At 72.5% G+C, this 56,185-nt stretch carries 52 protein-coding genes (2 of these 52 only partly in view); 17 read left to right on the top strand and 35 right to left on the bottom strand.

Translation table 11 applies throughout. The features are described from left to right. On the bottom strand, window positions 1–144 hold the beginning of the coding sequence (gene recO / locus BMZ82_RS22250) for a DNA repair protein RecO (RefSeq protein WP_093778454.1). It extends 603 nt beyond the left edge of the window; only the first 144 of its 747 coding nucleotides appear in the window; it begins with the start codon at window positions 142–144; its stop codon lies beyond the left edge, outside the window. After that, the gene (locus BMZ82_RS40280) at window positions 141–404 is read right to left on the bottom strand and encodes a hypothetical protein (protein ID WP_143098891.1); all 264 of its coding nucleotides are present in this window, start codon (window positions 402–404) and stop codon (window positions 141–143) included. Before BMZ82_RS40280 ends, recO begins: the two co-directional genes overlap by 4 nt. Window positions 405–619: 215 nt before the next feature. On the opposite strand from BMZ82_RS40280, the gene BMZ82_RS22245 reads away from it, so the two are divergent. Genes BMZ82_RS22245 through BMZ82_RS22235 form a run of 3 tightly spaced genes read left to right on the top strand, consistent with a single transcriptional unit; the run spans window position 620 to window position 3,433 of the window. After that, on the top strand, window positions 620–1,900 hold the full coding sequence (locus BMZ82_RS22245) for an MFS transporter (RefSeq protein WP_256252046.1): 1,281 nt from the start codon (window positions 620–622) through the stop codon (window positions 1,898–1,900). A 58-nt stretch (window positions 1,901–1,958) separates the two neighbouring features. Continuing rightward, window positions 1,959–2,504, top strand: coding sequence for a SigE family RNA polymerase sigma factor (locus BMZ82_RS22240; protein ID WP_093778452.1), 546 nt, complete (start codon window positions 1,959–1,961; stop codon window positions 2,502–2,504). After that, window positions 2,501–3,433, top strand: a complete 933-nt coding sequence (locus tag BMZ82_RS22235; protein WP_093778450.1) for a hypothetical protein — start codon at window positions 2,501–2,503, stop codon at window positions 3,431–3,433. The genes BMZ82_RS22240 and BMZ82_RS22235 overlap by 4 nt, the downstream gene beginning before the upstream one ends. Window positions 3,434–3,455: 22 nt before the next feature. Here the strand turns inward: BMZ82_RS22235 and BMZ82_RS22230 are convergent, their stop codons facing one another. After that, window positions 3,456–4,151 carry a tellurite resistance TerB family protein gene (locus BMZ82_RS22230; protein ID WP_093778448.1) on the bottom strand — a complete coding sequence of 232 codons (696 nt, stop codon included), beginning with the start codon at window positions 4,149–4,151 and terminating at the stop codon, window positions 3,456–3,458. A gap of 229 nt (window positions 4,152–4,380) precedes the next feature. Continuing rightward, window positions 4,381–6,102, bottom strand: coding sequence for a 2-isopropylmalate synthase (gene leuA, locus BMZ82_RS22225; protein WP_093778446.1), 1,722 nt, complete (start codon window positions 6,100–6,102; stop codon window positions 4,381–4,383). A 334-nt stretch (window positions 6,103–6,436) separates the two neighbouring features. On the opposite strand from leuA, the gene BMZ82_RS22215 reads away from it, so the two are divergent. From BMZ82_RS22215 to BMZ82_RS22200, 4 genes are read left to right on the top strand one after another with little or no spacing between them, the layout of a single operon-like run. Then, entirely contained in the window at window positions 6,437–7,507 is a 1,071-nt protein-coding gene (locus tag BMZ82_RS22215; RefSeq protein WP_093778510.1) for a M4 family metallopeptidase, read from the top strand. 21 nt (window positions 7,508–7,528) lie between these two features. Then, complete coding sequence (locus BMZ82_RS22210) at window positions 7,529–7,795, top strand: protealysin inhibitor emfourin (RefSeq protein ID WP_093778442.1); 267 nt, start codon at window positions 7,529–7,531, stop codon at window positions 7,793–7,795. A 59-nt stretch (window positions 7,796–7,854) separates the two neighbouring features. Next, window positions 7,855–9,210, top strand: coding sequence for a GH1 family beta-glucosidase (locus BMZ82_RS22205; protein ID WP_093778440.1), 1,356 nt, complete (start codon window positions 7,855–7,857; stop codon window positions 9,208–9,210). Further along, window positions 9,207–10,475: an MFS transporter gene (locus BMZ82_RS22200; RefSeq protein WP_093778438.1), complete on the top strand. Its 1,269-nt coding sequence runs from the start codon at window positions 9,207–9,209 to the stop codon at window positions 10,473–10,475. Before BMZ82_RS22205 ends, BMZ82_RS22200 begins: the two co-directional genes overlap by 4 nt. A gap of 13 nt (window positions 10,476–10,488) precedes the next feature. Here BMZ82_RS22200 and BMZ82_RS22195 read toward each other — a convergent pair whose 3' ends face one another. Then, window positions 10,489–11,343: an NAD-dependent epimerase/dehydratase family protein gene (locus BMZ82_RS22195; protein WP_093778508.1), complete on the bottom strand. Its 855-nt coding sequence runs from the start codon at window positions 11,341–11,343 to the stop codon at window positions 10,489–10,491. A gap of 163 nt (window positions 11,344–11,506) precedes the next feature. Between BMZ82_RS22195 and BMZ82_RS22190 the strand changes: the two genes are divergently transcribed. Further along, window positions 11,507–12,364, top strand: coding sequence for a helix-turn-helix transcriptional regulator (locus BMZ82_RS22190; RefSeq protein ID WP_093778436.1), 858 nt, complete (start codon window positions 11,507–11,509; stop codon window positions 12,362–12,364). A 14-nt stretch (window positions 12,365–12,378) separates the two neighbouring features. Here the strand turns inward: BMZ82_RS22190 and era are convergent, their stop codons facing one another. Continuing rightward, a complete protein-coding gene (gene era / locus BMZ82_RS22185) occupies window positions 12,379–13,332 on the bottom strand; it encodes a GTPase Era (RefSeq protein WP_093778434.1) in 954 nt (317 codons plus the stop codon). A gap of 178 nt (window positions 13,333–13,510) precedes the next feature. Here era and BMZ82_RS22180 point away from each other — a divergent pair, with 178 nt between their 5' ends. Then, window positions 13,511–13,849 (top strand): P-II family nitrogen regulator, encoded by a 339-nt coding sequence (locus BMZ82_RS22180; protein WP_093778432.1) that lies wholly within the window; start codon window positions 13,511–13,513, stop codon window positions 13,847–13,849. On the opposite strand, the gene BMZ82_RS22175 is transcribed toward BMZ82_RS22180, so the two are convergent. The 4 genes from BMZ82_RS22175 to BMZ82_RS22160 all read right to left on the bottom strand — a co-directional run bounded on the left by BMZ82_RS22175 (window position 13,846) and on the right by BMZ82_RS22160 (window position 17,558). Then, complete coding sequence (locus BMZ82_RS22175) at window positions 13,846–14,886, bottom strand: WxL protein peptidoglycan domain-containing protein (RefSeq protein ID WP_093778430.1); 1,041 nt, start codon at window positions 14,884–14,886, stop codon at window positions 13,846–13,848. The two genes, BMZ82_RS22180 and BMZ82_RS22175, sit on opposite strands and share 4 nt — an antisense overlap. A 116-nt stretch (window positions 14,887–15,002) precedes the next feature. Further along, complete coding sequence (locus tag BMZ82_RS22170) at window positions 15,003–16,343, bottom strand: beta-xylosidase (RefSeq protein ID WP_177244602.1); 1,341 nt, start codon at window positions 16,341–16,343, stop codon at window positions 15,003–15,005. Window positions 16,344–16,515: 172 nt separating this feature from the next. Further along, a complete protein-coding gene (locus BMZ82_RS22165) occupies window positions 16,516–16,992 on the bottom strand; it encodes a hypothetical protein (protein WP_093778426.1) in 477 nt (158 codons plus the stop codon). A 203-nt stretch (window positions 16,993–17,195) separates the two neighbouring features. Then, the gene (locus tag BMZ82_RS22160; RefSeq protein ID WP_093778424.1) at window positions 17,196–17,558 is read right to left on the bottom strand and encodes a cytidine deaminase; all 363 of its coding nucleotides are present in this window, start codon (window positions 17,556–17,558) and stop codon (window positions 17,196–17,198) included. 103 nt (window positions 17,559–17,661) lie between these two features. Here BMZ82_RS22160 and BMZ82_RS22155 point away from each other — a divergent pair, with 103 nt between their 5' ends. Together BMZ82_RS22155 and BMZ82_RS22150 are read left to right on the top strand one after the other, a co-directional pair. Continuing rightward, window positions 17,662–19,083: an MFS transporter gene (locus BMZ82_RS22155; protein ID WP_093778506.1), complete on the top strand. Its 1,422-nt coding sequence runs from the start codon at window positions 17,662–17,664 to the stop codon at window positions 19,081–19,083. A 54-nt stretch (window positions 19,084–19,137) separates the two neighbouring features. Next, the gene (locus tag BMZ82_RS22150; protein ID WP_256252044.1) at window positions 19,138–19,617 is read left to right on the top strand and encodes a hypothetical protein; all 480 of its coding nucleotides are present in this window, start codon (window positions 19,138–19,140) and stop codon (window positions 19,615–19,617) included. Between the two features lie 25 nt (window positions 19,618–19,642). Here BMZ82_RS22150 and BMZ82_RS22145 read toward each other — a convergent pair whose 3' ends face one another. The 8 genes from BMZ82_RS22145 to BMZ82_RS22105 form a co-directional block, all read right to left on the bottom strand. Beyond that, window positions 19,643–20,002: an MmcQ/YjbR family DNA-binding protein gene (locus tag BMZ82_RS22145; RefSeq protein WP_093778422.1), complete on the bottom strand. Its 360-nt coding sequence runs from the start codon at window positions 20,000–20,002 to the stop codon at window positions 19,643–19,645. Further along, the gene (locus BMZ82_RS22140; RefSeq protein WP_093778420.1) at window positions 19,999–21,330 is read right to left on the bottom strand and encodes a hemolysin family protein; all 1,332 of its coding nucleotides are present in this window, start codon (window positions 21,328–21,330) and stop codon (window positions 19,999–20,001) included. The genes BMZ82_RS22145 and BMZ82_RS22140 overlap by 4 nt, the downstream gene beginning before the upstream one ends. After that, window positions 21,327–21,824, bottom strand: coding sequence for an rRNA maturation RNase YbeY (gene ybeY, locus BMZ82_RS22135; RefSeq protein ID WP_093778418.1), 498 nt, complete (start codon window positions 21,822–21,824; stop codon window positions 21,327–21,329). The genes BMZ82_RS22140 and ybeY overlap by 4 nt, the downstream gene beginning before the upstream one ends. A gap of 13 nt (window positions 21,825–21,837) precedes the next feature. After that, window positions 21,838–22,896: a PhoH family protein gene (locus BMZ82_RS22130; RefSeq protein ID WP_093778416.1), complete on the bottom strand. Its 1,059-nt coding sequence runs from the start codon at window positions 22,894–22,896 to the stop codon at window positions 21,838–21,840. A gap of 170 nt (window positions 22,897–23,066) precedes the next feature. Beyond that, on the bottom strand, window positions 23,067–24,245 hold the full coding sequence (locus BMZ82_RS22125; RefSeq protein ID WP_093778414.1) for a carbohydrate kinase family protein: 1,179 nt from the start codon (window positions 24,243–24,245) through the stop codon (window positions 23,067–23,069). A gap of 101 nt (window positions 24,246–24,346) precedes the next feature. After that, the gene (locus tag BMZ82_RS22120) at window positions 24,347–25,492 is read right to left on the bottom strand and encodes a hypothetical protein (protein ID WP_177244601.1); all 1,146 of its coding nucleotides are present in this window, start codon (window positions 25,490–25,492) and stop codon (window positions 24,347–24,349) included. A gap of 100 nt (window positions 25,493–25,592) precedes the next feature. Next, complete coding sequence (locus tag BMZ82_RS22110) at window positions 25,593–26,888, bottom strand: glucarate dehydratase family protein (RefSeq protein ID WP_093778408.1); 1,296 nt, start codon at window positions 26,886–26,888, stop codon at window positions 25,593–25,595. Then, a complete protein-coding gene (locus BMZ82_RS22105; protein ID WP_093778406.1) occupies window positions 26,885–27,856 on the bottom strand; it encodes a 5-dehydro-4-deoxyglucarate dehydratase in 972 nt (323 codons plus the stop codon). Before BMZ82_RS22105 ends, BMZ82_RS22110 begins: the two co-directional genes overlap by 4 nt. A gap of 122 nt (window positions 27,857–27,978) precedes the next feature. On the opposite strand from BMZ82_RS22105, the gene BMZ82_RS22100 reads away from it, so the two are divergent. Both BMZ82_RS22100 and BMZ82_RS22095 read left to right on the top strand, forming a co-directional pair. After that, complete coding sequence (locus BMZ82_RS22100; RefSeq protein ID WP_093778404.1) at window positions 27,979–28,776, top strand: IclR family transcriptional regulator; 798 nt, start codon at window positions 27,979–27,981, stop codon at window positions 28,774–28,776. Between the two features lie 196 nt (window positions 28,777–28,972). After that, a complete protein-coding gene (locus BMZ82_RS22095) occupies window positions 28,973–30,253 on the top strand; it encodes an MFS transporter (protein WP_093778402.1) in 1,281 nt (426 codons plus the stop codon). Between the two features lie 17 nt (window positions 30,254–30,270). On the opposite strand, the gene BMZ82_RS22090 is transcribed toward BMZ82_RS22095, so the two are convergent. The 11 genes from BMZ82_RS22090 to hrcA all read right to left on the bottom strand — a co-directional run bounded on the left by BMZ82_RS22090 (window position 30,271) and on the right by hrcA (window position 42,703). Then, the gene (locus tag BMZ82_RS22090) at window positions 30,271–31,419 is read right to left on the bottom strand and encodes a CU044_5270 family protein (protein WP_093778400.1); all 1,149 of its coding nucleotides are present in this window, start codon (window positions 31,417–31,419) and stop codon (window positions 30,271–30,273) included. Continuing rightward, complete coding sequence (locus BMZ82_RS22085; protein WP_177244600.1) at window positions 31,416–32,039, bottom strand: RNA polymerase sigma factor; 624 nt, start codon at window positions 32,037–32,039, stop codon at window positions 31,416–31,418. Before BMZ82_RS22085 ends, BMZ82_RS22090 begins: the two co-directional genes overlap by 4 nt. A 69-nt stretch (window positions 32,040–32,108) precedes the next feature. Further along, the gene (locus BMZ82_RS22080) at window positions 32,109–33,131 is read right to left on the bottom strand and encodes an adenosine deaminase (protein WP_093778396.1); all 1,023 of its coding nucleotides are present in this window, start codon (window positions 33,129–33,131) and stop codon (window positions 32,109–32,111) included. A 20-nt stretch (window positions 33,132–33,151) separates the two neighbouring features. Then, window positions 33,152–34,057 (bottom strand): ribonuclease Z, encoded by a 906-nt coding sequence (locus BMZ82_RS22075; RefSeq protein WP_093778394.1) that lies wholly within the window; start codon window positions 34,055–34,057, stop codon window positions 33,152–33,154. Between the two features lie 15 nt (window positions 34,058–34,072). Further along, a complete protein-coding gene (locus tag BMZ82_RS22070) occupies window positions 34,073–34,426 on the bottom strand; it encodes a histidine triad nucleotide-binding protein (protein ID WP_093778392.1) in 354 nt (117 codons plus the stop codon). 321 nt (window positions 34,427–34,747) lie between these two features. Beyond that, window positions 34,748–37,987, bottom strand: coding sequence for a S41 family peptidase (locus BMZ82_RS22065; RefSeq protein WP_093778390.1), 3,240 nt, complete (start codon window positions 37,985–37,987; stop codon window positions 34,748–34,750). Between the two features lie 116 nt (window positions 37,988–38,103). Beyond that, window positions 38,104–38,496: a VOC family protein gene (locus tag BMZ82_RS22060; RefSeq protein WP_093778388.1), complete on the bottom strand. Its 393-nt coding sequence runs from the start codon at window positions 38,494–38,496 to the stop codon at window positions 38,104–38,106. Window positions 38,497–38,510: 14 nt separating this feature from the next. Then, complete coding sequence (locus BMZ82_RS22055; protein ID WP_093778386.1) at window positions 38,511–39,257, bottom strand: 16S rRNA (uracil(1498)-N(3))-methyltransferase; 747 nt, start codon at window positions 39,255–39,257, stop codon at window positions 38,511–38,513. Further along, window positions 39,254–40,357 carry a nitronate monooxygenase gene (locus tag BMZ82_RS22050; RefSeq protein ID WP_093778384.1) on the bottom strand — a complete coding sequence of 368 codons (1,104 nt, stop codon included), beginning with the start codon at window positions 40,355–40,357 and terminating at the stop codon, window positions 39,254–39,256. The genes BMZ82_RS22055 and BMZ82_RS22050 overlap by 4 nt, the downstream gene beginning before the upstream one ends. A gap of 192 nt (window positions 40,358–40,549) precedes the next feature. Further along, window positions 40,550–41,686, bottom strand: a complete 1,137-nt coding sequence (gene dnaJ, locus BMZ82_RS22045; protein WP_093778381.1) for a molecular chaperone DnaJ — start codon at window positions 41,684–41,686, stop codon at window positions 40,550–40,552. Further along, window positions 41,687–42,703: a heat-inducible transcriptional repressor HrcA gene (hrcA, locus tag BMZ82_RS22040; RefSeq protein ID WP_093778379.1), complete on the bottom strand. Its 1,017-nt coding sequence runs from the start codon at window positions 42,701–42,703 to the stop codon at window positions 41,687–41,689. A 159-nt stretch (window positions 42,704–42,862) separates the two neighbouring features. Between hrcA and BMZ82_RS22035 the strand changes: the two genes are divergently transcribed. After that, window positions 42,863–43,579: an MBL fold metallo-hydrolase gene (locus tag BMZ82_RS22035; RefSeq protein WP_093778377.1), complete on the top strand. Its 717-nt coding sequence runs from the start codon at window positions 42,863–42,865 to the stop codon at window positions 43,577–43,579. Window positions 43,580–43,610: 31 nt separating this feature from the next. Next, window positions 43,611–44,417: a DUF3097 domain-containing protein gene (locus BMZ82_RS22030; protein ID WP_093778375.1), complete on the top strand. Its 807-nt coding sequence runs from the start codon at window positions 43,611–43,613 to the stop codon at window positions 44,415–44,417. Between the two features lie 28 nt (window positions 44,418–44,445). Here BMZ82_RS22030 and hemW read toward each other — a convergent pair whose 3' ends face one another. Then, window positions 44,446–45,678, bottom strand: coding sequence for a radical SAM family heme chaperone HemW (gene hemW, locus BMZ82_RS22025; protein ID WP_093778501.1), 1,233 nt, complete (start codon window positions 45,676–45,678; stop codon window positions 44,446–44,448). A gap of 157 nt (window positions 45,679–45,835) precedes the next feature. Between hemW and BMZ82_RS22020 the strand changes: the two genes are divergently transcribed. Further along, window positions 45,836–46,603 carry a L,D-transpeptidase gene (locus BMZ82_RS22020; RefSeq protein WP_256252043.1) on the top strand — a complete coding sequence of 256 codons (768 nt, stop codon included), beginning with the start codon at window positions 45,836–45,838 and terminating at the stop codon, window positions 46,601–46,603. On the opposite strand, the gene BMZ82_RS22015 is transcribed toward BMZ82_RS22020, so the two are convergent. After that, window positions 46,518–47,690, bottom strand: a complete 1,173-nt coding sequence (locus BMZ82_RS22015) for a Dyp-type peroxidase (RefSeq protein ID WP_256252042.1) — start codon at window positions 47,688–47,690, stop codon at window positions 46,518–46,520. The genes BMZ82_RS22020 and BMZ82_RS22015 overlap by 86 nt on opposite strands. A gap of 23 nt (window positions 47,691–47,713) precedes the next feature. Here BMZ82_RS22015 and BMZ82_RS22010 point away from each other — a divergent pair, with 23 nt between their 5' ends. Beyond that, complete coding sequence (locus tag BMZ82_RS22010; protein ID WP_256252041.1) at window positions 47,714–49,156, top strand: right-handed parallel beta-helix repeat-containing protein; 1,443 nt, start codon at window positions 47,714–47,716, stop codon at window positions 49,154–49,156. Between the two features lie 14 nt (window positions 49,157–49,170). Here BMZ82_RS22010 and BMZ82_RS22005 read toward each other — a convergent pair whose 3' ends face one another. From BMZ82_RS22005 to BMZ82_RS21990, 4 genes are all read right to left on the bottom strand, one after another. After that, entirely contained in the window at window positions 49,171–49,953 is a 783-nt protein-coding gene (locus BMZ82_RS22005) for a hypothetical protein (protein WP_093778371.1), read from the bottom strand. 96 nt (window positions 49,954–50,049) lie between these two features. Next, the gene (locus tag BMZ82_RS22000) at window positions 50,050–53,076 is read right to left on the bottom strand and encodes an SdrD B-like domain-containing protein (RefSeq protein ID WP_256252040.1); all 3,027 of its coding nucleotides are present in this window, start codon (window positions 53,074–53,076) and stop codon (window positions 50,050–50,052) included. Between the two features lie 115 nt (window positions 53,077–53,191). After that, the gene (locus BMZ82_RS21995) at window positions 53,192–55,213 is read right to left on the bottom strand and encodes a SpoIIE family protein phosphatase (RefSeq protein ID WP_177244599.1); all 2,022 of its coding nucleotides are present in this window, start codon (window positions 55,211–55,213) and stop codon (window positions 53,192–53,194) included. A gap of 225 nt (window positions 55,214–55,438) precedes the next feature. After that, window positions 55,439–56,185: the end of an AMP-dependent synthetase/ligase gene (locus tag BMZ82_RS21990; protein WP_093778367.1), read on the bottom strand. Its footprint extends 1,131 nt past the window's final position; only the last 747 of its 1,878 coding nucleotides appear in the window; its start codon lies off the right edge, out of view — the gene reads right to left on this strand; it ends in the stop codon at window positions 55,439–55,441.

The raw sequence follows: 56,185 nt of genomic DNA, 5'->3' as shown, positions 1-56,185 counted from the left end.
CCCGAACTTGGACTTAGTCCGCCGCACCCCCCGCGCCACGGCCCGCACCCGGCCATGCCCGCGCGTCAGCAGCGTAATAATCCGGTCGGCCTCACCAAGCTTCTGCGTCCGCAGAACGACCCCGTCATCCCGAAAGAGACTCATCCCACACCCCCGCTGGCGTGGCCCGCGCCCACCTGGGAACCCATCCCACACCCGCCGACGCCCTGGCCCGCGCCCACCCGCACCACGAAACGGCCCGCCGCACCCGGCCCCCGGCTGCGCGGCCCGCCGTCGATGTCGCGGCAGGAACCCACCCCACACCCACCGCCGCCCTGGCCGCCACACGCCCGCGCCACCAGACGGCCCGCCGCACCCGGCCCCCGGGTACGGGGCCCGGCGTCGTCGTCGCGGAACAGGCTCATGGCGCCCATTCTCGCCTACGCGGAGGGGGTGGTGGGGCCGGGTGTCGGGGGCGCCGGCGGGCGGACCGGGGCGTGGGAAAGCGGCGGCGTGTGATCGGTGCAGGTGGGCGGGGGGATGGGGGTCCTGCGGGTGGGCGAAGCCGCGGGTGGCCGCAGGGGGTGGCCGCGGAAACGGCGCTGCGGTCGGGGTGGGCAGGCCCTAGGATCCCCGGGTGGTGCGGCGGGCGCTGGGGCGCGATTTCGGGTGGTTGTGGGGGGCGTACTCGGTCAGTGCGCTCGGGACCGGGCTGGCGTTCAGCGCGTTTCCGCTGATCGCCGTGGTGGCGTTGCGGGCCGGGCCGGCCGAGGTGGCGGCGCTGGCGGCCGTGGGGCCGGCGGTGGGGGCGCTGCTGGCGGTGCCGCTCGGGCCGTGGGTGGAGTTCCGGCGGAAGCGGCCGGTGATGATGGCCGCGGACCTGCTGCGGTGCGGGGCGCTGCTCAGCGTCCCCGCCGCCTACGCGCTCGGCGTCCTCGGGCTCGGGCAGCTCCTGCTCGTCTCGGTGATCGTCGCCGCCGCCGACATCTCGTTCACGGCGGCGAGCGGCGCCTTCCTGAAGTCGCTGCTGCCGCCGGAGGATCTGCTGGTCGCGAGCGGCCGGTTCGAGTCGACGACGTGGACGGCCACCATGGTCGGGCCGCCGCTCGGCGGGGCGCTGATCGGCCTGTTCGGGCCGGTGGTGACGGTCGCGGCGGACGCGGCCAGCTATCTCCTCTCGGCCGCCGGACTGCGCGCGATCGGCGCGCGGGAACCGGAGCCGGTACGTCCCGCGAGCTCCGCAGGGCGGCTGACCGGCGGGGACCTGCTCGCGGGCTGGCGGCATCTGCTCGCCCATCCCGGGCTGCGGCCCCTGTTCCTCAACGCGGCGCTGGTGAACGGTCTGATCATGGCGGGCGCCCCGCTGCTGACCGTGCTGATGCTCGGCCCGCTGCACTTCGCGCCCTGGCAGTACAGCCTCGCCTTCGCCGTGCCCTGCGCGGGCGGCCTGCTCGGCTCCCGGCTGGCCCCGCGCCTGGTCGCCCGGTACGGCCACCGCCGGGTCCTGCTGACGTCGGGGACGCTGCGCGTGTGCTGGCCGCTGGGGCTGGCGTTCGTCGGCCCCGGCGTGGGCGGACTGGCGCTGGTGATGATCGTGGAGTTCGGGCTGATCGCCTGCATCGGCGTCTACAACCCCGTCCTCGCCACCACCCGCCTGGAGCTGACACCGAAGGACCGGGTGGTGCGTACGTTGTCGGCGTGGTCGGTCGGCACCAAGGCGTCCATCGCCTCCCTCACCGCCCTGTGGGGCGCCCTGGCCACCCTCACCGGCCCCCGCCCCGCCCTCGCCGCCGCGGGCGCGCTGCTGCTGGTGACGCCGGTGCTGCTGTTCGGGGTGCGCGGGAGCGTCGGCGGGTCCGAGGCCGCCCCGGCGGTTCCGGTCGGGGAGTCGGCTCGGCGGCGGCCTCCCACAGGTTGTTGAAAGGCCCGGGCAACCGATTCGGCCCGACCGGTGGTCTGGGGGGCGAGGAGGGTGGTTGATGCAGGCCGAACAAGAGGAGCGGTTCCAGGAGTTCGTCAGAGCACGGTGGTCGCGGCTCGTGCGGACCGCGTATCTGCTCACGGGGGACGTCCATCACGCGGAGGATCTGACCCAGACCGCGCTGGCCAAGGCGTACCGGTCGTGGTGGCGGATCTCGCGCACCGACAACCCGGAGGCGTACGTCCGGCGGATGCTGGTCAGTTGCAACAGTGACCGGTTCCGCAAGCGGCGGGTCACCGAGGCGCTGACCGCCGCGCCGCCGGAACGGGCGGGGCGCGACGAGGGCGCGGGGCGGGTGGAGGAGCGCGGCTCGCTGCTGGCCGGGCTGGCCCAACTGCCGCCGAAACAGCGGGCGGTGGTGGTGCTGCGGTACTGGGAGGACCTGTCCGAGGCGGAGGTGGCCGAGGTGCTCGGCTGCTCGCCGGGCACGGTCAAGAGCCAGGCGTCGAAGGGGCTGGCGAAGTTGCGTACGTATCCGGGGCTGGCGCCTGTCAGTCGTACGGCGGCCGGGGGGCAGGGGCAAGGGCGGGGAGGCGGCCGGTGAGCGGGACAGAGGAGCAGGGCGATGTCGAGTTCGAGGAGCGGATGCGTGAGTTGCTCGCCGAGGACGCGTACACCATTCGGCCCTCGCCGGCGCCGTATCCGGCGATCCGGCGGCGTGGACTGGCCGAGCGGCGGCGGCGCGCGGCGGTGACCGGTGCGGCGCTGGCGACGCTGGCCGCGGTGCCGGTGGGGGCGTACGCGGTGGCCGGGGGCAGCGGGGGGCGGGCCTCCGACACGGCGGCGCCGAAGCCGTCGGTCAGCGCCCCCCGCAGCCCGGCGACGGCTTCGCCCGGCACGCCCGCCGGGCCCCAACAGCCCGCGACCAAGGGGCAGTTGCTCGACGGGATCACGTTCACGCAGGCGGCGGACGGGCTGCGGAAGTGTCTCGACCGGGACCAGTTGAGCGCGCCGACCGCGTTCGCGGGACAGGATCTGGGCGAGGCCGCGGACTACCGGATCGTCCTGGCGATCAGGAGCACCGGCGACTCCAACGCGCCCGGCGACGGCATGTACGTCGTCGCGACGAAGGAGCGGCCGGCCGGTTTCCGGGTGATCTGCAACATCCGGTCCGGCACCGCCGGGGGCATCAACTCCGGTACGAACGAGGGGGGTTCACCGGAGTCGGGGCCGGTCGTGCCGGACATCAACGGCGGCAAGCTGTACCAGGAGTCGTTCCTCGACAAGGGCGACTGGAAACTGCCGTTCCGTTGGGGGGCCGTCGGCACGGTCGAACCGTCCGTGACCAAGGTGACCGTCTCCTACGGCGACGGCGACCCGGTGACCGCCGCCCTGGACCACGGCTGGTTCGTCGCCGCCGGCATCCTGCGCCAACAGGTCACCCTGGCCCCGCACATCAAGGGCTACGACACGACCGGCAAGCTCGTCTACGACTCCGACGACGACACCGCGTACGAACGGACGCTGCCGTAGGGGGCGTTGCTGTGTCCGTGCGTCAGGACGGGGTGCGGGCCGAGACCAGCAGGCGGGTCACGTCGTCCGCGCAGATCGTCAGGGCCGCGCCCACCGTCGCGAGGACCTCGCGCTCGGCGGGGGTGTACGGGCCGTCCGCGAGGGCGATGCGCGCGCCCTGGAGCAGGATCGATTCGCGGCCGACCGGCGCGAGGTGCGGGGCGAGCGGGTCGAGGGCCTCGTGCAGCTCTATGGCGAGGCCCGCGCCGTACGGTTCGCCGTAGCTGTGGCCGGTGTCGCCGGCCAGCGCGTCGACGAGCGCGGCGAGCTGCTCCTCCGTGCAGTCGGCGAAGCCGGCCGCGCGCACCGCGCCCGCCGCCGTCTCCAGCGCCGTCCGCGCGCAGCCGCCGCCCGCGGACAGCACCGCGAGGGCGACGGTGTGGACGGCGTCGCGGAGCATCGCCGAGAAGCGGACGGTGGTGGGGTGGTGGAGGACGTCGGTGCCGAAGTGGCGGCGGCAGGCCGCGCACTCGACGACCGGCCCGGTCTCGCCGCGCGGCACGACCGGCACCCCGAGGACGGTGAAGCGGCGCTGGCCGGTCAGCCGCTGGTAGTTGCGGTCACCGCCGCACCCCGGGCAGAAGAACTCGCCGTCGCCCACGGGCGTCCACGCGGTACGGGTGCCCAGCACCCGGGCAAGCCCGTTGACACGGCCGTCTCGTCCCCGTACTGGCAGCACGTCGCACCTCCGTAACGCCGCGACAACATCGCCGCACGTCCCGTGATGTTAGCCACATCCACGAGCTGTCGTCAGTACCCCGGACGAGACCTCTCCGTGACCTCCACGCCGGGATGGCCGATATACGACGAAACCCCGGCCCCTCGCATACGGTCGTATACGACGGGCCGGGGCCTCGGGCCACCGCCGAAGCACTGCTGAACCGCTGCTAAACCACCGCTCAGGCTGGTCAGCGGGTCGCGCGGTTGACGGCCGAGACGACCGCCTTCAGGGACGCCCGCGTGGTGTTCGCGTCGATGCCGATGCCCCACAGCACCTTGTCGCCGATCGCGCACTCGATGTACGAGGCGGCCTGCGCGGAAGCGCCCTCGCTCATCGTGTGCTCCTGGTAGTCCAGCAGGCGCACGTCGATGCCGACGCCCTCCAGGGCGTTGAAGAAGGCCGAGATCGGACCGTTGCCGGTGCCGGTCAGCACGGTGTCCGCGCCGTCGACCGTGGCCTCGACGGTGAGGGTGTCCACGCCGTCGGTGTCGGTCGTCGACTGCCCGGCGCGGACCTGGATGCGACCCCAGGGGTTCTCCGGGTTGGGCAGGTACTCGTCCTGGAAGACGGACCAGATCGCCGCGCCGGTGACCTCGCCGCCCTCCGCGTCCGTCTTGGCCTGGATCAGCTTGGAGAACTCGATCTGCATCCGGCGCGGCAGGTCCAGCTTGTGGTCGTTCTTCAGGACGTACGCGATACCGCCCTTGCCGGACTGCGAGTTGACCCGGATGACCGCCTCGTAGGAGCGGCCCACGTCCTTGGGGTCGATCGGCAGGTAGGGGACCGCCCACTCGATGTCGTCGACCGTGACGCCCTTGGCCGCCGCTTCGGCCTCCATCGCGTCGAAGCCCTTCTTGATGGCGTCCTGGTGGGAGCCGGAGAAGGACGTGTAGACCAGGTCGCCCACGTACGGGTGGCGCGGGTGGACCTCCATCTGGTTGCAGTACTCCCACGTACGACGGATCTCGTCGATGTCGGAGAAGTCGATCTGCGGGTCGACGCCCTGCGAGAAGAGGTTCATGCCCAGCGTGACCAGGTCGACGTTGCCGGTGCGCTCGCCCTGCCCGAACAGGCAGCCCTCGACGCGGTCCGCGCCGGCCATCAGCGCCAGCTCGGCGGCGGCGACGGCCGTACCGCGGTCGTTGTGCGGGTGGACGGAGATGACGACGTGCTCGCGGCGGGAGAGGTTGCGGCTCATCCACTCGAAGCGGTCCGCGTGCGTCGACGGCGTCGAACGCTCCACCGTGGCGGGCAGGTTGAGGATGATCTCGCGGCCCGGACCGGGCTGGTAGACGTCCATCACCGCCTCGCAGACCTCCAGCGCGAAGTCCAGCTCGGTGTCCGTGAAGATCTCGGGGCTGTACTGGTAGCCGAACTCCGTCTCCGGGCCCAGCAGCTTCTCCGCGTACTCCATGACCAGCCGCGTGCCGTCCACGGCGATCTGCTTGATCTGCTCCTTCGAGCTGCGGAAGACGACCCGGCGGAAGACGGGCGCGGTGGCGTTGTACAGGTGGACGGTGGCCCGCCTGGCGCCCTTCAGGGACTCCACGGTCCGCTCGATCAGGTCCTCGCGGGCCTGGGTCAGTACGGAGATCGTGACGTCGTCCGGGATCGCGCCCTCTTCCTCGATGATCGAGCGCACGAAGTCGAAGTCGGTCTGGCCGGAGGCCGGGAAGCCGACCTCGATCTCCTTGTAGCCCATCTTGACCAGCTGGTCGAACATCCGGCGCTTGCGCTCGGGCGACATGGGGTCGATCAGGGACTGGTTGCCGTCACGCAGGTCGGTGGAGAGCCAGCGCGGGGCGGCGGTGATCCGGTTCTGCGGCCAGGTGCGGTCGGGGATGTCGACCTGCTCGTACTGACCGTACTTGTGGATCGGCATCTGGCTGGGCTGCTGGCGGTTCGCCATGGTGCGGTGGCTCCTCAGGAGGACCGGAGAGATCTCCGGACGGAAGGACGGCCGACGCGCAACACCAAGCTCCGCGGGGAGGGGGTCGGCCTCGACTACAGGCCCTCGCCGCGGCAGCTAAGGAGAAGCAGCCCGATACGCATAATGCTGCGCAGCCTAGCCGAGCCGCTTTCGTCGCGCGGGTCCGTATCAGTATGCGGGACCGTCGGGACCAAAGGGACGAAACGTGCTCCATACCACTCGAAGCCATGAATCGGCCATGTTTGTCACTGTTTTTCACCGATCATGGTTGCCGATGGTGACAGCCGCATGACCCAGTGCGAAAGTGCCGGTCATGACGACTCACGGGGGCTTCGAGCCCGTCTTCTGCACCGTCGTACCGCCGCACATCCTCGACCGGCTGGCCAAGAGCGACAACCCGGCGCGCTCCGGTCCCGCCCAGCGCACCCTGGTGCGCGACAGCGAGCTGCGCGCCCGCCGCCGGGTGACCAGCGAGTACCGCCTCGCCGCCGCCCCGGCCGCGAAGGCGCCGTCCGACCAGCCGCTGCGCACCATCTACGACGCCGAGCACCGCACCGACCTGCCCGGCACCAAGGTCCGCGCCGAGGGCTCCGACCCCGGCCAGGACGCCACCGTCAACCGCGCCTACGCCGGTCTCGGCGCGACCTTCGACCTCTACCTCAAGGCGTACCAGCGCCACTCCATCGACGGCGACGGCCTGCCCCTCGACGCCACCGTGCACTACGACGAGGGCTACAACAACGCCTTCTGGAACGGCGAGCAGATGGTGTTCGGCGACGGTGACGGCGAGATCTTCGTCGACTTCACCAACTCGATCGACGTCATCGGGCACGAGCTGACCCACGGCGTCACGCAGTACACGGCGAACCTGACGTACTACGGCCAGCCGGGCGCGCTGAACGAGTCGCTGTCGGACGTCTTCGGCTCGCTCATCAAGCAGTACTCGCTCGGCCAGACCGCCGCCGAGGCCGACTGGCTGATCGGCGCGGGCCTGCTCGCCCCGAACGTCACGGGCAGCGCCCTGCGCTCCATGAAGGCCCCGGGCACCGCGTACGACGACGACGTCCTCGGCAAGGACCCGCAGCCCGCGACGATGGACGACTACGTCCGCACCGGCCGCGACAACGGCGGCGTGCACATCAACTCGGGCATCCCGAACCACGCGTTCTACCTGGCCGCGACCGCGCTGGGCGGCCACGCCTGGGAGAAGGCCGGGCAGGTCTGGTACGACGTCCTGACCGGCGGCGAGCTGACCGAGAAGGCGTTCTTCAGCGACTTCGCCAAGCTGACGGTGAAGGCGGCGCGCGAGCGCTTCGGCGACGGCGGGGACGAGTTCCAGGCCGTGGAGAAGGCGTGGGAGCAGGTGGGGGTGCGGATTCTCTGAGTCCGTAATAGACAGGGACCCATGCGTATCCAGGTGAGTCGCACGGGCGGTTTCGCGGGCATCGAGCGCCGTGCCGAGGTGGACACCTCGGGACGGCCCGATGCCGACGAGTGGCACGCCCTGGCCGAGCAGGCGGTCGCCGCCGGCCGGGGCGCGCCCACGATCGGCGTCCCGGACGGCTTCAGCTACGAGATCACCGTGGACGGGAGGACGGTGTACGCCGCCGACCCCCGGCTCACGGACGAGCAGCGCAGACTGATCTCCCGGGTCCTGAAAGAGGGGGCGTGAACTGGCAGTTCGTTCCTGGGCGTTGACTTCCTTACCGATCGGTAAGGATGATCCCGCCCATGGCGAACGATCCGCGCGACGCGGCGCACCCGATACCCCAGTTCCCGGCCGGCTTCCTGTGGGGCGTGTCCACCTCGGCGCATCAGATCGAGGGCGCGGCGGACGAGCGCGGGCCGTCCGTGTGGGACGCCTTCACGGCCGAGCCGGGCCGGGTGAAGGACGGCTCGACGGCGGCGGTGGCCTGCGACCACTTCCACCGCTACCCCGAGGACGTGGCCCTGCTGAAGGGTCTCGGCGTGGACGCGTACCGCTTCTCGATCTCCTGGCCCAGGGCCCTCTTCGACAATGGGCGCGGCCTCGACTTCTACGACCGGCTCGTCGACGAGCTGTGCGCGGCCGGTGTCCGCCCGGTCCCCACCCTCTTCCACTGGGACCTCCCGGCGGACCTGGACTGGCTGGAGCGCGACACGGCGTCCCGGTTCGCCGAGTACGTGTCGGTGGTCGCCGACCGGCTCGGTGACCGCGTCAAGAAGTGGATCACCATCAACGAGCCTGCGGAGCACACCCTGTTGGGGCACGCGCTCGGCACCCACGCCCCCGGCAGGCAACTCCTCTTCGACGCGCTGCCCGCCGCCCACCACCAACTCCTGGGCCACGGCCTCGCCGTACAGGCCCTGCGCGCGGCCGGCGCCACCGACATCGGCATCGCCAACTCCCACGGCCCGACCTGGCCCGCCTCCCAGCAACCCGCCGACCAGGAGGCCGCCGCCTTCTACGACGTCCTGCTGAACCGGCTCTTCGCCGAGCCGGTACTGCTCGGCGAATACCCGGAAGGGCTCGGCGAGTTGATGCCGGGCGGCGACGTGCAGGCCGACCTCAAGGTGATCTCCGAGCCGCTCGACTGGTACGGCATCAACTACTACGCCCCGACGAAGGTGGGCGCCCCGCAGGGCACCGAGATCGAGTTCGGCGGGATCACCATGCCGGCCGAACTCCCCTTCTCCGTCCGGCAGATCGAGGGCGTCCCGGTGACGGACTTCGGCTGGCCGGTGGTCCCCGAGGGCCTCACCGAACTCCTGACGACCTTCCACGAGCGCTACGGCGACCGCCTCCCGCCGGTCGTCATCACCGAGAACGGCTGCTCCTACGACGGCGTCGACGACCAGGCCCGTATCGCCTACCTGGACGGCCACCTGCGCGCCCTGCACCAGGCGTCGGTGGCGGGCGTCGACGTGCGCGGCTACTTCGTGTGGTCGCTGCTGGACAACTTCGAGTGGGCGGAAGGGTACGAGCAGCGCTTCGGCCTGGTGCACGTCGACTACGCGACACAGACCAGGACCCCGAAGTCGTCGTACGCCTGGCTGCGGGACGTGCTGCGAGGGCAGCGGGCGCAGGGATCACAGGCGCGGGGATGACGGCGACTCCCCGGGCGGCGGCCCCGGCGGCCGACGCTCTGGCCGAGCCCGTCGAACCGGTCGGCCGGGGCTGGACGTCGGCGTTGTCGCTGGCCAACGGGGCGATCTGGGTGGGCTGGTACGGCCCCCTGCAAATTCTGCTGGCCGCCCAGTCCGCCGACTTCGCGCCCGGCTCGGGCATGTCGAAGGAGACGATGCTGGCCTGGGTGACGGGTGCCGGCGCGGTGGTCTCGCTGGCCGCGAACCCGCTGTTCGGCGCGCTGTCGGACCGTACGACGTCCCGGTGGGGGCGGCGTACGCCGTGGATCGTGGCCGGGGCGGGCGGCGGCGCGCTGTCGCTGCTGCTGCTCGCGGGCGCGGGCGGGGTGTGGACGATGGCGGCGGGCTGGTGCCTGGTCCAGCTCACCCTGAACGCGGCGTTCGCGGCGGTGACGGCGGCCGTCCCTGACCGGGTGCCGCGCCTCCAACGCGGCTCGGTGGGCGGCTGGTTGGGGGCCGCGCAGATCCTGGGCGTGGTCGGCGGCACCGGGCTCGCGACGGTCGCCGGAGGCGTCGGCGCCGGGTACGCGGCGTGCGCGGTGTTCACGGTGGTGGGCGTGCTGCCGTACGTCCTGCGGTACGAGGATCTGCGGCTGGCGGCGGCGGACCGGCCGGCCTGGTCCTGGCGGGGCTTCGCGGCCGGGTTCTGGCTGAGCCCGCGCCGGTATCCCGATCTGGGGTGGGCGTGGCTGACGCGGTTCCTGATGAACCTGAGCAACGCGCTGGTGCTGCTGTACCTGCTCTACTACCTGCGCGACCGGCTGCACCACGCCGACCCGGAGGGGGGCGTGCTGCTCCTGACGGCGGTGAACGGGCTGACGCTGCTCGCCACGGTCGTCGTCGGGGGCGTCTGGTCGGACCGGGTCGGGCGGCGCAAGCCGTTCGTGTTCTGGTCGGGCGTGCTGATGGCGGTGGCGACGGCGCTGCTGGCGGGCTGGCAGACCTGGCCGGGGGCGATCGTCGCGGCGGCGGTGCTGGGGGTGGGGTTCGGGGTCTTCACCTCCGTGGACTTCGCCCTGATGACGGACGTGCTGCCGAAGGCCGGCGACCGGGGCAAGGACCTCGGCGTCATCAACGTCGCCAACGCCCTGCCCCAGGTCGCCGCGCCCGCCCTCGCCGCCCCGATCGTGACGTACCTGGGCGGCTACCGGGTGCTGTATCTGGTGGCCGCCGTGATCGGGCTGGCGGGGGCGGTGCTGGTGCGGCGGATCAGGGGCGTCGAATGACCTCCCCCGGGAGCTAGAGGGCTCCGGCCGCTCGGGCCGCGTACACGCTGGGGTACACCGGGCGGTAGCCGAGTTCACGGCGGATACGGTCGGTGGACGTCATCTGGAGGAACGGCTCGGGGTCGGTGCGCTCGTACAGCGCGGCGGGGACGTCGACCCCGTTGAGCTGGTGCAGCTCGACCGCCGTGACGGGGGCGTCGTCGGCGATGTTGTAGCTGCGGCCCGCGACTCCCGGCGCGTGCAGGAGCCGTAGCAGGCCCTGGGCGACGTCCGCGTGGTGGACCATCTGGAGCCGCTGGCCGGCCGCCCAGCTCCCGGCCCACCTCAGCGACTGCGCGAGGTGCGGATCGCCCTCGCCGTAGACGAAGGCGAGGCGGCCGATCCGCACGTCCAGGCCGGCCAGCGCGAGCAGCCCCCGCTCGGCCTCCGCCTTCGCCGCCGGGTAGGCGCCCCACATGCCGCCGCCGGGCCGCGACTCGTCGTCCTCGGTCAGCGGGCGGCCCCGCCCGAGGCCGTACACCAGACCCGTGCTGACCTGCACGAACCGCTGTACGCCGGAGGCCAGCGCGGCGCGGCCCAGGTCCAGCGCGGCGTCCCGGTTGACGGCCCACGCCTCGTCGTCCGGCACGCCCCGGAAGGACGCCGCGACGTTCACGACCGCGTCCACCCCGGCCACCGCCTTGCCGAGCACCGCCTCGTCCCGCAGATCTCCGAGGACGACCTCTGCGCCCAGCTCCGCGAACCGCTCCCCGCGCGCCGCGTCGCGCACCAGGACCCGCACCCGCTCCTGCGGCCCGGCCTGCGCCAGCAGCCTCGGCACGAAACGCCGCCCGACCTGCCCCGTCGTACCCGTCACCAGGGTCAGCATCGTCATCCACTCCTCTTGATCCGGTTCTCTTGATCCGGTCCTCGTGATCCGGCTGGTCCGATGCCACCAGCGTCGGACGGGGCGGGGCGGAGCGGGAGAGACCTGTCGATCGGGGGACCGGCGGTCCCTGGCTAACGCGGGCGGATCGGCGCAGGCTGGAGGGGTGAACCGAGCCGAACTCGCCGACTTCCTGCGCCGTGGCCGCGCCCGTCTGACCCCGGCGGCCGTGGGCCTGGCACCGGGCGCCCGCCGCCGTACGCCGGGCCTGCGCCGCGAGGAGGTCGCGCACCTGGCGGGCATGTCGGTGGACTACTACACGCGGCTGGAACAGTCGCGCGGCCCGCGCCCGTCACGCCAGATGCTGACGGCGCTGTCGCGCGCCCTGCGCCTCACCGACGACGAACACGACCACCTGTTCCACCTGGCCGGCGAGGAGCCCCCGCGCCGCGAGACGGCGTCGAGGCACGTCCCGCCCGGTCTGCTGCTGATCCTGGACCGCCTGCACGACACACCGGCGCAGGTGGTGACCGACTGCGGCGAGGTGCTCGCGCAGAACGCGATGGGCCGGGCGCTGACCGGGGACGTGATGTCCCGCCCCCGGCGCGGGCGCAACCTGGTCCGGCTGTACTTCCTGGACCCGCAGGCGCGTTCCCTGTTCCCCGAGGAGGACCGGGCCGACCACGCCCGCATCCAGGTGGCCGGTCTGCGCGCGGTGACCGCCGCCCGCCCCGACGACCCGGAACCGGCCGCGCTGGTCGCCGAACTCCGGGCGGGCAGCGAGGAGTTCGCCCGCCTGTGGGACGAACACGAGGTCGCTCTGCGGCACCGCGCGACGAAACGCTTCCAGCACCCGCTGGTGGGCCTGCTGGAACTGGACTGCGAGGTCATGCTCAGCCACGAGCACCACCAGCTCCTGGTCATCCACACGGCCCGCCCGGGCACGGACGCGTACGAACGGCTGCAACTGCTGCGGGTGGTGGGGTTGCAGGACATGACCCCACAGTCCCTCGGGACCCTCTAGACCCCTCGGAACCCTTAGAAGCCCAGCTTGCGGAGCTGCTTCGGGTCGCGCTGCCAGTCCTTGGCGACCTTCACGTGGAGGTCGAGGAAGACGGGGGTGCCGAGGAGCGCCTCGATCTGCTTGCGGGACTGGATGCCGACGTCCTTCAGGCGCTTGCCCTTGGGGCCGATGATGATGCCCTTCTGGCTGGGGCGCTCGATGTAGATGTTGGCGTGGATGTCGAGCAGCGGCCGGTCCGCCGGACGGTCCTCGCGCGGCAGCATCTCCTCGACGACCACCGCGATGGAGTGCGGCAGCTCGTCCCGGACGCCCTCCAGCGCCGCCTCGCGGATCAGCTCGGCGACCATCACCTGCTCGGGCTCGTCCGTCAGGTCGCCCTCGGGGTACAGCGGCGGGCTCTTCGGCATCATCGGGATCAGCAGGTCCGCCAGCAGCCCGACCTGCTGGTCGCCGACCGCCGAGACCGGCACGATCTCCGCCCACTCGAAGCCCAGCTCCTTGCCGAGCTGGTCGAGCGCGATGAGCTGCTCGGCGAGCGTCTTGGAGTCCACGAGGTCCGTCTTCGTGACGACGGCGACCTTGGGCGTCCGCTTGATCCCGGCCAGCTCCTTGGCGATGAACCGGTCGCCGGGACCCAGCTTCTCGTTCGCCGGCAGGCAGAACCCGATGACGTCGACCTCGGCCCAGGTGGCGCGTACGACGTCGTTGAGCCGCTCGCCGAGCAGCGTGCGCGGCTTGTGCAGGCCCGGGGTGTCGACCAGGATCAACTGGGCGTCGGGGCGGTGCACGATGCCCCGGACCGTGTGCCGCGTGGTCTGCGGACGGTTCGAGGTGATCGCCACCTTCTTCCCGACCAGAGCGTTCGTGAGGGTGGACTTGCCCGCGTTGGGACGGCCCACGAAGCAGGCGAAGCCGGCACGGTGTACGGACTCGGCCGACTGCTCGGATGACTGGTTACGAACGCTCATGCCCCCCATTCTCCCTGATCCACAAAGCCTCACCGCACACAGACGTACGAGGACCACCAGCACACGGGCCCGGGCCTTACGGTGCGCGGCGCGAGCGCATACGATCACGGCGTCCCGGGCCATGGCGCCCCGGTCGGCTCACACCCCGTCCGCTTCGCCCAGAAGGTCAGCCACAGCCATGAAGCTCATCACCGCGATCGTCAAGCCCCACCGCCTCGACGAGGTCAAGACGGCCCTCCAGGAGATCGGCGTGCACGGGCTGACCGTGACCGAGGCCAGCGGGTACGGGCGGCAGCGCGGCCACACCGAGGTGTACCGGGGGGCCGAGTACCAGGTCGACCTCGTGCCCAAGGTGCGGATCGAGGTCGTCGTCGAGGACGCGGAGTCCGAGGCCGTCATCGACGCGGTGGTGCGGGCTTCTCGGACCGGGAAGATCGGGGACGGGAAGGTGTGGGCGCTGCCGGTGGAGACCGTGGTGCGGGTGCGGACTGGTGAGCGCGGGCCTGATGCTCTTTAGGCTCTGTTGGGTTGGTTGAGTTTTGGCTGCGGGTGCGTGGGGGCTGGTCGCGCCCCGCGGCGGAGCCGCATGATGTAAGCGCCCCGCGCCCCTTTGGGGTGACTTCGCCGCCGCCTGAGTAGTAGCCATACGCCTACTGCCGTCCCGAACATCACGACCGACGTCAGCAGCCACGGCACTGCCACGAACGATGCCGTCGCCGACTCGGTCGTGTTCTTGGCGGTTGCCGTCAACTTGATGTCCGTCCAGTCGAGTTGGGGGGCGTCCGTCCAGCGTTCGGTGAGGGTGACTGTCTGGCCCGGGAGTAGTTGGGACGGGAGTTTCTTCAGGGGGCGGGTCAGGAGGGTGCGGCCGAAGAGGCCCCGGGCCGTCAGTCGTGCCTTGGGTTCGAGGGTGACGTTGCCCGTGTTGTGCAGGGTGTACGAGATCGTCGCCGTGCTGTCGCCGAGGCCGGGGATCAGGGGCTGGTGGTGGCTGACGTGGACGTTCTCTACGGCCAGGGCGGGCAGGGTCGGGCCGCCGACCGTGAGGTAGACGCGGGCGCCGACCGCCCGCCGCACGCCGAGCGCGAGCGCGCCGTCGCCCTTGTCGACCCGTTCGTCGAGGGCGACGATCGCGCCCGGGTGGTCGCCGGGTTCCGCGCCCTCGGGGACCTTGACGGTGAACGGCACGGTGACCGTCTGGCGGGCGGGCACGGTGACCCGGTCCTCGGGCAGTTCGGCCCACGCGCCCACGCCCCGCATCTTCTCCCCCGCCGACTTCACGGCGAACCCGCCGTCACGCGCGGTGTTGTAGGCGTCGGCCGCGTACAGGCGGAAGGTGAGGGGCTGGTCGGTCTTGTTGGCGACGACGACCTTGTCCTCGATCGTCTGACCGGGATCGGCGGAGACGTAGAAGTAGGGCCGGGCGGCGACCGTCGAGGAGACGGGGTAGACGGACCAGCCGCCGTTGTCGGCGGCCCGGGCGGCGGGCGCGGCCGGCACGGTGAACAGCAGGCCGAGGAGCAGCGGCAGGAGGAGGACGTACGGCTTGCGCATGGTGCGGACCCCCCAACTGTGGCGGGACGGGCGGGTGCGGACCTGTGGGGCGGGCGCCCGGCCACCGGTGGACGTGGTGCGTCGGCTCAACTTCAGGTTCAGGTTCAGGCTCAGGCTCAGGTGAGTGTCAGGGTCAGGACGCCCGCGTAGCTGCCCGGGGGCGTGAACGCCGGTACGTCCAGGGAGAGTTGGGCGCCGGCGGTGAACTCGCCGCCGGTTGCCGTGCCGTCGGGTGTGGACGCCAGGGTTGCTCCCGCGGCGCCGACCGGGCCCGCCGAACCGGCCTGGCAGGTGCTCGGGCTGCCCGCCTTGGTCGTGCACGCGGGCGTCCAACTCAGCTTGCCGGCCTCGATCTTGGCGCCGGGGCCGGTGAAGTCGGTGACCTTGCCGGTGAGGGACCAGCCCGCGGGGCCGCCGCGGAAGTCCTTGACGGTCACCGCGTTGAGGCCCCCGGTCGAGGCCTGCCCGGAACCGAAGTCGACCGCGGACATCGCCACGGCGTCCCCGGCCTGGGACATCGACAGGGTGCCGGCCCGCACGGTCGTCGTCAGCTTCTGGCTGCCCGCCGGTACGGGCGTGTCGTCGACGACGACGTACGCGGCGGGCGCGGTGCCCAGATCGGCGCTCCAGGCAGCGCCCTCGTACGCCACGATGCCGGTGGTGGCGAGGTCGGTGACGGCGAGCGCGCCGGAGACGGTCCCCTGTGCGGTGGCGGTGAGGGTCGTCTTGTCCGCCGTCTGGTCGGATCCGGACCGGCCGGCGACGGTGACCGAGGCGCCCGGCGTGAAGCCGCCGCCGCTGACGGTGACGCTCGCGCCGGGGCTGCCGGAGGCCGAACCCAGGCTGATGGCACGGGTGTTGGCCGGCGGGTTGGCGGCGGCGGTGACCGTCTCCGACACCGGGGCGGGCGGGTTGGTCACCGTGCAGGGGGTGTCCAGTTCGAGGATGTAGCTGGTGTGGATGTTGTAGTCGCCGGGCGAGAGGGTGATCGCGCCGGGCGCGGTGACCGTGAACGTGCCGGTCATGGAGAACGACGGGAAGACGCCCTTGCCGGGCACCGGGTCGTTCTTCTTCGGCCCCGTGACCGTGACGGTGCCGGTCTGCGCGCCGCCGAGGGCGACCTTGCCCGTCGGCGTCATGATGTCGGCCGGCAGGGCCAGGTCGGTGGGGTTGTTGGCGGCGGGCGTGACCACCGTGTACGTGACGGTGACGGTGTCGCCGACCTTGGGGCTGGTGTTGTCCGCCGTGACCTTGGCGGTGGTGGTGCCGTCGATCGGCGGGAGCCCCGCGATGGCCGGCGGGATGCAGTGCGTCGGGAAGTTCACGTCGGTCGCGGCGCCGGCCGGACATGCCAGCGCCCCGCCCGCGGTGACCGCGAGCGCGGTCACTCCGAGCAGCGACGCCCAGCGCCGTCTTCGAGAACCTCGGGAACTTCCGGAACCTCGGGGTGAACCCATGATTGCCCCCTCCTGTGGGGTGCGGGCGCAGCGGCTCTTCTGCGCCGACAGGGGGCATTGACGTGCGGATCGCACGAGAAGTCAATGGACACGGTCGAGAGAACTGATGAACCGTCAGCTTCCTTGTCCCGTAAGAAAACTGACGGTTCGTCTGCTCAGTTTCCAACCGCTATCAGTCGAACACGAACGGTCCCGGCGACTGCGGCCCGGTCGCCGTGCAGGTGACGGTGATCCCGAAGATGACCATCTTCAGGGAGCCTCCGTTGAAGTCCAACTTGTCACCGGAGGCCACGGCCGCGTTGAGCGGACCGACCGTGATCGAGGCGCCGGTGGCCATGGCGGGGTTCACGGTGCCGCTGAAGACCCGGGCGGAACCGGTCGAGTTCGCCATCGTGAGCGTGGAGGCGATGCTGTTCGCGCTGATCGGGATCGGCGCGGTGATCGCGGTGGACGTGAGGGTGAGGGTGGCGGCCGTGCCCGTCTGGGTGGCCGTGAGGGTGGCGGCACCGCCGCCGAACAGACCGCAGCTCGCGGTCACGGTCGCCGTCGTCGGGGTGACGGCGGCGGCGGACGGTGCGAACGCCAGCCCGGCGACCGCGAGGGTCCCTGCCAGCAGTGCCGCACCTGATCCGATTCGCTTGCCTCTCATGGGTTCCCGGCTCCTTCCCGGATGTGGGGAGACGGACTGCCGGAGCGGGACGGGTGGGTGCGGACACCGGTGCCGGTGGGGGGTGAATCTGACGGTCCGTCGGAAATTACGGTTCCATTGATGCGTCAGGGACGAGAGAAGGGCAAGGTTGAATTCCGGCCTAGTTGCCGGCCTGGTCGGGCGCGGTCCAAGACGGGCGGGGCTCAGCCCGCTGTCACCGCCGTCACCGTGGCGCGGAGCGTTCCGTCCGGCCCGGCCACCAGCACCGGCGTGCCCGCGCCGCCCAGGTCCGCGACGGCCGCCAGGTCCGCGTCGGCGGCGCCCGCCGCCTCCGTCACCACGGCCGCCGCCTCCAGCGACGTCGCCCCCGAGGCCACCGCCATCGCCACCGCCGTCCGCAGCGCGCTCAGCTTCAGCGACGGCAGCTCCACCGTCCCGGCGACATACGTACGTCCCGTCTCGTCCCGTACGGCGGCCCCCTCGGGCACACCGTTACGAGCCCGCGCGGAGCGGGCCAGGGTGACGATCTTGCGGTCCTCGGGGTCGAGCGCGTTGCTGTCGGTCATACCCCGAGCATACGAAGAGCCCGGCCGGTCCTTGTCCGGTGGTGCCACCACCACCAGTAGCTCCCACTCCCGCGCGCGTTCCGATGGCCGCAAGCTCGACGCCATGGCGAACGACACCAGCACGACCGGACCCCACAAGACCAGCGGCAGCACCCGGCGCGACAGACTCGTCCTCCTCGTCCTGTGCGCGGCCCAGTTCATGGTCGCGCTGGACTTCTCCGTCCTGAACGTCGCCCTGCCGGTCCTCGGCGCGGACCTCGGCATGAGCCGGTCGCTGCTGCCGTGGGCGGTCACGGCGTTCGCCCTCCCGTCGGGCGGCTTCCTGCTCCTGTTCGGCCGCGTCGGCGACCTGTACGGCCGACGCCGGCTGTTCCTGACCGGCCTGGCCCTGTTCGGCGCGGCCTCCCTGCTCGCGACGCTCGCCTGGGACCCGGCGTCCTTCCTCACCGGGCGCGCGTTGCAGGGGCTCGGCGCGGCGGCGATCGTCCCGACCGGCATGTCCCTGCTGACGACGACCTTCCCGGAGGGCCCGGCCCGCGACCGCGCCCTCGGCCTCTCGGGCACCCTGCTGTCGCTGGGCTTCACCGTCGGCATGGTGAGCGGCGGCGTCCTGACCGACGTCCTCGGCTGGCGCTCCACGATGGCCCTGCTGGCCGTCTTCGCCCTGCTGGTGCTCCCCCTCGCCGCCGCCCGCCTGCCGGAGTCCCGCACCCCGCAGCGCCCGCGCCTGGACCTGCCCGGCGCGATCACCGTCACCGGCGGCCTGCTGGCCCTCATCCACGCCCTGTCGACGGCCGCCGACCGGGGCTTCGCCCACCCCGACGTGGTCGTCTCCCTGATCGCGGGCGTCGTACTGCTGACGGCGTTCGGCGTCGTCGAGTCCCGGGCGCGGACCCCGCTGGTCTCCCTGCCGATGCTGCGCCGCCGCACGGTGGCGTGGGGCAACCTGGGCGGGCTGGTCACCTTCTCGATGATGTCGACGGTCCTCTTCGTCCTGACGCTCTACCTCCAGGACGTCCTGGGCCTGTCGGCGTTCGAGACGGGCCTGGTCTTCGGCGTCCAGGGCGCGCTGTCGACGGTCGCGGGCCCCTCCATCCCGAGGGTCATAGGCCGCGTCGGCGCCCGCCGCGCCCTGGTCGGCTCCCTCGCCGGGCAGGGCGCGCTGACCGCCGCGCTGCTCGGCCTGAACACGCACCCCTGGTCGGTCTGGCTCGCCGGGGCGGCGGTGTCCCTGGCCGGCATGTGCCACCTGGGCGCGATCATCTCCTACGGCCTGACGGTCACCTCGGGCGTCCCGGACGCCGAACAGGGCCTCGCCACCGGCCTGGTCACCTCCACCCAACAGGTCGGCGCCACCATCGGCATCCCCCTCCTCGGCGTCCTGGCGACGACCTCGGACGCCCTGCTGCCCGGCATCCGCACCGTCCTCGCCCTGAACGCGGCGATCGTGACGGCGACGGCGATCCTGATCGGCCTGGGCCTACGCCCTTCACGTCGGCCGGCCGACGCCACGACCCCGGTCTGACGGACAGGGACAAGTCACTGGTGTCGCCCGCCCGGTTGGGAAAGGCTGCGGCACATGGACTGGATGCCGCTGCTCTCCACACTCACCGGTGCCGTCATCGGCATCGCCGCCACACTCGTCGCCGACCGCAACCGGTGGCGGCGCGAGGAGGACCGGCACGCGTCGCAGGTGCGGCGCGAGGTGTACACGGAGTTCGTGTCCGCGCTCAAGACGGCCGGTGAGGAGATACGCGCCGTCGCGCTGGGCGATCACATGTCCGGGGCGGCGCGGGACGCGGCCGTCCGGGAAGCCTTCCGCGCCACCGGGCTGTACACGGCGAGCGAGCGCCTCTGGCTCGTCGGCCCGCCGCCGGTCGTGGCCGCCGGGAACGAGGCGTTCCACAGCCTGCGCCGGATCCGCGACGCCTACGCCCGGGGCGTCGCGGTCGGCTCCGCCGAGGACACCCCGCTGATCGCGCAGCGCCGTACCGCCATGGCCCGGATGCGCGACCTCATGCGCGAGGACCTGGGCATCGGCCCCCTAGGGATCGAGTGAACCCGGTGACGCGGTGGGCGCGGTCTCAGGGGCGGTCGAGGCGGAGCCGCTCGGCGCGCGGCAGACCGGCGACGACCAGGTCGTACGAGTCCTCGACCAGCTCCCGGACCAGGCCGTCCGGGAGGTCGGCGTCGGCTGTCACGGTGTTCCAGTGGCGTTTGTTCATGTGGTAGCCGGGGGTGATCAGGCCCGGGTGCTCGGCGCGCAGCCGCACCGCGTCGTCCGGGTCGCACTTCAGGTTCACCTTCAGGGGCTTCGCGTCCAGGGTCGTCAGGGCGAACAGCTTGCCGCCGACCTTGAAGACCGAGACCTCCGGGCGGAAGGGGAAGTCCTCCACCGCCGCGTTGAAGGAGAGGCAGAGGGCGCGCAGTTCCTGCGGGGTCACTCCGGTTTCTCCTGCTCGGACGGGCCGGTCGGGGCGGACGCGTCGGTCGCGGCCGTCGGGTCCACCGGCTCCACCAGCACCGTCACGATCTTGTTGCGGCGGCCGGCCGCCGCCTCCGCCGTCAGGCGCAGGGTCCGCCCGTCCGGGAGGTCGACCGTGCTCGACGCGCCCGCGATCGGCACCCGGCCCAGGGCCTTCGCGAGCAGCCCGCCGACGGTCTCCACGTCCTCGTCGTCGTACTCCTCCAGGCCGTACAGCTCGCCGAGGTCGGTGATGTCGAGGCGGGCGGTGACGCGGTGGCGGTCGTCGCCGAGCTGCTCCACGGGCGGGAGTTCACGGTCGTACTCGTCGGTGATCTCGCCGACGATCTCCTCGAGGATGTCCTCGATGGTGACGATGCCGGCCGTGCCGCCGTACTCGTCGATGACGACGGCCACGTGATTGCGGTCCTGCTGCATCTCCCGCAGCAGGTCACCGGCGTTCTTGGTGTCGGGGACGAACGCCGCCGGCCGCATCGCCGTCGACACCAGCTCGCCCTCCGCGTCCCGGCTGATGTGCGTCTTGCGGACCAGGTCCTTCAGATACACGATGCCGACGATGTCGTCCTCGCTCTCCCCGCTCACCGGTATGCGCGAGAAGCCGGAGCGCAGCGCCAGGGTGAGGGCCTGGCGGATGGTCTTGTGGCGCTCGATGACGACGAGGTCGGTCCTCGGGACCATGACCTCCCGTACGAGGGTGTCGCCCAGCTCGAAGACCGAGTGCACCATGCGGCGCTCGTCGTCCTCGATCAGCGACTCCTTCTCGGCGAGGTCGACCAGCGCCCGCAGCTCCGCCTCGGAGGCGAACGGGCCCCGGCGGAACCCCTTGCCGGGGGTGAGCGCGTTGCCGATGAGGATGAGGAGCGACGGGATCGGGCCCATGATCCGGGCCAGCGGCAGCAGGACGTACGCCGCCGCCGTCGCCGTGTTCATGGGGTGCTGGCGGCCGATGGTGCGCGGGGAGACGCCGACCGCGACGTACGACACGAGGACCATGACGCCGATCGCGGCGAACAGGGCCGGGGTGGTGCCGTCGATCTCCTGGAGGCAGGCGTAGGTGACCAGCGCGGCGGCGGCCATCTCGCAGGCGACGCGGACCAGCAGCGCCACGTTCAGATAGCGGGTGGGGTCGGCGGCGATCTGCGCCAGCTTGGCGCTTCCGCGCCGCCCGGACCGTACGGCCTCCTCGGCGCGGAAGCTGGAGACACGCGCGAGGCCCGCCTCCGCGCAGGCCGCGAGCCAGGCGACGACGACCAGGGCGATCGCGCCGGAGACGAGCGTGGGACTCATGAGACGGTCGGGGCCGGCGACGGGCCGGTCATGCCCTTCTCCGCCCGCCAGCCGTCCACGATGGCCTGCTGGAGGCCGAACATCTCGGCCTTCTCGTCAGGCTCCTCGTGGTCATAGCCGAGCAGGTGCAACACCCCGTGGACGGTGAGCAGTTGAAGCTCCTCGTCCATGGAGTGCTGGGTCTGCGCCTCCTTGCCCTGCCGCTCGGCGACCTCCGGGCACAGCACGATGTCGCCGAGGAGGCCCTGCGGGGGCTCGTCGTCGTCCTTCGACGGCGGACGCAGCTCGTCCATCGGGAAGGACATGACGTCCGTCGGCCCCGGCAGGTCCATCCACTGGATGTGCAACTGCTCCATGGCGTCGGTGTCCACGACGATCACCGAAAGCTCGGAGAGCGGGTGGATGCGCATCCGCGCGAGCGCGTAGCGGGCGATGTCGAGGATCGCCTGCTCGTCGACCTCGGTTCCGGACTCGTTGTTGACGTCGATCGACATGGTGCTGGTTCGTCTACTTCCGCTTGTTACGGCCGCCCTTGTGGGTGCCGTTCTCCGTACCGTTCTCGCTGTCGTACTGCTCGTACGCGTCGACGATACGGCCGACGAGCTTGTGCCGGACGACGTCCTGCGACGACAGGCGGGAGAAGTGGACGTCGTCGAGCCCCTCGAGGATGTCCTGAACCTGCCGCAGCCCCGACTTCGTGCCGTTCGGCAGGTCGACCTGCGTCACATCACCCGTGATCACGATCTTCGACTCGAACCCGAGCCGCGTGAGGAACATCTTCATCTGCTCGGGACTCGTGTTCTGAGCCTCGTCCAGGATGATGAACGCGTCATTAAGAGTCCTGCCTCGCATGTATGCGAGGGGTGCCACCTCAATGGTTCCCGCCGCCATCAGTTTCGGGATGGAGTCCGGGTCGAGCATGTCGTGCAGGGCGTCGTACAGGGGGCGCAGGTACGGGTCGATCTTTTCGTAGAGGGTGCCCGGGAGGAATCCCAGGCGTTCGCCGGCCTCGACCGCGGGGCGGGTCAGGATGATGCGGTTGACCTGCTTGGACTGGAGGGCCTGGACGGCCTTGGCCATGGCCAGGTAGGTCTTGCCGGTGCCGGCGGGGCCGATGCCGAAGACGACGGTGTGGGTGTCGATCGCGTCGACGTACCGCTTCTGGTTGAGCGTCTTGGGTCGGATGGTGCGGCCGCGTGAGGACAGGATGTTCTGTGTCAGTACCTCGGCCGGGGTCTCCTGGCCGTCACTCGTCCCGTTCTCACTCGCCCGCAGCATGGCGATCGAGCGTTCCACTGCGTCCTCCGTCATCGGCTGCCCGGTGCGGAGCACCAGCATCATCTCGTCGAACAGGCGCTGGATGAGGGCGACTTCCCGTGCGTCGCCGACCGCGCTGATGTCATTGCCCCGGACGTGGATGTCGGCTGCCGGGAAGGCCGTCTCTATCACGCGCAGGAGGGAGTCTCCGGATCCCAGCAGCGCCACCATGGGGTGCTGGGCGGGAACGGTGAACTGTGCTCTCGCCTTGCCCTGCGCGGGCGTGTGAGCTGTCGGTGTCTGAGTCATAGGCCGGCCCGAAGGCCTCTACGTCCTCCCGGATGCGTCTCGCCTGCCACAAGGGCGGCCTGGCGTGTTCCAGCGTACGCCAGGGGGGTGACAACGCCGTAGGGCTTTTACCCGTGCCGCCACCCGTGCCGCCACCTGTGCCGCCGCAGGGCTTTGCCCCGCGCCGGTGACTATGCCGAGCGGCCGAAACCGATCGTCGGCACCGCCCTGCGCAGCGGCCACGGGGCGGCCTCCTGTGTCGACAGCAGGGCCGGGAGCAGAGCGTCCAGAAACGCGTACCGGCGCAGTGCCTCGGGGGCCTGGCCCTCGACCGACTGGACCCGGCGCCACCAGGCGGCGATCTCGGACCAGCCGGGCGCGGAGAGCGAGCCGCCGAACTCCTGGACGGACAGGGCGGCGGTGAGGCCGGCGAAGGCGAGCCGGTCGGCGAGCGGCCAGCCGGCGAGGGTGCCGGTGACGAAGCCGGCCACGAAGACGTCCCCGGCGCCGGTGGGGTCGAGGGCCTCGACGGCGATGGCCGGGACCTCGGCGCTCTCGCCGGTCCGGCGGTCCACGGCGTACGCGCCGTCCGCGCCGAGCGTGACGACCGCGAGCGGTACGTGCGCGGTGAGGGCGTGGGCGGCGGCGCGGGGGCAGGTGGCGCCGGTGTAGCGCATGGCCTCCTCCGCGTTGGGCAGGAACGCCTCGCAGTGCGCCAGGTCGGCGAGGCCCGCGAGGTCCCAGGCGCCGGTGTCGTCCCAGCCGACGTCGGCGAAGATGCGGGTGCCGCGGGCGGCGGCCTGGGCGATCCAGGGGGCGCGCTTGCCGGGGGTGAGGGAGGCGACGGCGGCGCGGGCCGGGGGCGGGCAGGCGGGGGCGTCCTCGTGGATCTCGTGGCTCGGTGCGCTCGGCATGCTCGGTACGGCCTCCGGGGGCGGTTCGTGGCCGTGCGAGACCATCGTGCGCTCGCCCTCGTAGGCCATGGAGACGGTGACCGAGGAGTGCCAGCCGGGGACGGTGCGCGAGGTGCTGAGGTCGATGCCCTCGCCCCGTTCGAGAGCGTCCCAGCAGTACTCGCCGTAGTGGTCGTCGCCGAAGGCCGCCGCGAGGGCGGTGCGCAGGCCGAGGCGGGCGAGCGCGGTGGCCATGTTGGCGACGCCGCCGGGGCTGGAGCCCATCCCGCGCGCCCAGGACTCCGTCCCGCGCACCGGGGCGGAGTCGAGCCCGGTGAAGATGATGTCGAGGAAGACGGGGCCGGTGAGGTACACGTCCCACGGCGGATCGTCGGGGGTGCGGAGGGCGGCCAGGGGGTCGACCCCGGCGGCCTGGTGGTGGTGTCCCTCTCCGGTGGACGCGTTGGACGCGGTCACGGTGCGCTCCCTGACGTGGTGCCGATCTGGCCAGTGTGCACCACGTCACCGGCGACACGTGGTGCGTCACACGCGGCACGGGTGTCGACAGCCATTCGGGTTCACAGGCCGAGGACGCGTCGGGCGCGTCCGGGGAGTCGCGCGAGGTGGGTGTCGAACGCGGCCCGGTGCGCGGCGCACACGCGGACGCCCGCGCAGCGGCCGGTCGGGGGCGGGTATCGGTCGGGATATCGGCAGTCGGGGCAGGTCGGTCCGGCGTTCTCCAGGATTTCGGCGAATCCGGGGAACAGGACGCGGTCCCGGGCGGCGAGAATATCCTCGTAGTGGTTGTTCTCCTGCGGGGTGGGGCCGAAGCGGTACCAGAGTTTGACGTTGTCGCGGGCCTGGTCGACGATCTCGGCGGTTTCGGGAATTCCGATGGTGAGGCCGTCCTCGACGAAACGGTAGCGGCGCATCGTCATATGGATGGGGCCCGCGATGTTACGGAGGAAATTGACGACAGGAATTCTCTCCGGTACGTCGGCCCAGTGGGCGTCGATGTTCCAGAGCGTGTCGCGATACGTGCGGTAGGTGTGGTGGCGCAGATCGGCGTCGGCATAGGCGAAGGTATTGCAGATCTCGCCTTCGGCGCGGTGTTTGTGGTAGGCGATCGCGTCGTACATCGCGTCGCAGATCTCGGTGAGGATCTGGTTCTGTTCCTCGGTCGGCCAGGCGTCCTCGATGTCGTTGCAGGCGAGGGCGGCGGCGATGAAGAGGCGTGCCTGCGCGTCGCAGTCGCGGATCCGGAACCACTGGGCGGGGCTGTGGGCGAGCGCCGCCGTGTAGCGCCCGAGGAGTTCGGCGTTGCCCTGCGGGGCGGACTTCTCGGCGGTGATCAGAATCGAGGAGTAGTACTCGCGGGCCATGTCGTCATGGACGGCGGTGCCGGCGAAGAGGGTGGCCAGCAGTTCACCGGTGTCGTATCCGGCGATGACCGGGGAGTTCAGGGGAGAGACGTGTTCTCCCCTGAACTCCGCCACGGTGGATACGGCCGTGAGGCGGGCGAGCGCGAGATACCGGGCGCGGTTCGTGTAGGCGGGAATGATCGTGCGCAGATATTCCCAGGCACAGGCGAGCGCTTCGTCGGCCTGCCGGGCGGTGAGGCCTTCGGGGGCGAAGGTCCCCCTGAGATCGGGCGGGAAATACCAGGCCTCTTCGGCGGCGGCGGGCGCGAATACCGCCGGCCCCACCTCGGTTCTTCCATGCACGGCGCCACAGTAACTCGCGGGATTAGGCGTGGCGGAAACGGAGGACTACGCATAATCCGCCGTTACGCCTATCCATCGCTAAGCCTGTTCACCGTTACGTCTACCAGCGGGGCACCGGCGGTGTCACCCAGTCGGGCTCGGCGACCCGCATCGCCGCCGCGTCGTCGCGCTCGCGCAGGGCGCCGTCGTCGTCCAGCCAGCGCCGGTGGAGGAACGCGAGCTTGTCGCGGTCGAGTTCGACGCCGAGCCCGGGCGCGTCGGAGACGGCGAGCTTGCCGTCGGTGAAGGTGAGGCGCTCGGTGAGGACGTCCTCCGACTGCCACGGATAGTGGGAGTCGCAGGCGTGGTGCAGGTTGGGGACGGTCGAGGCGACGTGGGTCATCGCGGTCAGGCTGATGCCCAGGTGGGTGTTGGAGTGCATGGAGACGCCGACGCCGAACGTGCGGCAGATCGCGGCGAGTTGCTGCGTGTTGCGCAGTCCGCCCCAGTAGTGGTGGTCGGACAGGACGACCTGCACGGCGTCCTTCGTGAACGCCTCCTTGATCTCGGCGAACGTCGTCACGCACATGTTGGTGGCGAGCGGCACGTCGGTCTTCGCGGCGACCTCGGCCATGGCCGGGGTGCCGAGGGCCGGGTCCTCCAGGTATTCGAGGATGCCCCCGATCTCCTCGGCCACCTTCAGTGAAGTCGCCACGGACCAGGCGCCGTTGGGGTCCAGGCGCAGGGGGTGGCCGGGGAACGCCTCGGCCAGCGCGCGGACGGCGGCGATCTCCTCGTCCGGCGGGAAGACCCCGCCCTTGAGCTTGAAGGAGGTGAAGCCGTAGCGCTCCTTGAAGCGGCGGGCCTGCTCGACGACTCCGGCCGGGTCGACGGCGGCGCCCCAGTCGTCCTTCTCCGCCGCGACGCCCTCGGGGTGGTCGGCCCACTTGTAGAACAGGTAGGCGCTGTACTCGACGGCGTCGCGCACCTTGCCGCCGAGCAGCGCGTGCACGGGCAGGCCGAGCGCCTTGCCGAGGGCGTCGAGGCAGGCGACCTCGAAGGCGGAGACGACGGACAGCCGCAGCTTGTCGGCGGTCTGGACACCGCGCAGCCCGCCGACGTCGACCTGTCCGGAGATCCGGGAGCTGTCGACGGACACCTCGTCGGCGATCGTGAACAGGCCGTTCAGGTCGCTGACCTGACGGCCGGTCAGCTTCTCGGCGAACGGGCGGGCCAGTTCCAGGTACTTGGTGTCGCCGTACGTCTCGCCGACGCCCGTCGTCCCGTCGGCCGTGACGACCTCGACGATCAGCCGGGGGGTGTAAGGCTGGTGCACGCCCTGGGTGTTGAGCAGCGGCGGGTCGGCGACCAGGATCGGGGTGAGGCGGACGTCGGTGATCGTGAGGTCGGGGCTCACAGGGCGGCTCCTACGAGGTCGAGGCCAGCGGTGAGGACGGTCGTGAGGTCGGCGAGGTCGGCGGGCGAGGGGTCGGTGAGCGGGGCGCGGACCGGGCCGACGGGGCGTCCGCGCAGCCGGGCGGCGGCCTTCACCAGGGACACGGCGTATCCGGGCACGCGGTCGCGGAGTTCGACGAGCGGGACGTAGAAGTCGCGCAGCAGCCGCTCCACCGCCTTGTCGTCGCCGCCCTGCAGCGCGGCGAAGAAGGCGCCCGCGATCTCGGGGGCGAAGGCGTGGACGGCGGAGGAGTAGGCGGGGACGCCGACGGTGGCGTAGGCGCGGGCCTGGATCTCGGCGGTGGAGGCTCCGTTGAAGAAGAGGAAGCCCTCCGGGGCGGCGAGGGTGAGGCGCTGGAGGCGGTCGAGGTCGCTGTGGCCGTCCTTGACGCCGATGACGGTCGGGAGGGCGGCGATGCGCTTCAACGAGGCCGCGGTGAAGGTGACCTGGCCGCGCTGGTAGGCGATGAGGGGCAGCGGGGTGCGGGCGGCGATCTGCTCCACCTGGGCGACGAGGCCGTCCTGCGGGGCGGCGACGAGGTAGTGCGGGAGGACGAGGAGGGCGTCGGCGCCTGCCTCCTCGGCGATGCGCGCGAACCGGACGGCCTGCGCCCAGCCATAGCCGACGCCCGCGACGACGGGCACGCGGCCGGCCGCCTCCTCGACGGTGATCGCGACGACCTGGCGGTACTCGTCCTCGTCGAGGGAGAAGAACTCGCCGGTGCCGCAGGCGGGGAACACGGCGCCGGGGGCGGTCGCGATCTGGGCCGCGACGTGCGTGCGGAAGCCGTCGGGGTCGAGGGAGCCGTCTTCGTGGAAACTGGTGAGCGGGAAGGACAGCACCCCCCGCGCCATGCCGTCCCGCAGTCGCCGGGCAGTCTCCCGAACCGTGTCCCGAGCCGTCTCCTTGTCGAGGCCCACCTCGCTCATCTCCCTATGTAGACGTTATCCATGTATGAAGATGGAGATTAGATACGCGAACGCCGACCGTCAATGGACACGCACACACCCGTACGAACACACCCACACGAACACACCCGTACGATCGGCACATGTCGGAGACAGGCGGCGGCGTCCGTGAGGTGAAGTCCGCCGGGCGCACGGTCGAGCTGCTGGAACTGCTCGCGGCGCGCGGCGACCGGCCGGCGCGGCTTCAGGAGCTGGCGGACGAGCTGAGCGTGCCGCGCAGCTCGATGTACGCGCTGCTGCAGACCCTGATCGGCCGGGGCTGGGTCCGCACGGACGTCACCGGCTCGCTCTACGGCATCGGCATCCACGCCCTGCTGGCCGGCACCAGCTATCTCGACTCCGACCCACGCGTCAGGCTGGTGCGGCCCTACCTCGACGAGGCGTCGGAGGCGCTGGGCGAGACGATCCACCTGGGGCGGCTGGACGGCCGGAGCGTCGCGTATCTGGCGACGCGCGAGTCGCACGAATACCCGCGCACCCTCAGCCGGGTCGGACGGCGACTGCCCGCGCACGCCGGCGCACTCGGCAAGGCACTGCTCGCCGAGCGCCCGGACGAGGACCTGCCCGAGGGCCCGTACGAGGCACTCACCCCGCACTCCCACACCGCCCGCGAGCCACTGCGCGCCGACCTCGCCGAGGTACGGGCGCGCGGCTACTCCGTCGACCGCGAGGAGGGCGTCCCCGGCATCATCGGCTTCGGCTTCGCCCTGCGCTACGACGATCCCGCCCAGGACGCGATCAGTTGCTCGGTACCGGTGGCCCGGCTGACGCCGGAGCACGAGGGGCGGATCGTCGCGGTGATGCGGGAAATCAGGACGAAGATCGAGACGAGGGCAACGGGGGCCGCCCCGGGTGGCGGCGGGGCCGTCGACTGGCGCTAGCGCGCGGGGGCGTTCACTGCTACCCGCACTCCCCCACCCCAAACGCCCCCCACCCCCAAAGTGATCCACATCACCCACCCCGCCCTTCTTCCAGAACCGCGTGCTTGATACAAATTGCCCGCGCGTTCCTGTCCGTCGACGGTCGGCGCCCCAACCCCTTTACCGAGCCGCCCCTTTCGCACGCCCTGGAACGCCCGTGTTCGCCCCGCGCACCACCACGCCCACCGCCACGCCCTGGCCCGTCGTCGCCCTGTTCACGGCCGGCTATCTCGCCCCCTACCTGCTGCCGACCGTCGTCGGCCGACTGGACTCCGGGCTGCCGCTGTCCGCCACCGAGGCGGGTGCCGTCGGCAGCGCCCTGCTGCTGGGTTCGGCCGCCGCCGGGTTTCTGCTCGCCTCCCGCGTGGACCGGATCGGGGCGCGCACCCTCGCCCGGATCGGACTGACCCTCGCCGTCCTCGGCTACGGCGGTGCCGCCCTCGCGGGCGCGGTCTGGGCCGTCGTCGCGGGCGCGGTCCTCGGCGGCCTCGGCTCCGGTACGGTCACGGCGGTCGCCGCCACCCGGATCGCCGCCCAGCCCGACCCGCACCGCGCCTCCACGCTGGGCCTGCTCGGGGTCTCCGCGCTCGCGGGCGTCGGCTATCTGACGGTGCCGCACCTGGGCGCGGGGCACGGGCAGCCGCTCGCCGCGATCGCGCTCACCGCGCTGGCCGTGTGGCCGCTGACCGGACGACTGCCCGGCCGGACGACACCGCCCACCCGCACCCGCACCAGCCCCGAGGACCGCGCCTCCCTCCCCCTCCCCAACCTCCGCTCCGGTCTCGTCCTGGCCGCCGCCATGCCCTGCTGGTCGCTGGTCCAGAACTCCCTGTGGGGCGTCAGCGGCCGGATCGGCCTGACGCAGGCCCACCTCACCGAGACCGCCGTCGGCGTCGTCTTCGCGGTGGGACTCGGCGCCGGACTCATGGGCGTGCTGGGCGCGGGCGCGCTCGGGGCGCGGCTGGGGCGGGCGGTGCCGATCGGGGCCGGGACCGTCCTGATCGCCGGGTGCGTCGTCGCGAGCGCGTCGGCGACCGGACCGGTGAGCTTCGCGGCCGGTGAGATCGCCTGGAACGTCCTCTACCCGATCGTCCTGTCGTACCTGATCGGCCTCGCCGCCTCGCTCGACCCGCGCGGTCGCTGGGCGGTACTCGTCGGGTCGGCGTCGTCGCTGGGGACGGCGGCGGGGCCGCTCACCGGGAGCGTGCTGTCGGCGTGGGCCGGGTTCCCGGCGATGGGGCTGCTGCTGGGCGCGGGACTGCTCGTCGTCGCCGTACCGATGACCGTCGTAGCCCTGCGCGCGAGCGGACGTCCGACGCTCCCGATCGAGCAGCAGGTGGTGAAGATCGCGGTGGAGCCCATGGCCGTACCCGACCGGGGCGCGTACGACACGGCCGGACCCCGGCGGGCGGGCGCCTCACCGGGGTCCTCCGACTAGCCCGTCGGTTTCGGGCGTCAGCCGTTTCGTGCGGGGGTCTGCTTCATGCCGTCGACGATCGCGCGCCGGGTGACGGCGGTGGTGAAGCGGACCGTGCCGGGCTTCATCACGACCCCGGCCTCGGAGACCGCCTTCACCTGCACGGTGCGCTCGCCGAGGAACGCGTGGGTCTTCCTGTCGAAGATCCATTCCTCGCGGGCGCCACTGGTCTCGTCCAGTCGGGCCACCGCGACGCCCGACCGGCCGATCGCGTCCTTGGCGTCGTTCACCACGACCACTCCGGGGATCTTCGCGGCGGCCTTGAACAGGGCCGCGTAGAGCTCCGCAGGCGGGTAGCTCTCGACGAGCATGCCGCCGATGGTCTCGAAGGCCTGCTGGTCGGGGGTGTTGCCCTGTCCCCGGGTCTCCTTGTAGATCAGCTTCAGGAGTTGGTCGGGGTCGGTGGTCAGCCCGGCCAGGAAGTCGTACGACGGGTGGCCCACGTCGGCCTTCGGGGTGTCGCCCTGCTCGTCGGGCAGGCTGAGCGTCTCGCCCTCGGAACTGTCGTTGACGGAGGGGTCGATCAGCCAGCCCTCGGTGCCGTCGGCGGACTGCCAGATCTGGCGCCGGTGCGGTGCGGAGCCGGCGAGGCTGCTCTTGCCGTCGACCGTCTTCACGAACGTCTTGGCGTCCTCGGACTCGATGTAGACGAACTGCCCCGGCTTGAGCGTGGGGTGGGTCGCCGTGGCCGCCGCCGCCAGCGAGACCTGGTCGAGCAGGTGCGACACACCCTTGGTGGTGGCGGCCCCGACCGGCGTCGTCAGGGCGGGTCCGGTGGCGACACCGCCGGAACGCGCGCCGCCGCCACCGTTGTTGAGCACCGTCCCGACGACGACCGCGCTGGTCAGTGTCAGCGCCATCACCGGCAGCGCGAAGGCGGGGCGCGGCAGCCGGAACCGGCGAGCCTTCGCCCGGACCGGGCGACCGACCACAGCACCCTCACCTTGCTGAACGTCGCTCTGTATGCCCTGCTGACTGTCCTGCTGGATGTCCTGCTGGATGCGAGCCATCAGACGCTCCTTGTGGAACTGGCGGCGGCCCGCCGGGAGTTCGCGCACAGCTTGGGGCAGGAGAGGGGCGCTCTCCTCCCACTCAGCCGGACTCTGCCGGGACTGAGACGCTTTCATCGGTTTCCCTCCGATACGGGCCGGATCGCGTTGATGTTGTCTCCTCTTATCTGGCGCTCCAGCCGACCGAGTTCCCGATCCGTGCCGCCGAGTTCGGCCTCGGTGAGTCTGCGGAGCTTGGCGCGGGCGCGGGAGAGCCGGGAGCGGACCGTTCCGACGGCGATGCCGAGCGCTTCGGCGGCGGCCGTGTACTCCAGCCCCTCCCACAGGCACAGCGCCAGGACCTCGCGTTCGGGTCGGCGCAGGGCGGCGAGTGCGCGCAGGGCGGCGGCGATACGCCGTCGGTCGTCGAGCCGGCCCGCCACCTCGTCGGCGTGGTCGGGCAGGGCCGTCTCGGCCTCGGCGGCGGCGTTCGCGGCGGCCCGGTAACGCCGGTTGCTGCGGTGGTGGCCCCGGGCGACGTTGGTCGCCACGCCCAGCAGCCACGGCCGCAGGGAACCGCCCTCCGCCTCGACCCGCTCACGCAGCCGCCATGCCTCCATGAAGGTCTCGGCCATCACGTCCTCGGCCGCCGACCAGTCGGCGGTGAGGCGGAAGGCATGGTTGTAGACCGCGCGGGAGTAGCTGTCGTACAACTCGCCGAACGCGCCCGGATCCCCGGCCCGTACCCGGGTACGCATATGAGTGCTCACCCCTACTAGCTGACGGCCCACCGCCCCGAGTTCCCGTGACTCACGTCACTGTCCACGTCACACGGCGGGGTGGGGGAACTCGTACGCGTCCACCTCGGCGAGGTACCGGGCGCGGCGCTCCTCGTCGTCCTCCAGGAAGGAGGCGAGGAAGGAGTTGCGGGCCAGGGTGCGGAGTTGCTCGGGGGCGAGGCCCAACTCCTGGTGTACGGCGGTGAAGTTGTCGTCGGCGTAGCCGCCGAAGTAGGCGGGGTCGTCGGAGTTGACCGTGCAGACGAGGCCCGCGTCGAGCATGGCGGGGAGCGGGTGGTCGGCGAGGGTGTCGACGGTGCGCAGCCGTACGTTGGACAGCGGGCACAGCGTCAGCGGGATCCGGTCGCGCACCAGCCGCTCGACGAGGGCCGGGTCCTCCATGCAGCGCAGCCCGTGGTCGACGCGCTCCACGCCGAGGACGTCGAGGGCCTCGGTGATGTACTGCGGCGGCCCCTCCTCACCGGCGTGCGCGACGCGCCGCAGCCCCAGCGCGGCGGCGGCCTCGTACACCTCGCGGAACTTCACCGGCGGATGCCCGACCTCGGCGGAGTCCAGCCCGATGCCGGTGATCCGGTCGAGGTAGGGGCCCGCCGCCGCCAGCGTGCGCAGGGCCGACTCGGCGGACTCGTCGCGCAGGAAGCAGAGGATCAGGCGGGTGGAGACGCCGTGCCGGGCCTCGCTGCGGCCCAGCGCGCGCCACAGCCCCTCCACGACCGTGCCCATGTCCACCCCCCGGGCGAGGTGGGCCTGCGGGTCGAAGAAGATCTCCGCGTGCCGCACGCCCTGCGCGGCGGCCCGCGCGAGGTAGGCGTCGGCGAGATCCTCGAAGTCCCGCTCGGTGCGGAGCACGGCCATCAGCTCGTAGTAGAGGTTCAGGAAGGACTGGAGATCCGCGAACTCGTACGCCTTGCGCAGCTCTTCGGTGTCGGCGTACGGCAGGGCCACCCCGTTGCGGGCGGCCAGCTCGAACGCCAGCTCCGGTTCCAGGGTGCCTTCGATGTGCAGGTGCAGTTCGGCTTTGGGGAGGGGAAGGGCAGGGTGAAGAGGCATCAGAGCATCGTACGGCCGCTTTAGCGGCGTTTCGGGACCGGCACCCGCAGGAGGTCGTGCGCCACGGTCAGTTCGCCCTCGAACCCGGCGGCCCGCGCCTGCCGCTCGAACTCCTCCGGCTGCGAGTAGCGCTGGCTGAAGTGCGTGAGGACGAGGTGGCGTACGCCTGCGTCCCGGGCGACGCGCGCCGCCTGACCGGCCGTCAGATGGCCGTGGTCGACGGCGAGTCGCTCGTCCTCGTCGAGGAACGTCGACTCGATGACGAGCAGGTCGGCTCCGTCGGCGAGCGCGTGCACGCCGTCGCACAGCCGGGTGTCCATGACGAACGCGAACCGCTGACCGCGCCGGACCTCGCTGACGTCGTCGAGCCGGACGTCCCCGACCGCACCCTCCCGTTGGATCCGGCCGACGTCCGGCCCCTTCACGCCGTGCGCGGCGAGGCGGTCGGGCAGCATGCGGCGGCCGTCGGGTTCGACGATCCGGTAGCCGTAGGACTCGACGGGGTGGGAGAGCCTGCGGGCTTCGAGGGTGTAGGAGGCGGCGGTGGCGAGCGGGCCGTCCCGGTCCACCGGGACCTCGGTGACGCCGACGGTCTCCCGGTAGGCGGTGGAGTAGCGCAGCCGGTCGAAGAAGCGCTGCCCGGAGCGCGGGAAGTGCGCGGTCACCGGGTGCGGGACCTGGTCCAGGTTGATGCGCTGGATGACCCCGGCGAGGCCGAGGGAGTGGTCGCCGTGGAAGTGCGTGACGCAGATCCGGTTCAGGTCGTGCGCGGCGACGCCGGCCCGCAGCATCTGGCGCTGGGTGCCCTCGCCCGGGTCGAAGAGGATGCCCTCGCCGTCCCAGCGCAGGAGGTAGCCGTTGTGGTTGCGGTGCCGGGTGGGGACCTGGCTGGCGGTGCCGAGGACCACCAATTCACGTACAGACATGGCGATTTGTCCCGGTTATCCGGGGGGCCAGTGCAGGCCTCGGCCGCCGAGGATGTGCGCGTGGGCGTGGAACACGGTCTGGCCGGCGCCGGCGCCGGTGTTGAAGATGATGCGGTAGCTGTCCAGCTTCTCGTCGTCGGCGACGGACTTGGCCTCGCGCAGGACGTCCGCGGCGATCGTGGGTTCCGCGGTGGCGAGGTCGGCGGCGTTCGCGTAGTGGACGCGGGGGATGACGAGCACGTGCGTGGGGGCTTGGGGGTTGATGTCCCGGAACGCGACGGTCGTCGCCGTCTCCCGCACGATCGTCGCCGGGATGTGCCCCCCGACGATCTTGCAGAACAGACAGTCGTCCTGCGGTTCCCCTGCCATGGGGTCTCCTTCTTGCCGGTGGTCTCTTGCCGGTGATCTCTTGCGGGCATCGTATCGATGGGTGGTGGGGTGCGGGTGGAGGGGTTTCCCGCCCCCGCCGCCCCTACCCGTCCCATCCCCAGGGGCACTGCCCCTTCGACCCCGCCAGGGGGCTCTGCCCACTGGACCCCCGTCGGCCCTTAAGGGGCCTCGTCCTCAAACTCCCCCAGAGGGGGGACCCCCAACAGGCTGAATTGGTCCGGCCCTCGTCCTCAAACGCACCCCCGCCCGACGGGCTGGAGGGCCCGGCCCTCGTCCGCAACACACCCCCCGCCCGACGGGCTAAGAGGGAAGTGGGGGTGCGACCTTCGCCGGGGTTTCCTCCAACGTCGTCAGTGCCAGTCTGATCGCCTCGTCGAGTTGGACGTCTCGGTGGGCGGCGTGGTCCTGGGGGGTGGGGGTTACCTCTACGTCCGGGTCTACGCCGTGGTTTTCCACGCCCCAGCCGTAGCCCTCCAGCCAGATCGCGTACTTGGGCTGGGTGATGAGGGTGCCGTCGACGAGGCGGTAGCGGCTGTCGATGCCGACGGTGCCGCCCCAGGTGCGGGTGCCTACCACCGGGCCGATGCCGAGTGCCTTGATCGCCGCGTTGACGATGTCCCCGTCGGACCCGGAGAACTCGTTGGCGACGGCGACGACGGGCCCCCGGGGCGCGTCCTCCGGGTAGCTGGACGCACGCATGCCGCGCGGTACGTCCCAGCCGACGATGCGCCGGGCGAGCTTCTCGACGACCAACTGGGAGGTATGGCCGCCCCGGTTCTCCCGGACGTCGACGACCAGCCCCTCGCGCGCGACCTCGATCCGCAGGTCCCGGTGGATCTGGGCCCAGCCGGGCGCCTGCATGTCCGGGACGTGCAGGTAGCCGAGCCGGCCGCCGGACGCCTCGTGGACGTAGGCCCGCCGGTCCGCGACCCACGCGTGGTATCGCAGCGGCTCCTCGTCGGCGACGGGGACCACGACCGCGTGCCTCGGCTCGCCCCCGCCGGACGGCGAGACGGTCAGCTCGACGACTTTGCCCGCCGTACCGACGAGCAGCGGTCCGGGGCCGGTGACCGGGTCGACGGGGTGGCCGCCGACGGCGACGATCGCGTCGCCCGCCCGCACCGCGACGCCGGGTGCGGCCAGCGGGGAGCGGGCGTGCGGGTCGGAGGTCTCCGAGGGCAGGACCCGGTCGATGCGCCAACTGCCGTCCGGATGACGGGAGATGTCCGCGCCCAGCAGGCCCTGGCGCAGGGCCCGGCCGCCGTGGCCGCGGGGCATGACGTAGGCGTGCGAGGTGCCGAGTTCGCCGTGCACCTCCCACAGCAGGTCGACGAGGTCGTCGTGGGTCGCGACCCGCTCCAGCACCGGCCGGTAGCGGTCGAGGACGCCGTCCCAGTCGACGCCGCCCAGGTCCGGCCGCCAGAAGTTGTCCCGCATGATGCGGCCGGTCTCGTCGTACATCTGCCGCCACTCGGCGGCCGGGTCGACGCTGCGCCGGATCCGGGCGAGGTCGACGGTGATGTTGCTGTCGCTGTCCTCGTCGCCGGAGGCGCGCCGGTCGCTGGGGACGACCTTGAGCTTGCCGTCCGTCCACAGCAGCAGCCGCTTGCCGTCGCCGCTGACCTCGAAGCCGTCGGCGTCGGAGGCGAGGTGTTCCAGGCGCTGCTGGGCGAGGTCGTAGCGCTCCAGCTCGGTGTCGGGATCGGGGTCGTCCGGGGTGGCGCGGGAAGCGCCGAGGACACCCTGCACCGGGTGGCGCAGCCACAGCACGCCGTCCTTCGCCGCGGCCAGCCCGGAGTAGCGGCCGGCCTCGACGGGGAAGGGCACGATCCGGTCGGCGAGGCCTTCGAGGTCGATGCGGGTGGTCGGGGTGCCCTCGCTGTCGGGCGTCTCCTCCTTCTCGGGGGCCTCGAAGGGCCGGCCGTGGCGCTGCGGGCCGAAGGGGGACGGGGTCGTCGCCGCGAGGGTGACGAGGTGCGGGCGGGCCCCGGCCACGAAGGACAGGTCGAAGACGTGCTGGTCGTAGACCGGGTCGAAGGCGCGCGTGGAGAGGAACGCGAGGTGCTTGCCGTCGAGGGTGAAGGCGGGCGCGTAGTCGTGGAAGCGCAGCGGGGTCGCCTCGGTGACCGACAGGTCGGTGACGTTGGCCAGTTTGATCTGGGCGAGCGGGCGCGGGCCCGGATGCGACCAGGCCAGCCAGCCCGAGTCGGGCGAGAAGACCAGGTCGGACACCTCGCCGTCGGGGCTGCTGTCGACCTCGCGGACCTCGCCGGTCTCCCGCTCGACGAGCAGCAGCCGCCCGTCGTGCGCGGCGACGGCGGCCCGGCTGCCGTCGGGCGCCATGGCCAGCTCCAGCACCCGCCCGAGCCGGCCGGCGGCGAGCCGGCGCGGAGTGCCGCCGGGGGCCGCGCCGGTGGCCGGGGCGAACTCGAGGGCGTCCTCGCCCTCCGCGTCCGTCACCCACACCACCCACTCCTCGCCCTCCGTGCGGAAGGTGCGCGGGAGGCGGGCCCGGACGCCGGGTTCGGCGGCGAGCGCGCGGGCGGGGCCGGCCCGGTGGGTGATCCAGTGGACCGCGCCGCGCACCTCCACGGCGCTGCCGCGCCCGGTGTGGTCGGGGGCGGCCCCGCCCAGCCAGCGGGCGGCGGTCACCTGGTAGGGGCGGCGGTCGGTGCGCTGGCCGCCGAGGCGGACGTCGAGGCGGCGCGGTTCCGCGCCGTCCAGGTCGTCCAGCAGCCACAGCTCGCCCGCCGACATGTACACGATCCGCGTACCGTCACCGGCGGCCTGCCGGGCGTAGAAGCCTCCCCCACTCTCGGCTTCGCTCGAGCGGGAGGTGCCCCCATGGGGCGTGTGGCGTCGCAGGTCGGAGCCGTCGGCGAGGGAGGAGTACAGCGCGCCGGTGCCCTCGTGGTCGGAGAGGAACGCGATCCGGTCCCCCGCCCACACCGGGTACTCGATGTTCCCGTCCAGCTCCTCGTGCAGCCGGACGAACTCCCCCTCGCCCTCCCGGTCGATCCACAGCTTCCCCGCCGTACCGCCCCGGTAGCGCTTCCAGTGGGCGGCCTCGCGGCCCATCGGCGCGGACAGCAGCACGGTGTGCGGCCCGTGGGCGACCGTGCCGACCGGCCCGTACGGCAGGGTCGTCGCCGGTCCGCCGTCGACCGGGACGGCGCGGGCCCAACTGCGGCGCAGGGTCGCCTGGTCGTAGGTGCTGACGGCGAGGACCCGGCCGTCCGGGGTCCAGCCGCGCACCCGGGTCTGCGCGCAGCCCCAGTACGTCAGCCGGGTGGAGGGGCCGCCGTCGACGGGCGCGATGTGCACCTCGGGAGCGCCGTCCCGGGTGGAGGTCCAGGCGACGGTGGTGCCGTCGGGGGAGATACGGGGCAGGGAGACGGGCATGTTGTCGGCGCTGACCCGCCAGGCGCGGCCCCCGTCCAGGGGCGCCAGCCACACGTCGTCCTCGGCGGCGAAGGCCACCAACTCGCCGTGCAGGTGCGGGAATCTGAGGTAAGCGGCAGGCGTCGCGGGCTGAGTCACCCGATCACTGTATTCAGCAACGCCACCGCAGGTCAGGGGTTTCGATCACTTCACCGGGCCCGGAACCGGACCCGGCACCGGAACACCGGGCACGTCCACCGGTGACGGGGGCGCGGTCAGCCGCGTGACAGCAGCCACTCCTGTAGTTCCACCAGGTTGCCCTCCGGGTCCTTGAGGTGAGCGACGCGCATCCGGTCGGTCATCGGGGCGGGGCCGTGGAGCAGGGTCGCGCCGCGGGCGGTGAGCTGCGCGCAGTAGGCGTCCAGGTCGTCGACGCGCAGCACCACCAGCGAGCGGTGGCCCGTCGCCGCGTCGCCCAGCTCGCCGAGGACCGCGGCCATCGTCGCCCGGTCCTGCAAGGCGATGCCCGCCGAGCCGGTGGCGGGGCTGAACTTCTCGTACGGTCCGTTCGTCGCGCCCGACTGCGGCTTGAGGCCGAGGACCTCGGCGTAGAAGCGGTAGCAGGCCGCGAAGTCCGTGACGAGCAGCCGCACTTGGGCGAGTTCCACGGTGTCTCCCTCGGTCAGGACCAGCGGCCGGTGCGGCCGAGAAGCAGGGCGGTCGCGGCCGTGCCGGCGGTCGACGTGCGCAGCACGGTACGGCCGAGACGGTACGCCTTCGCCCCAGCCTCCTCGAACACCGCCAACTCCTCGGGCGAGACGCCGCCTTCGGGGCCGACGACCAGCACGATGTCACCGGAGGCGGGGAGTTGGGCCGTCGCGAGGGGTTCGCTGCCGTAGTCGCGGTCCTCGTGCAGGACGGCGGCGAAGTCGGCCCGGGCCAGAAGTGCCGCCACCTGCTTGGTCGTTGCCGCCTCGGCGACCTCGGGGAAGCGGACCCGGCGGGACTGCTTGCCGGCCTCGCGGGCGGTGGCCCGCCACTTGGCGAGCGCCTTCGCGCCGCGCTCGCCCTTCCACTGGGTGATGCAGCGCGAGGCCGCCCACGGCACGATCGCGTCGACGCCGGTCTCGGTCATCGTCTCGACGGCCAACTCGCCCCGGTCGCCCTTGGGAAGGGCCTGCACGACGGTGATCCGGGGCGACTCGGCGGGCTCCTCGACCACCTCGCCCAGCCGCACGACCAGCCGGTCCTTGCCCTCGGCGGCGACGACCTCGCCGTCCGCCCAGCGCCCGGCGCCGTCGGTGAGGACGACCTCCTCACCGGCCCGCAGCCGCTTCACGGACACGGCGTGCCGCCCTTCGGCACCACCGAGCACGAACTCCCCGCTCCCTACGGGCAGTTCGTCGACGACGAACACCGGCGCGGTCATCGGACGTCACCGTCCCCGAACCGCGGGTACTCCGAAACTTCCGACAACGCTGTCCATGCCTCGGCGAGTTCGGACACCAGGACCTCCACCAGTCGCCCGGCGGGCAGGTCCCGGGCCAGCCGGTGGCCCTGTCCCGCCCACAGCGCCATGCCCTGCACGTCGCCCGCCTTGGCGGCGGCCTTGCGCAGCGGCGCGGTGAGGTGGTGGACCTCCGGGTAGGCGGCGGGCGCGTACGGGCCGTGCTCGTGCAGAAAGCGGTTGACCAGGCCGCGGGCCGGGCGGCCGGAGAAGGCGCGGGTCAACTCGGTGCGTACGAAGAGGGGGTTGGTCAGCGCCTGCTTGTGCACGGCGTGCGCGCCCGACTCGCGGGTGGCGAGGAACGCGGTGCCCAACTGGGCGGCGCTCGCGCCGGCCGCGAGGACCGCGGCGATCTGGCTGCCGCGCATGAGGCCGCCGGCGGCGACGATCGGCAGGTTCACACAGGTGCGGACCTGGGCGATCAGGGCGAGCAGTCCGATGCCGGAGTGGTCGTTCTCCGGGTTGTCGCGGTGGGTGCCCTGGTGGCCGCCGGCCTCCACGCCCTGCACGATCACCGCGTCCGCGCCGGCCCGCTGCACGGCGAGGGCCTCGTCGGCGGTGGTCACCGTGGCCAGGGTGAAGGTGCCCGCGCGCCGCAGCGACTCCAGCACCTCGGGGCTGGGCACGCCGAAGTGGAACGACACCACCGGCACCGGGTTGTCCAGCAGCACGGCGAGCTTGGCGTCGTAGCCGTCGTCGCGGCCGCTCTCCGGGTCGCCGAGTTCCGTCTCGTACCAGGCGGCCTCGCCGGCGAGCTGATGGGCGTAGACCTCGACGGCGCCGGTCTCCGCGTGCTCGGGCTGCGGCATGAAGAGGTTGACGCCGAAGGGGCGACTGGTGAGGCTCCGCAGTTGCTTGATCTCCTGGTACAGCCCGTCGGCCGTCTTGTACCCGGCGGCCAGGAACCCGAGCCCCCCGGCCTCGGCCACGGCGGCGGCGAGCTGCGGGACGGAGACACCGCCCGCCATGGGGGCCTGCACGATCGGGTGCGGGAAGAGATCGGTCAGCGCGGAGGACGACATGACGGCATGTTGTCACGTCCTCAGAACAAGTCCGAATCGCCACCGCCCCCGAACACCGGGTGCTGCCAACCAGCCCGTCCGGCGCTTGAGGACGAGGCCCGTTCAGGGCCGAAGCGGGGGTCTGGGGGCGGCAGCCCCCAGCGAGGCCCGCACCAGCGCCGGGTGCCTCCCGACGCCGGTACGGAAAAGACCTCAGCGCCCGTTAAACGCATCCTTCAGCCGCGAGAAAAGCCCTTGCTGCCCCGGCTGGAACTGCCCCAGGGGCCGTTCCTCACCGCGCAGCTTGGCCAGCTCGCGCAGCAACCGCTCCTGCTCGGGATCGAGCTTGGACGGCGTCTGCACCTCGACGTGGACGATGAGATCGCCGCGCCCGCCGCCCCGCAGATGCGTGACGCCCCGCCCGTGCAGCGGGATCGACTGCCCGGACTGGGTGCCGGGCCGGATGTCGACCTCCTCCAGCCCGTCCAGCGTCTCCAGCGGCACCTTCGTGCCGAGGGAGGCCGCCGTCATCGGGAGGGTGACCGTGCAGTGCAGGTCGTCGCCGCGGCGCTGGAACATCGCGTGCGGCAGCTCGTGGATCTCGACGTACAGGTCGCCGGCGGGGCCGCCGCCGGGGCCGACCTCGCCCTCGCCCGCGAGCTGGATGCGGGTGCCGTTGTCGACACCGGCCGGGATCTTCACCGTCAGCGTGCGCCGGGAGCGCACCCGGCCGTCGCCCGCGCACTCCGGGCACGGGGTCGGGACGACGGTGCCGAAGCCCTGGCACTGCGGGCACGGCCGGGACGTCATGACCTGGCCCAGGAAGGACCGCGTCACCTGCGACACCTCACCGCGACCGCGGCACATGTCACACGTCTGGGCCGTGGTCCCCGGCGCCGCGCCCTCGCCGCTGCACGTGGCGCAGACGATGGCCGTGTCGACCTGGAGGTCCTTGGTGGTGCCGAAGGCCGCCTCCTCGAGGTCGATCTCCAGCCGGATCATCGCGTCCTGGCCGCGCCGGGTCCGCGAGCGCGGGCCGCGCTGGGACGCCGTACCGAAGAAGGCGTCCATGATGTCCGAGAAGTTCCCGAAGCCGCCCGCGCCGAAGCCGCCCGCGCCACCGCCGCCCGACTGGGACAGCGGGTCGCCGCCGAGGTCGTAGACCTGCTTCTTCTGCGGATCCGACAACACCTCGTAGGCGGCGTTGATCTCCTTGAACCGCTCCTGGGTCTTCGGATCCGGGTTGACGTCCGGGTGCAGCTCGCGTGCGAGCCGCCGGAAGGCCTTCTTGATCTCTTCCTGCGACGCGTCGCGGCGCACGCCGAGAACGGCGTAGTAGTCCGTGGCCACTCAGGACTCCGCCAGGATCTGTCCGACGTACCGTGCCACCGCTCGTACCGCTCCCATCGTTCCCGGGTAATCCATGCGGGTCGGTCCGACCACGCCCAGTTTGGCGACTGCCTCGCCGCCCGAACCGTAGCCGACCGACACCACGGAAGTGGAGTTGAGTCCCTCGTAGGCGTTCTCGTGACCGATGCGTACGGTCATGCCCGAATCCCCCGCCTCGCCAAGGAGCTTGAGGAGCACGACCTGCTCCTCCAGGGCCTCCAGGACGGGGCGGATCACGAGAGGAAAGTCATGTCCGAAGCGGGTGAGATTGGCGGTTCCGCCGATCATCAGCCGCTCCTCGTTCTCTTCGACGAGCGTCTCCAGCAGGGTGGAGAGCACCGTCGTGACCGTGCCGCGGTCCTCGGCCTCGAAGGCGTCCGGCAGATCCTCCACCAGGCGCGGCACGTCCGTGAACCGGCGGCCCGCGATCTTGCTGTTGAGCCGCGCCCGCAGATCCGCCAGCGACGACTCCCCGAACGGCGCCGCGCAGTCCACCATCCGCTGCTCGACCCGCCCGGTGTCCGTGATCAGCACGAGCATCAGGCGCGCGGGCGCGAGCGAGAGAAGCTCCACGTGCCGCACGGTCGAACGGGTCAGGGACGGGTACTGCACGACGGCGACCTGCCGGGTGAGCTGCGCCAGCAGCCGTACCGTACGGGCCACCACGTCGTCGAGGTCGACCGCGCCGTCGAGGAAGTTCTGGATGGCACGGCGCTCGGGGCCGGTCATCGGCTTGACGCCGGCCAGCTTGTCGACGAACAGCCGGTACCCCTTGTCCGTGGGGATGCGCCCGGCGCTGGTGTGCGGCTGGGCGATGTACCCCTCGTCCTCCAGGGCGGCCATGTCGTTGCGGACCGTCGCCGGGGACACGCCGAGGCTGTGCCGCTCGGTGAGCGCCTTGGAGCCGACGGGCTCCTCGGTGCCGACGTAGTCCTGGACGATGGCGCGCAGCACCTGGAGCCTGCGTTCACTCAGCATCCGCGCACACCTCCAGCTCTCGTCCCCCAGTTCCCTGGGCGCTCTCGCCTGGCACTCTTCACAGCCGAGTGCCAGCGTTCCCCGGCCCAGTGTACGGCCGTGGGGTGCGCCGAGGGCAAGGTCGGTCCATCGCGGGCGTGCTACGACTAGCGTCGCCGTATGACGGTGACTTGGGAAGAGCTCGGGTGGGAGCGGGTCGCGGCCGGGGTCGGGCGGTGCCGGCTGCCGGGCTGGGACTGCACGGCGGGGCTGGTCGTCGGGGCGGGCGCGGTGCTCATGATCGACGCGGGGTCGAGCCTCGCGGAGGGGGCGCTGCTGCGGGCGCGGGCCGAGAAGCTGACCGGCGGGCGTGTGACCCATCTCGCGCTCACCCACCCCCACTTCGACCATGTCCTCGGCGCCGCGGCGTTCGCGGGCGCGGAGGTCTTCGGGGCGGTGGGCGTCGACACCGTACCGGCCGAGGAGCTGCGGGCGGACGCGGTCCGCAACGGTCTGGACGCGACGGCGGCCGAGGAGGCGGCGGACGCGCTCGTGCGGCCCCGGCACCTGGTCTGCGGCGAGTGGACCCTCGACCTGGGCGGCGGCCGGCAGGTCCTGCTGGCGAACATCGGCCCCGGCCACACCGCGCACGACCTGGTGGTCGTGGTCCCGGGCCCGCCCCCGACGGTCTTCTGCGGCGACCTGGTCGAGGAGTCCGGCGAACCGCAGGCCGGCCCCGACGCCGTCCCGGCCCGCTGGCCGGCCGCCCTCGACCGGCTCCTCGAACTCGGCGGCGAGGACGCGCGGTACGTGCCCGGTCACGGCGCGGTGGTCGACGCGGCGTTCGTCCGGGCCCAGCGGGACGCGCTGGCGGCCCGTTTCGGCGTGTCGCACTGATCGTGTACCGGTTTCTCCTATCGTCATCCGAATGCGCTCGTACTCCGCCGACCTGACCCCGCCGTGGAAGAAGCCGAAGCCCGTCCCCGAGGTGGCGGCGGATCCCGGCCTGGTGGTGGAGGAGCCCGGTACCGGGTTCTGCGGCGCGGTGATCCGCTGCGAGGCGGGCACGGTGACCCTGGAGGACCGCTTCGGCAAACACCGCGTCTTCCCGCTGGAGCCGCGCGGCTTCCTCCTTGAGGGGCGGGTGGTGACCCTCGTCAGACCGGCCTCCGGATCACCGGTACGTCCCACCCGTACCGCCTCCGGTTCGGTCGCCGTCCCCGGCGCACGCGCGCGGGTCGCGCGCGCCGGGCGCATCTACGTCGAGGGCCGACACGACGCCGAGCTCGTCGAGAAGGTGTGGGGCGACGACCTGCGGGTCGAGGGCGTGGTCGTGGAGTACCTGGAGGGCGTGGACGACCTGCCGTCGATCGTCGCCGAGTTCGCGCCGGGCCCGGACGCGCGGCTGGGCGTCCTGGTGGACCACCTCGTCCCCGGTACGAAGGAGTGGCGCATCGCGCAGGCCGTGACCAGCGAACACGCCCTCGTCGTCGGGCACCCGTACATCGACGTCTGGGAGGCCGTGAAGCCGTCCGCCGTGGGCATCGCCGCCTGGCCGCGCGTACCGCACGGCCAGGACTGGAAGACGGGCGTGTGCAAGGCCGTGGGCTGGCCGTCGGAGAACACCGGGGCGGTGTGGCAGGCGATCCTGAAGCGGGTGGGCTCGTACAAGGACCTGGAGCCGGAACTGCTGGGCCGCGTCGAGGAACTGATCGACTTCGTGACCGCGCCCTGAGGCCTGTCTCCGGGCACCGCCCTGGGCCTCAGTCCACCAGGTCCCGCACCACCGCGTCCGCGAGCAGCCGGCCCCGCAGGGTGAGCACGGCGCGGCCCTGGTCATAGGGGGCGGGGTCCAGAAGGCCGTCCGAAAGGGCACGTCGGGAGGCCTTGAGCCCCGCTTCCCGCAGCAGGTCCAGCGGTACGCCCTCGCGCAGCCGCAGCTCCAGCAGGATCCGCTCGACCCGGCGGTCCTCCGCCGACAGCAGCTCACGCCCCGCGCCCGGCGAACGGCCGCCCGCGAGCGCCGCCGCGTACGCGCCGGGGTGCTTGACGTTCCACCAGCGCACCCCGCCGACGTGCGAGTGGGCTCCCGGTCCGGCGCCCCACCAGTCGGCGCCGCGCCAGTACAGCTCGTTGTGCAGGCAGCGGCCCGCGGCCGAGGTGGCCCAGTTGGAGACCTCGTACCAGTCGTAGCCCGCCGCCGACATCACCTCGTCCGCGATCAGGTAGCGGTCGGCGTGGACGTCGTCGTCGGTCATAGGGACCTCGCCGCGGCGGATCCGGCGGGCGAGCTGCGTGCCCTCCTCGACGATCAGCGCGTACGCCGAGACGTGGTCGGGGCCCGCGCCCAGCGCCGCGTCCAGCGAGGCCCGCCAGTCGTCGTCGGACTCGCCCGGGGTGCCGTAGATCAGGTCCAGGTTGACGTGGTCGAAGCCCGCCGCACGGGCCTCCGCGACGCAGGCCTCGGGGCGGCCGGGGGTGTGGGTGCGGTCGAGGATCTTCAGGACGTGCTGCCGGGCGCTCTGCATGCCGAAGGAGATCCGGTTGAAGCCGCCCTCGCGGAGAGTCGCCAGATATTCGGGGTCGACGGACTCGGGGTTCGCCTCCGTCGTCACCTCCGCGTCCGCCGCGAGGCCGAACTCGTCGCGGATCGCGCCCAGCATCCGTACGAGGTCGGAGGCGGCCAGCAGGGTCGGCGTGCCGCCGCCGACGAAGACCGTGCGGACCTCGCGCGGGTCGTCGCCGAGCACCTTGCGGGCGAGCCGGACCTCGTCGATCAGGGTGTCGGCGTAGTTGTCGCGGGAGGCGAGGACCCCGCCGGTGCCGCGCAGCTCGGTGGCGGTGTAGGTGTTGAAGTCGCAGTAGCCGCAGCGGGTCGCGCAGTACGGGACGTGCAGGTAGAACCCGAGGGGGCGGTCGGCCGCGCCCGCGAGGGCGTGCGCGGGGAGCGCGCCGTCGTCGGGGACCGGCTCACCGTCGGGGAGTGCGGAAGGCATGCCGTCCATTGTCCCGTACGTCTGTCCCGGGCGTCGCCGGTGCCGGATGGCGCAGTCCGGGCCGCGCCCCGGGCCGCCGTCCCGTTTGCTGGAACCTGTGAGACGACCTCGAAGACCCCGAAGACCCCGAACAACCGTCGTCGCCGCAGTCGCCGGAGTGGCCCTCACCCTCGCCCTCACGGCATCATCCCCAGCCGCGACTGCCACCTCTGCCGCACCCTGCACGACCCCCACCGGCCCCTACCAGCGCGAGCTGGAACGGCATCTGCTGCTGCCGGTCGACGGGCGGCAGTCGGCGGCCGACTGCGAGGCGATCCTCGCCTTCCAGACCCGCAACGGCGTCCGGCCCGCCGACGGGTACGCCGGGCTCGCCTCGTACCGGACGATGCTGGTCGTCGAGGCGCGGCCGGACCCGAACGCGGCGGGCCGCTGTCCCGTGCGCGACCACCGGGTGGCCTGTGTGGATCTGGACCGGCAGTTGATGTGGGTGCAGGACGGGCGGCGGGTGGTGTTCGCGCCGGTGCCGGTGCGCTCCGGCCGGGACGGCTACGAGACCCGCACCGGATGGCACTCCGTGTACTGGCGTGACCTCGACCACCACTCCGACCTGTACGACGACGCGCCCATGCCGTACTCCCAGTTCTTCAGCGACGGCCAGGCCTTCCACGGCACGCTCACCGACCTGTTCCAGGGCGGCTCGCACGGCTGCGTCAACCTGCGGCTCGACGACGCGCGACGGTTGTGGAACACCCTGGAGGAGGACGACGCGGTGTACGTCTGGGGCACCAAACCCGGCACCGAACGCACCCTCAGGCCGACCGCCCTCAGTCCGAGCAGCCTCAGGCCAGCAGCTCCGCGCCCAGCGGCCGTCCCGGACGCGCCCCCGGCAGGACGTACGCCACCGCCGAGCCCCGCGCTTCGGTGAACCCGCTCAGCTCGTCCCGCGCGGCCATCCGCCGCTGCACCCGGGTGAACAGCGCCGGGTCCCGCATGAAGGCGAGGAACAGCAGGCCCTGGTCGGTGGGGCCGTCGGCGTAGGAGTAGCCGCGGCGCAGCATCCGAGCGCCCCCGTCGAGGCGCGGGCTGGCGGCGCGCACGTGGGAGCCCAGCGGGGTGACGTACCGGCCCTGCGGGGTCTTGGCGAAGATGTCGACGTCGGCGCTTTCGGGGCCGCCGTCCAGCGGGCCGCCGGACGCCCGGCGGCGGCCGACGATCTCCTCCTGGCGCCGCACGGCGAGCCGCGCGAAGTCCTCGACCCGCAGGTGGATACGGCGTACGACGAGGTAGGTGGCGTCGTCCGACCACACCCAGCGTTCGCACTCCTGGCGGGTCGGGTTGGCGGAGCCGTCCTTGAAGCCGAACAGGTTGCGCGGGGTGCCGCCCGCGTCGGGGGCCGGCGGCACGAAGCCTGCCTGGCGCCAGCGCGGGAACAGGGTGTCCCCGGCCAGCCGGGTCAGGGTCGCGGCGGCCGGCTCGGTGGCGTCGGCGGTGTCGGCGCGGAGCTGGAGCAGCAGGTCGCCGCCGCAGCGGGCGGGGTCGAGGCGGTCGCCGGGGAAGGCGGGCAGGTCGCGCAGGGCGGCGGGGGCGGGGAGGCCGAGGCGGGCGGGCAGTGCGGGGCCGATGCCGAGGGTGGCGGTGAGCCGGGCGGCGCGGGAGCCTTCCGCCTCCAGCGTCCTGGCCAGGGCGCGCGTCCACGCCTCCAGCACCGCTTTCAGCGCCCGCGCGCCCGTCGCGCCGCGCAGGGCGGGGTCGAGGTCGTAGGCGAGGAGCAGCGCGGTGGCCTGCTGCGGGGTGGTGACTCCGGCCTGGCGTGCGCCGTAGAAGCCGGGGGCGGGGGTGCCGGGGGCACCGGGGCCGTGGGCGTCTGCCTGCGGATCGCCGTCGCGGGTACGGCCGGTCATGGTCGCGGTCGCGGTCAGCCCGAGGCCCACGCCCGCGCCCGCGCCCGCACCGGCGATCAGGACGCGTCGACGAGTGGGCGTGTCATATACGACATTCGTTGCCTTCGGCACGAACGGGACGATACATCTGCGGAGTGCGACCGAACCGCTTCCCCCGCCCCGTCCGCCAGTTCGCGCCCCTCTCAGCCCTACTCCCCGCCTTCCTCCCGGCCGTCGTCCTGGCCGTCCTCACCGCTCTGGCCGCCTCGCTGCTCGTGTCCTGCGCGCCCGGTGGCTCGTCGCCGGGACGCGCGGGCGGGTCGGCCGGCGCGGCCCTCGTCCGGGTCCCGCAGGACGCCGCGTCCGTGCAGCAGGCCGTCGACCGGGTCCGCCCGGGCGGCCTGGTGCTCGTCTCGCCCGGCGTGTACCGGGAGAGCGTCACGGTGACCAAGTCGCGGGTCGTCGTGCGCGGCACCGACCGCTCGACGGTCGTCGTGGACGGCGAGTTCCGGCGGCCCAACGGCATCACCGTCACCGGCGCGGGCGGGGTCGTGGAGAACCTGACCGTGCGCAACCACCTCGCCAACGGCGTGCTGTTCACCGGTGTGACCGACGAGCGGCTCCAGTCGGGCGGTGCGGGCGGCTCCGGGTACGACCCGCTGGACACCGTCAGATTCCCGCCCCTGAACGGCTTCCGGGCCTCCTACGTCACCGCCTACGACAACGCCCTGTACGGCATCTACGCCTTCGACACCCGGGCCGGCGTCATCGAGCACTCCTACGCCTCCGGACAGGCCGACTCCGGTATCTACGTCGGCCAGTGCCGGCCCTGCGACACCGTGGTGCGGCACAACACCGTCGAGCACAACGCGGTGGGCCTGGAGGTCACCAACGCCTCCGAAGGGCTGTACCTGCTGGGCAACCGCGCCTCCCACAACCGGGTCGGCCTCACCCTCAACTCCAACGACCTGGAGGCGCTGGGGCCGCAGCACGGCGCGGTGATCGCCGGGAACACGTTCACCGACAACAACGACGACCGCAGTCCCGAGCAGGCCGAGGGCGGCTTCGGCATCGGGATCGGCGCGGGCGGCGGCCGGGACAACGTCATCGAACGCAACCTGATCCGCGGCAACCGGGCGGCGGGGGTGCTGCTCAGCGACGTGCAGGGCTACCCGGCGCAGGGCAACACCGTGCGCGCCAACCGGATCGACTCCAACGGCACCGACCTGGTGCTGGCCACCGGCGCCCCGGCCGGCAACTGCTTCGCCGACAACACCGCCGACGGCGGGCCCGGCGACGGGACCGGCCCGAGCAGCAGTCCCGCCGGACTGCCTCAACTGGCGCCCTGCGGACACGCCGCCCAACCCACGCACCCGGCCACGGCACCGGCACCGGTACCCGCCGAGCCCGGCAGCGGCCGGCCCCCGCTCGGCCGCGCCCGCCCCGTCCAGGCACCCCCGGGCATCTCCTTCCAGGACGTCCCCGCACCGCACGCCCAGCCCGGCCGCCCCGGCTCCCCGACCGCCGCCCCACGCCCCGCGACCGGCCTGCCGGGCCCCATCGACCCGGCGGCCTTCCCCCTCCCGAGACTCCCGTAACTCCTGAGGTCCAACTAGCCTTCCCTTCCCACCAGTTGATGCTTCCATGGCACCTCGGGCACCTTGCCCGGGACCTTCCCGGCGGTGATGTCGACGGTCACGCTCCGGCCCGGGCCGAGGTCCGCGGTGACGCGGCGGAGGGTGCCGTCGGCGTCGATCCAGTACGTCAGCGGGGAGCGGCCGACCGGCGGCGCGCCGCCGCTCGCGGGCCGTGGCCGGGGTCCGCTGAAGACGCCGTAGGAGCGGCCGTCGATCCGCTCCTCGCGCAGCCACAACGGGCCCGACTGCGCGAGGAGTTGGGCGTTGTCGGGCCGGTCGGCGGCCAGGGAGAGCGCCAGCCGCAGCCCGACGTCGAGCGGGTCACGTGTGATCCTTCGCCGCGTCCACTGCCGCTCCCCGACCGCCCGCACGGCCCGCAGCACGTCCCCCGGGGCACCCGGCGCGCCACCCCTACGGGCAACCCCGACGTCCGCGAGGTCCCAGGCCAGCAGCCCCCGCGTCCCCGCCGTCCGGTACTCCCCCACGGCCCGGTGTGCCCGCTGGTCGACGACGGCGGTGACCACGACCGTGCCGCCGGGGGCGACCGAGCGGACGGTGACGGCGGACGGGCTCGCCCGGTACGCGTGGAAGCGGGCCAGCGCCATCCGCTGGGCCTCGTCGGAGGTCAGGGGACGAGGACCGACGGGGTCGCCGGGCCCGCCGGACCAGGCCACGAGAGCGGCCGTCACACCGCCCACGACCCCGCCCAGGACCCCACCCGCGATCAGGAACTTCTTCAGTGACACCGCGATACGCATGCCACGTCTCTACAGGCGGGCGGGCCGCCCACCGGTCGATCCCGATGGGCGGCCCGCCCGTTTCACTCCCGTGGAGCCGTCAGCCCCGCGAGCGCCTCAGCACTTGCCCTTGCACGGCTCGCCCCGCTCGTTGGCGATCCGTACGACCAGCCCGTCGCCCTGCGCGGCATTGCTCGGGGTCAGCCCGTAGGGGCCGGTGACGGGCTTCTTCGGGAGGACGTAGCCCTCGGGGACGTCCGTCTCCACCAGGTAGTACGTGCCGATCCGCAGCGCGCCGAACGAGCACCGGCCGTCGCGGTCGGAGACGCAGTCGTCCACCCGCGTGTCCTTCTCGTCGCCGCGGAGCTGGAGCCCGGGCGTGCCGTTGGAGTCCTGCCACAGCTCGAACACCGCGCCGCCGAGCGGCCGGTGGGTCTTGCCGTCGCTCTTGGCGACCGTCAGACCGAGCGCCTTGACCAGACCGGCGTCCAGGGTGAGGTCCTGGCGGTGGTCCGGGCCGAGGGTGACGGGCGGCGAGCAGCCGGTCGCCGGGTCGACGACCGAGTCGTCGCCGGACTTCCCGGCGTCCTGCCTGGTCCACAGGTAGCGGCCGGGCGGCCTGACGAAGCAGACCTGGTAGTCGCCGTCGGGCAGCGCGTCGAAGAGGTACCGGCCGGCGGCGTCGGTCTTCGTGGTCCTGACGACCCGGCCGGTCGCCGGGTCGACCAGCTTGACGGTGACGTCCTTCGCGCCGGGCTCGCCCGGGTCCTGGACGCCGTCGCCGTCGGTGTCGTGCCAGACGAGGTCGCCGAGTCGGTCGACCGGGCCGACGAGTCCGGCGTCGAGGTCGTGGTCGACGTGACCGGGGTCGCCGACCCGGGCCGTGGTGTGGCCGCCGGAATCCACCTTGGAGTTGACGGTGTCGTCGGTGCCGACGTTCGCCTTCGTCCATTTCAGCTCGTTGAGCGCCGGGGAGCCGGGCAGCCTGGCCGGGTCGATGCCGTCGTAGTCGAAGTGGAGTTTGTAGGACGTGTTCGGCTTCAGCCCCTGCTCGGTGCCGAAGTAGTACTCGCCGTTCGCGTCGGTGGTGGCGCCGACCGAGGTGCCGTCGGCGCGGACGAGGGTGACGAGCACGCCGGGGACGGGCGGCTCGGACGGGTCCTGGACGCCGTTGCCGTCGCTGTCGTACCAGACCCGGTTGCCGATCTGGACGGGCGCCTGGTCGCAGACGAGTTCCAGGTCGGCGAGCCCGTTGGCCTTGCCGAAGAGGTCGGCGCGGGTGGCGGCGTCCTGGTTCCAGGTCTGCTGGACGAGGAGGTTGCCCTCCGTGACGCCGGTCTCGGAGTTCCAGCGGCGCACGCCCTGCTGGTAGGCGTCGAACGGGTCGTAGGCCGTGCTGAACAGCTTGCCGCGGTACGGCTGGAGGACCGTGCCGCCCTCGGTGATCTGGTCGTGGCGGGCGTCGGACAGGTCGGTGAGGTCCTGATAGAACTCGCCGCCGCCCGGGCCGAGCTCGTTGTCCTTGCCCGCGCCGGTCAGCGCGCCGCACGTGGCGTTGTTCTCCAGCGTGAACGCCGTGCCGGACGCGCACACCCGCAGGACGTCGCCCGCCGCGATGCCGGTGACGAGTTGGCTGCCGGTCGCCGCGCCGAAGGCGTAGGTCGCGGTGCCCTGCATGTCGCCGAAGCGGTCCCGGAAGCCGAGCACCAGGTCGCCGTCGTCGGCGATCTCGATGTTGGACAGGATCGGCTGCGGCGCGCTCACGAAGGAGTGCGACTCACGGCCGGGGACCCGCTGGTTCCAGGCCTCCCAGTCCGCGCTCATCACCTGGCCGACGGTGGTCGCGTCGGTGCACCGGTAGGGCGCCGGGTTGGGCACCGGGTTCGGCAGGAAGCGGTAGGCGCAGCCGCGCGGGTAGTTCATCGCGGTGCCGAACAGGTGGGTGAACGTCCCGGCCTTGAACTCGTAGACGTGCGAGGTCACCTTCGACGGGTCGCCCCAGAGGGCGGTGCCGGTCACGGTGTTCTCCGCGCCGCACACCCCGCCGACCAGCACGCGCTTGCCGCGCACGCCAATGCCGTACGGGTGCCAGTCGCCGGCGCAGTCGGCCGGCCGCGGCACGGGGTACGCGGTGGCGGGGCCCGCCGTGACGGCGTCGCCGGCGCCCTGGAGGGGCACGGCGTAGAGGCTGGAGTCGTCGAGGTCGACGGCGTAGAGCGTTTTGCCGTCGCCGGAGACGTCGACGTCGCCGATGCCCTCGCGGCCGACCTTGCCGTAGACCGCGTCGTCGTGCAGCCAGTTGTCGGCCGGGTTGTGCGCGGTGAGCGTGCCCGGCAGGGTGACGAAGGGCGTCACCGCGTCGCTGCCGCGGTTGTAGCGGAAGATCGTGTTGGTGTTGCCGGCCGCCTTGTACGCCGTGTGCCGCTTGACCAGCGTGCCCAGGTAGGTGTTGCCGGTGCGGTCGACGCCGATGCCGAACACGGACTGCTGCGCCGTGTTGTCGGTGAGGTCGGTGACCGTGCCGCCCGGGGTGGCGTTCGAGAAGTCCCCGGCGAAGCTCACCAGCCCCTTGAAGCCGGTCGCGTCGCCCTTGGCGAGGTTGCAGGTGACCAGCTCCGGGTTGGCCTGGCAGTACGCGTCCGGCTCCCAGAAACCGGTCGTGTACGTGACGTCCGTACCGCCCCGGACGTCGACGAAACCGACGTTCGCGCGGATGACGTCGGGGCCGGAGCCGAGGCCCGCGACGGCCTCGGACAGGTTGTCCGGGTCCGGGTTCGCGACCCTGACCCGGTATCTGCCGCCGGTGAGCGGCGAGGACGCCGCGTCGAACACGACGGTGCCGTCCGCGCCGGTCGTCCCCGGCAGCACGGTGCCCGCGTCGTCGGTCAGCGTGACCCGTACACCGGCCAGCCCCGGCTCCAGCACCCTGTCGTACGCGCCGTCCGCGTCCACCTCGGTGACGACGCGCACGGTCACCCTGCCGTCGCCGGTGCCCGCGGGTCGCGCGTGCGCCGCCGCCGGGGGCAGACCGCCGGCGAGCGCGCCCGCCGACAGCAGCGCCAGACTGATCCCGCCCAGCCCGGTCGCCCTCCAGTTACTGCGCAGCCTTCGGTCCGGTCTTCTGTGCAGCCTTCGGTGCAGCACTCTTTCCTCGTCTCGTACGGCCGGCCCCCACGGGTCATGTATAGAAGAGGTAAAGGTGTACTAATCGGACGATCGCGATTAATCAGGCGGATGGATGATCACGAACGCCGCCGTCCTACTCCGCCTGAAGTACCAGCAGCGCCAGGTCGTCCTCCGGGGGCAGCTCCCCGAAGTCGTGCACCAGCCCCCGGATCCGCTCCGCGATCAGCTCCGCGTCGAGCCCGGCGCAGCCCGCCAGCGCGGTGGCGAGACCGTCCTCGTCGTCGAACTGCCGCAGGCCCGAACGCCGTTCCGTCACCCCGTCGGTGACGCACAGCAGGCTGTCGCCGGGCCGCAGCTCCAGGCTGTCGCAGGTGTACGTGACGTCCTCGATGACCCCGAGGAGCGTCTGCGGGTGCGCGGCCGTGGCGACCGAGCCGTCCGGTCCGAGCAGCAGCGGCAGCGGGTGGCCGGCGGAGGCGAGGGTGCAGCGGACGCCGCCCTCGAAGGGGGCCAGTTCGCCGTAGAGGAGGGAGAGGAAGCGGGTCTGCGGGCCGTCGGCCGGGCCGGCGGGGCCGACGAAGGCGCGGGCGGCGGCGTCGGCGGCCTCGGTCGCGTCGTCGAGGAGGAGGTGGTTGAGGCGGTCCAGGACGTCGGCGACGCCGTAGCCCTCGCGGGCCAGCAGCCGCAGCCAGGGCCGGGCGAGACCGATGACGACGGCCGCCTCCGGACCCTTGCCCTGCACGTCCCCGATCGCGAAGCACCAGCGGCCGTCGCCCGCCGGGAACAGGTCGTAGAAGTCGCCGCTCGGCCCGCCCTGCTCACGTGGCTCGTGGACGAGGGCGCTGCGCACCCCGGGGATCTGCGCGACCGCGCCGGGCAGCAGCCCGCGCTGGAGTACGGCGCTGATCGTGACCTGGCGGGCGTACTGGCGGGCCGCGCCGATGGCCAGCGCCACCCGGCGGCCCAGATCCTCCACGAGCCCGGTGACCTCGTCGGGGAAGGCCCGCAGCCCGGCCCGCCCGATGACCAGCGTGCCCAGCGGCCGGCCCCCGGCGATCAGCCGGTAGGCGAGGGCCGCACCCCGCGCCCCGAGCACCGCGCAGGGCCAGGGGAACGGCTCGGGCCCGGAGTGCGGACCATGCAGGCCGTGCATGCCGTGCATGCCGTGCAGCCCCTGCACCCCGTGCGGACCGCCGTCCGACGGATACAACGGATACGACGAACCCGGCGGACCCGGCGGTCCGGGCGGATCCTTCTCCAGCGCCCGGCGCAGCTCCTCGATGCGGTTCTCGCTGCTGTGCAGGACCCGGGCCAGCCGCGGCCCCGGCCCACCGGCCCACTCACCGCGCCCGCTGACCTCGTCCTCCAGCCACACCGCGCACCAGTCGGCGAGCCGCGGCACCAGCAACTGGCCGGTCAGCGCGGCCACCAGATCCTCGTCCAACTGCCCGGCGAGCAGATCGGAGGCCTCGGCGAGGAAGGACAGGGCACCCCGGTCGAGCCACTCCTGCGGCTCGGGGGCGAGGGCTTCGAGGAGACCGGGGGCGGGGCCCGAGAGATCGGAGGGGTTCAAGCTGTCCGACGGGTTCAAGTGGCCCGAGGTGTCCGGGTGTTCGGGCCCGTCGCCAAGGTCGTCGTCGCAGGGCTCGGCGGTCGCCGGCAGGCGCGCCCAGACCGTCTTCGTGCCCCTGCGGTACGTCACCCCCCAGGCGTCGGCGAGCCCGGCGACCATCCGCAGCCCGCGCCCGTACTCCGGTGTCTCGTAGGGCGCTTCGGGGGTGCCGTCGCGCGGGGCGCGGGAGGGGTGGTGGTCGCAGACCTCGACGACGACCGCGAGCCGGCCGCCGGGCTGCCCGGGCTCCTCCTCCAGCCGGCACCCCAGCTCGACATCGGTGCCGGCGTGCACGACGGCGTTGGTGACCAGCTCGCTGACGACGAGCGTCGCGTCCTGCGTGAGGCGCTCGCCGAGGGTCTCCGCACCGGGCAGCGGCAGCCCTGCCCACTCCGTCAGCGCGGCGCGGACCAGGTCGCGGGCCGCGCCGGGCGCGAGGGGGCTGCCGGCCAGCTTCGCGCTCGCGCACGGGAGCCCGCCCGGGCGCGCGGGCGCACCACCGGCCCGGGAGGCGGTCTCCCGTTGCGTCGGAATGACCCCCATGCGCAGCTCCCCGGACGGTTCGGATGCCCACAGGGTGACAGACCGATCCCGTCCATGAGCGCTGGGTTACCGAACTGGCCCGCGAAGGGCGCGAACCGTGCTACGCGGGGGTGCGCGCGTGTACGGGTGTGCCCGATGACGCGCGTTTGAGGGACGCGATCCGAACATCCGACCCTCCGGACGCCCGGCGCGGGCCTACACCCGTGTGGCCCCCGCGCGCCCCCGCTACGCCTCGCGCGCTCCCGCGTACATCTCGTCGATGAGGTGCTTGTACTCACGCTCCACGACCGGCCGCTTCAGCTTCAGGCTCGGGGTGATCTCGCCGTGCTCGACGTCGAGGTCGCGGGGCAGCAGCCGGAACTTCTTGATGGTCTGCCAGCGCTGGAGGCCCGCGTTGAGCTGCTTGACGTAGCCGTCGATCAGCTCGACGGTCGCGGGCGCGGCGACGACGTCCGCGTACGACTTGTCGGCGAGGCCGTTCTCCTTCGCCCAGTCGAGGATCGACGGCTCGTCCAGCGCGATGAGCGCCGTGCAGAAGTTCCGGTCGGCGCCGTGCACGAGGATGTTGGAGACGTACGGGCACACCGCCTTGAACTGTCCCTCGACCTCGGCGGGCGCGATGTACTTGCCGCCGGACGTTTTGATCAGGTCCTTCTTGCGGTCGGTGATGCGCAGATAGCCGTCGGGGGACAGCTCGCCGATGTCGCCGGTGTGGAACCAGCCGTCGGCCTCCAGGACCTCGGCGGTCTTCTCGGGCAGCCCGTGATAGCCCTCCATGATGCCGGGGCCGCGCAGCAGGATCTCGCCGTCGTCGGCGATGCGCACCTCCGTGCCGGGCAGCGGCTTGCCGACGGTGCCGGTGCGGTAGGCCTCACCGGGGTTGACGAAGGAGGCGGCGGAGGACTCGGTGAGGCCGTAGCCCTCGAGGATGTGGATGCCGACGCCGGAGAAGAAGTAGCCGATCTCCGGGGC

It is taken from the genome of Streptomyces sp. yr375 (assembly GCF_900110755.1).
Lineage (GTDB): Bacteria > Actinomycetota > Actinomycetes > Streptomycetales > Streptomycetaceae > Streptomyces.
The sequence above is the reverse complement of the archived record's forward strand: the minus strand, read 5'-3'. Positions and strand labels throughout refer to the sequence as shown.

Excerpts from the sequence above, each read along its gene's own strand:
- BMZ82_RS22240 (WP_093778452.1), top strand. The coding sequence starts at position 1,959 with ATGCAGGCCGAACAAGAGGAGCGGTTCCAGGAGTTCGTCAGAGCACGG.
- BMZ82_RS22130 (WP_093778416.1), bottom strand. The coding sequence starts at position 22,896 with ATGACTCAGACACCGACAGCTCACACGCCCGCGCAGGGCAAGGCGAGA.
- BMZ82_RS22075 (WP_093778394.1), bottom strand. The coding sequence starts at position 34,057 with ATGTCTGTACGTGAATTGGTGGTCCTCGGCACCGCCAGCCAGGTCCCC.
- BMZ82_RS22205 (WP_093778440.1), top strand. The coding sequence starts at position 7,855 with ATGGCGAACGATCCGCGCGACGCGGCGCACCCGATACCCCAGTTCCCG.
- BMZ82_RS22055 (WP_093778386.1), bottom strand. The coding sequence starts at position 39,257 with ATGACCGCGCCGGTGTTCGTCGTCGACGAACTGCCCGTAGGGAGCGGG.
- BMZ82_RS21995 (WP_177244599.1), bottom strand. The coding sequence starts at position 55,213 with ATGGGGGTCATTCCGACGCAACGGGAGACCGCCTCCCGGGCCGGTGGT.
- BMZ82_RS22085 (WP_177244600.1), bottom strand. The coding sequence starts at position 32,039 with ATGCGTACCCGGGTACGGGCCGGGGATCCGGGCGCGTTCGGCGAGTTG.
- BMZ82_RS22080 (WP_093778396.1), bottom strand. The coding sequence starts at position 33,131 with ATGCCTCTTCACCCTGCCCTTCCCCTCCCCAAAGCCGAACTGCACCTG.
- hemW (WP_093778501.1), bottom strand. The coding sequence starts at position 45,678 with ATGCCTTCCGCACTCCCCGACGGTGAGCCGGTCCCCGACGACGGCGCG.
- BMZ82_RS22005 (WP_093778371.1), bottom strand. The coding sequence starts at position 49,953 with ATGCGTATCGCGGTGTCACTGAAGAAGTTCCTGATCGCGGGTGGGGTC.
- BMZ82_RS22155 (WP_093778506.1), top strand. The coding sequence starts at position 17,662 with ATGGCGAACGACACCAGCACGACCGGACCCCACAAGACCAGCGGCAGC.
- BMZ82_RS22160 (WP_093778424.1), bottom strand. The coding sequence starts at position 17,558 with ATGACCGACAGCAACGCGCTCGACCCCGAGGACCGCAAGATCGTCACC.
- hrcA (WP_093778379.1), bottom strand. The coding sequence starts at position 42,703 with ATGCTGAGTGAACGCAGGCTCCAGGTGCTGCGCGCCATCGTCCAGGAC.
- BMZ82_RS22100 (WP_093778404.1), top strand. The coding sequence starts at position 27,979 with ATGTCGGAGACAGGCGGCGGCGTCCGTGAGGTGAAGTCCGCCGGGCGC.
- BMZ82_RS22035 (WP_093778377.1), top strand. The coding sequence starts at position 42,863 with ATGACGGTGACTTGGGAAGAGCTCGGGTGGGAGCGGGTCGCGGCCGGG.
- BMZ82_RS22105 (WP_093778406.1), bottom strand. The coding sequence starts at position 27,856 with ATGAGCGAGGTGGGCCTCGACAAGGAGACGGCTCGGGACACGGTTCGG.
- ybeY (WP_093778418.1), bottom strand. The coding sequence starts at position 21,824 with ATGTCGATCGACGTCAACAACGAGTCCGGAACCGAGGTCGACGAGCAG.
- BMZ82_RS22090 (WP_093778400.1), bottom strand. The coding sequence starts at position 31,419 with ATGAAAGCGTCTCAGTCCCGGCAGAGTCCGGCTGAGTGGGAGGAGAGC.
- BMZ82_RS22210 (WP_093778442.1), top strand. The coding sequence starts at position 7,529 with ATGCGTATCCAGGTGAGTCGCACGGGCGGTTTCGCGGGCATCGAGCGC.
- BMZ82_RS22050 (WP_093778384.1), bottom strand. The coding sequence starts at position 40,357 with ATGTCGTCCTCCGCGCTGACCGATCTCTTCCCGCACCCGATCGTGCAG.
- BMZ82_RS22150 (WP_256252044.1), top strand. The coding sequence starts at position 19,138 with ATGGACTGGATGCCGCTGCTCTCCACACTCACCGGTGCCGTCATCGGC.
- leuA (WP_093778446.1), bottom strand. The coding sequence starts at position 6,102 with ATGGCGAACCGCCAGCAGCCCAGCCAGATGCCGATCCACAAGTACGGT.
- BMZ82_RS22180 (WP_093778432.1), top strand. The coding sequence starts at position 13,511 with ATGAAGCTCATCACCGCGATCGTCAAGCCCCACCGCCTCGACGAGGTC.
- era (WP_093778434.1), bottom strand. The coding sequence starts at position 13,332 with ATGAGCGTTCGTAACCAGTCATCCGAGCAGTCGGCCGAGTCCGTACAC.
- BMZ82_RS22070 (WP_093778392.1), bottom strand. The coding sequence starts at position 34,426 with ATGGCAGGGGAACCGCAGGACGACTGTCTGTTCTGCAAGATCGTCGGG.
- BMZ82_RS22165 (WP_093778426.1), bottom strand. The coding sequence starts at position 16,992 with ATGAGAGGCAAGCGAATCGGATCAGGTGCGGCACTGCTGGCAGGGACC.
- BMZ82_RS22030 (WP_093778375.1), top strand. The coding sequence starts at position 43,611 with ATGCGCTCGTACTCCGCCGACCTGACCCCGCCGTGGAAGAAGCCGAAG.
- BMZ82_RS22195 (WP_093778508.1), bottom strand. The coding sequence starts at position 11,343 with ATGCTGACCCTGGTGACGGGTACGACGGGGCAGGTCGGGCGGCGTTTC.
- BMZ82_RS22200 (WP_093778438.1), top strand. The coding sequence starts at position 9,207 with ATGACGGCGACTCCCCGGGCGGCGGCCCCGGCGGCCGACGCTCTGGCC.
- BMZ82_RS22170 (WP_177244602.1), bottom strand. The coding sequence starts at position 16,343 with ATGGGTTCACCCCGAGGTTCCGGAAGTTCCCGAGGTTCTCGAAGACGG.
- BMZ82_RS22140 (WP_093778420.1), bottom strand. The coding sequence starts at position 21,330 with ATGAGTCCCACGCTCGTCTCCGGCGCGATCGCCCTGGTCGTCGTCGCC.
- BMZ82_RS40280 (WP_143098891.1), bottom strand. The coding sequence starts at position 404 with ATGAGCCTGTTCCGCGACGACGACGCCGGGCCCCGTACCCGGGGGCCG.
- BMZ82_RS22175 (WP_093778430.1), bottom strand. The coding sequence starts at position 14,886 with ATGCGCAAGCCGTACGTCCTCCTCCTGCCGCTGCTCCTCGGCCTGCTG.
- BMZ82_RS22215 (WP_093778510.1), top strand. The coding sequence starts at position 6,437 with ATGACGACTCACGGGGGCTTCGAGCCCGTCTTCTGCACCGTCGTACCG.